At 49.1% G+C, this 57,671-nt stretch carries 46 protein-coding genes (1 of these 46 running past the window's edge); 30 read left to right on the top strand and 16 right to left on the bottom strand.

Translation table 11 applies throughout. From position 1 onward, the window contains the following. The 5 genes from Q0V82_RS06945 to Q0V82_RS06925 form a co-directional block, all read left to right on the top strand. Positions 1-221 carry the 3' end of an ABC transporter permease gene (locus Q0V82_RS06945; protein ID WP_297574029.1) on the top strand. 721 nt of this gene lie to the left of the window's left edge, so only the last 221 of its 942 coding nucleotides appear in the window; its start codon lies off the left edge, out of view; it ends in the stop codon at positions 219-221. Beyond that, positions 211-1,038: an ABC transporter permease gene (locus Q0V82_RS06940; RefSeq protein ID WP_297574027.1), complete on the top strand. Its 828-nt coding sequence runs from the start codon at positions 211-213 to the stop codon at positions 1,036-1,038. The genes Q0V82_RS06945 and Q0V82_RS06940 overlap by 11 nt, the downstream gene beginning before the upstream one ends. Before the next feature lie 41 nt (positions 1,039-1,079). Continuing rightward, entirely contained in the window at positions 1,080-2,504 is a 1,425-nt protein-coding gene (locus Q0V82_RS06935) for a gamma-aminobutyraldehyde dehydrogenase (RefSeq protein ID WP_297574024.1), read from the top strand. Positions 2,505-2,638: 134 nt separating this feature from the next. Further along, positions 2,639-3,925: a 4-aminobutyrate--2-oxoglutarate transaminase gene (gene gabT / locus Q0V82_RS06930; protein WP_297574021.1), complete on the top strand. Its 1,287-nt coding sequence runs from the start codon at positions 2,639-2,641 to the stop codon at positions 3,923-3,925. Continuing rightward, positions 3,912-5,366, top strand: a complete 1,455-nt coding sequence (locus tag Q0V82_RS06925; protein ID WP_297574019.1) for an NAD-dependent succinate-semialdehyde dehydrogenase — start codon at positions 3,912-3,914, stop codon at positions 5,364-5,366. The genes gabT and Q0V82_RS06925 overlap by 14 nt, the downstream gene beginning before the upstream one ends. Positions 5,367-5,440: 74 nt before the next feature. On the opposite strand, the gene Q0V82_RS06920 is transcribed toward Q0V82_RS06925, so the two are convergent. Further along, the gene (locus Q0V82_RS06920) at positions 5,441-5,839 is read right to left on the bottom strand and encodes a DUF779 domain-containing protein (RefSeq protein ID WP_297574016.1); all 399 of its coding nucleotides are present in this window, start codon (positions 5,837-5,839) and stop codon (positions 5,441-5,443) included. Positions 5,840-5,905: 66 nt separating this feature from the next. Beyond that, entirely contained in the window at positions 5,906-7,426 is a 1,521-nt protein-coding gene (adh, locus tag Q0V82_RS06915) for an aldehyde dehydrogenase (RefSeq protein WP_297574013.1), read from the bottom strand. Between the two features lie 388 nt (positions 7,427-7,814). On the opposite strand from adh, the gene Q0V82_RS06910 reads away from it, so the two are divergent. Further along, the gene (locus Q0V82_RS06910) at positions 7,815-9,587 is read left to right on the top strand and encodes a sigma-54-dependent Fis family transcriptional regulator (protein ID WP_297574010.1); all 1,773 of its coding nucleotides are present in this window, start codon (positions 7,815-7,817) and stop codon (positions 9,585-9,587) included. 195 nt (positions 9,588-9,782) lie between these two features. On the opposite strand, the gene hmpA is transcribed toward Q0V82_RS06910, so the two are convergent. Continuing rightward, positions 9,783-10,979, bottom strand: coding sequence for an NO-inducible flavohemoprotein (gene hmpA, locus Q0V82_RS06905; RefSeq protein WP_297574007.1), 1,197 nt, complete (start codon positions 10,977-10,979; stop codon positions 9,783-9,785). 125 nt (positions 10,980-11,104) lie between these two features. Beyond that, complete coding sequence (locus Q0V82_RS06900; RefSeq protein ID WP_297574004.1) at positions 11,105-12,154, bottom strand: diguanylate cyclase; 1,050 nt, start codon at positions 12,152-12,154, stop codon at positions 11,105-11,107. 389 nt (positions 12,155-12,543) lie between these two features. Here Q0V82_RS06900 and Q0V82_RS06895 point away from each other — a divergent pair, with 389 nt between their 5' ends. After that, complete coding sequence (locus Q0V82_RS06895; RefSeq protein WP_297574002.1) at positions 12,544-14,751, top strand: OsmC domain/YcaO domain-containing protein; 2,208 nt, start codon at positions 12,544-12,546, stop codon at positions 14,749-14,751. A 190-nt stretch (positions 14,752-14,941) separates the two neighbouring features. On the opposite strand, the gene ssb is transcribed toward Q0V82_RS06895, so the two are convergent. The 3 genes from ssb to Q0V82_RS06880 form a co-directional block, all read right to left on the bottom strand. Beyond that, positions 14,942-15,463: a single-stranded DNA-binding protein gene (ssb, locus tag Q0V82_RS06890; protein ID WP_297574000.1), complete on the bottom strand. Its 522-nt coding sequence runs from the start codon at positions 15,461-15,463 to the stop codon at positions 14,942-14,944. 58 nt (positions 15,464-15,521) lie between these two features. Beyond that, positions 15,522-16,916, bottom strand: a complete 1,395-nt coding sequence (locus Q0V82_RS06885; RefSeq protein WP_297573998.1) for an MFS transporter — start codon at positions 16,914-16,916, stop codon at positions 15,522-15,524. Positions 16,917-17,288: 372 nt separating this feature from the next. Continuing rightward, a complete protein-coding gene (locus tag Q0V82_RS06880) occupies positions 17,289-18,236 on the bottom strand; it encodes a phosphotransferase (RefSeq protein WP_297574076.1) in 948 nt (315 codons plus the stop codon). Between the two features lie 151 nt (positions 18,237-18,387). Here Q0V82_RS06880 and Q0V82_RS06875 point away from each other — a divergent pair, with 151 nt between their 5' ends. Then, positions 18,388-19,455, top strand: coding sequence for a GGDEF domain-containing protein (locus tag Q0V82_RS06875; protein WP_297573997.1), 1,068 nt, complete (start codon positions 18,388-18,390; stop codon positions 19,453-19,455). Positions 19,456-19,575: 120 nt separating this feature from the next. Further along, positions 19,576-22,431, top strand: coding sequence for an excinuclease ABC subunit UvrA (gene uvrA, locus Q0V82_RS06870; RefSeq protein WP_297573995.1), 2,856 nt, complete (start codon positions 19,576-19,578; stop codon positions 22,429-22,431). 66 nt (positions 22,432-22,497) lie between these two features. Here the strand turns inward: uvrA and Q0V82_RS06865 are convergent, their stop codons facing one another. From Q0V82_RS06865 to Q0V82_RS06855, 3 genes are all read right to left on the bottom strand, one after another. Continuing rightward, positions 22,498-24,471, bottom strand: coding sequence for a FimV family protein (locus Q0V82_RS06865; RefSeq protein ID WP_297573993.1), 1,974 nt, complete (start codon positions 24,469-24,471; stop codon positions 22,498-22,500). Positions 24,472-25,021: 550 nt separating this feature from the next. Continuing rightward, a complete protein-coding gene (locus Q0V82_RS06860) occupies positions 25,022-26,158 on the bottom strand; it encodes a PilT/PilU family type 4a pilus ATPase (RefSeq protein WP_297573992.1) in 1,137 nt (378 codons plus the stop codon). A gap of 12 nt (positions 26,159-26,170) precedes the next feature. Then, a complete protein-coding gene (locus Q0V82_RS06855; protein ID WP_226763274.1) occupies positions 26,171-27,214 on the bottom strand; it encodes a type IV pilus twitching motility protein PilT in 1,044 nt (347 codons plus the stop codon). A gap of 88 nt (positions 27,215-27,302) precedes the next feature. Here Q0V82_RS06855 and Q0V82_RS06850 point away from each other — a divergent pair, with 88 nt between their 5' ends. The 4 genes from Q0V82_RS06850 to Q0V82_RS06835 are packed head-to-tail and all read left to right on the top strand — an operon-like array spanning position 27,303 to position 29,768. Next, positions 27,303-27,998, top strand: coding sequence for a YggS family pyridoxal phosphate-dependent enzyme (locus tag Q0V82_RS06850; RefSeq protein ID WP_308445218.1), 696 nt, complete (start codon positions 27,303-27,305; stop codon positions 27,996-27,998). Positions 27,999-28,047: 49 nt separating this feature from the next. Next, positions 28,048-28,875: a pyrroline-5-carboxylate reductase gene (proC, locus tag Q0V82_RS06845; protein ID WP_297573989.1), complete on the top strand. Its 828-nt coding sequence runs from the start codon at positions 28,048-28,050 to the stop codon at positions 28,873-28,875. A gap of 12 nt (positions 28,876-28,887) precedes the next feature. Further along, the gene (locus Q0V82_RS06840; RefSeq protein WP_297573987.1) at positions 28,888-29,475 is read left to right on the top strand and encodes a YggT family protein; all 588 of its coding nucleotides are present in this window, start codon (positions 28,888-28,890) and stop codon (positions 29,473-29,475) included. Next, the gene (locus Q0V82_RS06835) at positions 29,475-29,768 is read left to right on the top strand and encodes a DUF167 family protein (RefSeq protein WP_226763270.1); all 294 of its coding nucleotides are present in this window, start codon (positions 29,475-29,477) and stop codon (positions 29,766-29,768) included. Before Q0V82_RS06840 ends, Q0V82_RS06835 begins: the two co-directional genes overlap by 1 nt. A 1-nt stretch (position 29,769) precedes the next feature. Here the strand turns inward: Q0V82_RS06835 and Q0V82_RS06830 are convergent, their stop codons facing one another. After that, complete coding sequence (locus tag Q0V82_RS06830; protein ID WP_297573983.1) at positions 29,770-30,183, bottom strand: FxsA family protein; 414 nt, start codon at positions 30,181-30,183, stop codon at positions 29,770-29,772. Here Q0V82_RS06830 and cutA point away from each other — a divergent pair. From cutA to Q0V82_RS06815, 3 genes are read left to right on the top strand one after another with little or no spacing between them, the layout of a single operon-like run. Continuing rightward, positions 30,182-30,517, top strand: coding sequence for a divalent-cation tolerance protein CutA (gene cutA / locus Q0V82_RS06825; protein WP_297573981.1), 336 nt, complete (start codon positions 30,182-30,184; stop codon positions 30,515-30,517). The two genes, Q0V82_RS06830 and cutA, sit on opposite strands and share 2 nt — an antisense overlap. Beyond that, entirely contained in the window at positions 30,518-32,068 is a 1,551-nt protein-coding gene (gene dsbD / locus Q0V82_RS06820) for a protein-disulfide reductase DsbD (RefSeq protein ID WP_297573979.1), read from the top strand. Beyond that, positions 32,065-32,532, top strand: a complete 468-nt coding sequence (locus Q0V82_RS06815; RefSeq protein WP_297573977.1) for a TlpA disulfide reductase family protein — start codon at positions 32,065-32,067, stop codon at positions 32,530-32,532. The genes dsbD and Q0V82_RS06815 overlap by 4 nt, the downstream gene beginning before the upstream one ends. Before the next feature lie 61 nt (positions 32,533-32,593). On the opposite strand, the gene Q0V82_RS06810 is transcribed toward Q0V82_RS06815, so the two are convergent. Continuing rightward, positions 32,594-32,899 (bottom strand): helix-turn-helix transcriptional regulator, encoded by a 306-nt coding sequence (locus Q0V82_RS06810; protein WP_226763265.1) that lies wholly within the window; start codon positions 32,897-32,899, stop codon positions 32,594-32,596. 192 nt (positions 32,900-33,091) lie between these two features. On the opposite strand from Q0V82_RS06810, the gene gpmI reads away from it, so the two are divergent. The 5 genes from gpmI to hemG all read left to right on the top strand — a co-directional run bounded on the left by gpmI (position 33,092) and on the right by hemG (position 41,493). Then, entirely contained in the window at positions 33,092-34,624 is a 1,533-nt protein-coding gene (gene gpmI, locus Q0V82_RS06805; protein WP_297573974.1) for a 2,3-bisphosphoglycerate-independent phosphoglycerate mutase, read from the top strand. A gap of 120 nt (positions 34,625-34,744) precedes the next feature. Continuing rightward, positions 34,745-36,112: a murein hydrolase activator EnvC gene (locus Q0V82_RS06800; protein ID WP_297573973.1), complete on the top strand. Its 1,368-nt coding sequence runs from the start codon at positions 34,745-34,747 to the stop codon at positions 36,110-36,112. Positions 36,113-36,162: 50 nt separating this feature from the next. Continuing rightward, positions 36,163-37,614, top strand: a complete 1,452-nt coding sequence (locus tag Q0V82_RS06795; RefSeq protein WP_297573971.1) for a S41 family peptidase — start codon at positions 36,163-36,165, stop codon at positions 37,612-37,614. 587 nt (positions 37,615-38,201) lie between these two features. Then, positions 38,202-40,859 carry a DUF2339 domain-containing protein gene (locus Q0V82_RS06790; protein ID WP_297573969.1) on the top strand — a complete coding sequence of 886 codons (2,658 nt, stop codon included), beginning with the start codon at positions 38,202-38,204 and terminating at the stop codon, positions 40,857-40,859. A gap of 97 nt (positions 40,860-40,956) precedes the next feature. After that, the gene (gene hemG / locus Q0V82_RS06785; RefSeq protein WP_297573967.1) at positions 40,957-41,493 is read left to right on the top strand and encodes a menaquinone-dependent protoporphyrinogen IX dehydrogenase; all 537 of its coding nucleotides are present in this window, start codon (positions 40,957-40,959) and stop codon (positions 41,491-41,493) included. Between the two features lie 20 nt (positions 41,494-41,513). Here hemG and Q0V82_RS06780 read toward each other — a convergent pair whose 3' ends face one another. After that, the gene (locus Q0V82_RS06780) at positions 41,514-42,257 is read right to left on the bottom strand and encodes an LOG family protein (RefSeq protein WP_297573965.1); all 744 of its coding nucleotides are present in this window, start codon (positions 42,255-42,257) and stop codon (positions 41,514-41,516) included. 334 nt (positions 42,258-42,591) lie between these two features. On the opposite strand from Q0V82_RS06780, the gene Q0V82_RS06775 reads away from it, so the two are divergent. The 3 genes from Q0V82_RS06775 (at position 42,592) to Q0V82_RS06765 (ending at position 46,134) form a co-directional block, all read left to right on the top strand. Continuing rightward, positions 42,592-43,539 (top strand): HDOD domain-containing protein, encoded by a 948-nt coding sequence (locus tag Q0V82_RS06775; RefSeq protein ID WP_297573963.1) that lies wholly within the window; start codon positions 42,592-42,594, stop codon positions 43,537-43,539. Continuing rightward, positions 43,526-45,601: a GGDEF domain-containing phosphodiesterase gene (locus Q0V82_RS06770; protein WP_297573961.1), complete on the top strand. Its 2,076-nt coding sequence runs from the start codon at positions 43,526-43,528 to the stop codon at positions 45,599-45,601. Before Q0V82_RS06775 ends, Q0V82_RS06770 begins: the two co-directional genes overlap by 14 nt. A 134-nt stretch (positions 45,602-45,735) precedes the next feature. Continuing rightward, on the top strand, positions 45,736-46,134 hold the full coding sequence (locus Q0V82_RS06765; RefSeq protein WP_297573959.1) for a YidB family protein: 399 nt from the start codon (positions 45,736-45,738) through the stop codon (positions 46,132-46,134). Between the two features lie 145 nt (positions 46,135-46,279). Here Q0V82_RS06765 and Q0V82_RS06760 read toward each other — a convergent pair whose 3' ends face one another. Both Q0V82_RS06760 and Q0V82_RS06755 read right to left on the bottom strand, forming a co-directional pair. Beyond that, positions 46,280-46,666: a GtrA family protein gene (locus Q0V82_RS06760; protein ID WP_297573957.1), complete on the bottom strand. Its 387-nt coding sequence runs from the start codon at positions 46,664-46,666 to the stop codon at positions 46,280-46,282. 126 nt (positions 46,667-46,792) lie between these two features. Continuing rightward, a complete protein-coding gene (locus tag Q0V82_RS06755; RefSeq protein WP_297573955.1) occupies positions 46,793-47,737 on the bottom strand; it encodes a glycosyltransferase family 2 protein in 945 nt (314 codons plus the stop codon). 470 nt (positions 47,738-48,207) lie between these two features. On the opposite strand from Q0V82_RS06755, the gene Q0V82_RS06750 reads away from it, so the two are divergent. The 5 genes from Q0V82_RS06750 to Q0V82_RS06730 all read left to right on the top strand — a co-directional run bounded on the left by Q0V82_RS06750 (position 48,208) and on the right by Q0V82_RS06730 (position 55,389). Next, positions 48,208-52,041 carry a phospholipid carrier-dependent glycosyltransferase gene (locus tag Q0V82_RS06750; protein ID WP_297573953.1) on the top strand — a complete coding sequence of 1,278 codons (3,834 nt, stop codon included), beginning with the start codon at positions 48,208-48,210 and terminating at the stop codon, positions 52,039-52,041. Between the two features lie 338 nt (positions 52,042-52,379). Then, positions 52,380-53,168: a DUF2971 domain-containing protein gene (locus Q0V82_RS06745; protein WP_297573950.1), complete on the top strand. Its 789-nt coding sequence runs from the start codon at positions 52,380-52,382 to the stop codon at positions 53,166-53,168. A 132-nt stretch (positions 53,169-53,300) separates the two neighbouring features. Then, complete coding sequence (locus Q0V82_RS06740) at positions 53,301-53,621, top strand: hypothetical protein (protein ID WP_297573949.1); 321 nt, start codon at positions 53,301-53,303, stop codon at positions 53,619-53,621. Positions 53,622-53,793: 172 nt separating this feature from the next. Next, on the top strand, positions 53,794-54,069 hold the full coding sequence (locus Q0V82_RS06735; protein ID WP_297573947.1) for a YkgJ family cysteine cluster protein: 276 nt from the start codon (positions 53,794-53,796) through the stop codon (positions 54,067-54,069). Positions 54,070-54,390: 321 nt separating this feature from the next. After that, positions 54,391-55,389, top strand: a complete 999-nt coding sequence (locus tag Q0V82_RS06730) for an acyltransferase (protein WP_297573945.1) — start codon at positions 54,391-54,393, stop codon at positions 55,387-55,389. Positions 55,390-55,732: 343 nt separating this feature from the next. Here Q0V82_RS06730 and Q0V82_RS06725 read toward each other — a convergent pair whose 3' ends face one another. Next, complete coding sequence (locus Q0V82_RS06725; RefSeq protein ID WP_297573942.1) at positions 55,733-56,668, bottom strand: LysR family transcriptional regulator; 936 nt, start codon at positions 56,666-56,668, stop codon at positions 55,733-55,735. Positions 56,669-56,809: 141 nt separating this feature from the next. Here Q0V82_RS06725 and Q0V82_RS06720 point away from each other — a divergent pair, with 141 nt between their 5' ends. Continuing rightward, positions 56,810-57,412, top strand: a complete 603-nt coding sequence (locus Q0V82_RS06720; RefSeq protein ID WP_297573939.1) for a short chain dehydrogenase — start codon at positions 56,810-56,812, stop codon at positions 57,410-57,412. The last annotated feature ends 259 nt before the right edge of the window (positions 57,413-57,671 follow it).

Below are 57,671 nucleotides of genomic sequence, written 5' to 3'. Positions count from 1 at the left end.
TTGTCGCCGGTTCGATTTTCACGTTTAGCCTCACGCTGGGCGATTACATCATTCCACAATTGATTGGCCCATCGGGTTTATACATCGGCACCATGGTGTATACGATGCAAGGCTCGATCGGCAATATCCCGCTCGCCGCCGCGTTTACCGTCGTTCCGGTGTTGATTATTGCCCTCTACCTCACCATCGCCCGCCGCTTAGGAGCTTTTGATGCGCTTTAATCCCACAGATGCCAATGCCCCTCGTGCGCCGTGGTGGTTAACGACACTGGCTATCGGCGGTATTTTCTTTTTGCATTTTCCGATCATCATGGTCGCACTGTATGCGTTTAATACCGAAGAATCGGCGTTTAGCTTTCCCTTGCAAGGATTTACTTTTCGCTGGTTTATTGCCGCTAGCGAGCGCAGCGATTTACTCGAGGCAGTTTGGCTATCCATAAAAATTGCACTCATCGCGACTGTATCGGCCTTAGTGCTAGGCACGATGGCGGCTGCAGCGCTATACCGCCGTAATTTCTTTGGCAAAGAAGCAATTACGCTGGTGCTGATTTTGCCGATTGCGCTGCCCGGCATTGTGACGGGGATTGCGCTGCTTTCGGCATTTCGTTTGGCCGATATCGAAACCGGCTTTTGGACTATCGCCATCGGCCACGCTACGTTTTGCGTAGTGGTGATTTACAACAATGTCGTCGCTCGCCTACGCCGTAGCGCGTATAGCTTAATCGAAGCGTCGATGGATTTAGGTGCCGATGGCTGGCAAACCTTTCGCTACGTCTTACTGCCACAACTCGCAACCTCCTTACTCGCAGGTGCAGTGCTGGCTTTTGCTTTGAGCTTTGACGAAATTATCGTCACCACCTTTACCGCAGGCCAACAACAAACCTTACCGATTTGGCTACTCAATCAGCTAGGCCGCCCGCGCGATGTGCCGGTGACCAATGTTGTGGCACTGGGCATTATGTTGCTCACCACCCTGCCGATTTTATTGGCTTGGCGATTAACCCAAGGCACTGAAGACACCGCCGGTGCCAGTAAATAATGCGACCAGCAACCACGACCCGCCCCACAGGAGATAGCGCGATGAATAAACAATTACTCATCAATGGACAGTTTCAGCTTGGCGAAGGTGCTGTTGAAGAGATTCTCAATCCCGCCACCGGCGAAGTCATCGAGCGCATTGCCGAGGCGTCTTTAGAGCAAATCCAAGCCGCCGTTTCGGCCGCCAATGCCGCCTTTCCCCATTGGGCGCTGATGGTGCCTAAAGATCGCAGCATGCTGTTACTGCGATTGGCCGATCGCATTGAGGCGACGGCCAGTGAATTTGCTCGCTTAGAGTCGCTCAACTGTGGCAAGCCCTATTTGGCGGCGCTCAATGATGAAATCCCGGCGGTCGCCGATGTGTTTCGCTTTTTTGCTGGTGCGATTCGCAATCAACACGGCGCATTAGCCGGCGAATATTTACCCGGATTTACCAGCATGATTCGGCGCGATCCCTTAGGTGTAGTCGCCAGTATCGCGCCGTGGAATTACCCACTGATGATGGCCGCGTGGAAAATCGCGCCAGCGATTGCCGCTGGCAATACGGTGGTGATCAAGCCATCAGAGCAAACCCCGCTGACCACGCTTAAATTGGCGACACTGATCGCGGAAATCTTGCCGCCTGGCGTAGTCAACGTGATTACTGGGCGCGGCGATAGTGTTGGCAGTCCACTGATTAACCACCCGGCAGTGCGCATGATTTCATTAACTGGCGACGTCTCAACCGGTGGGCGGTTTTTAGAAGCGGCCGCCAAAACGGTGAAGCGCACCCATCTGGAATTGGGCGGCAAAGCGCCAGTGATTGTTTTTGACGACGCTGATTTAGACGCCGTGGTCGCAGCGATTCGCAATTTTGGCTATTACAACGCCGGCCAAGACTGCACCGCAGCGTGCCGCATTTATGCCGGTGCCAAAATCTACGACAAACTCGTCGCCGAGCTCTCCAGCGCAGTCGCTAGCATCAAATATGGCGAGCAACATTTAGACGGCGTTGAAATGGGGCCGTTGATTTCTGAGCGACAACGCAGCCGCGTCGCGAGTTTTGTCGAACGCGCCGCGCAATTGCCGCATATTGAAGTCACCGCAGGCGGGCGAGCCGTTGAAGGGCGCGGTTTTTTTTACCAGCCGACCGTCATTGCTGGCGCTTTGCAAAACGATGAAATCGTTCGCCGCGAAGTCTTTGGCCCAGTGGTGTCGATCACCCGCTTTACCGAGCCAGAACAAGCGCTAGCATGGGCCAATGATTCCGATTATGGCTTGGCCAGCTCGGTCTGGACGCGCGATGTGAGCCATGCCATGCAATTTGCCGCCAAGCTGCAATACGGCTGCACTTGGGTCAATACGCACTTTATGTTGGTGAGTGAAATGCCGCACGGCGGCATGAAACGATCGGGCTATGGCAAAGACTTGTCGATGTATGCGCTGGAAGACTACAGCTGTGTGCGTCATGTGATGGTGAAGCTGTGAACCAAACGGCATGGCGGTGCGCGATATGAATCGTGCGCTCAGCATCAAAATACATCCATCAGGTATATCAATCTAAGTCTTATTTTATATAGCCAACAAAGCAATACCTATAGGTAAGAATCAAGGAGATCGCGATGAGTAACAACCAAACCCTGCGCCAACGCCAAGCTGCGGCCACACCGCGCGGCGTGGGCGTGATGGCGCCATTTTTTATTGAACGCGCACTCAATGCCGAGCTGTGGGATGTGGAAGGTCGCCGTTTTATTGATTTTGCCGGCGGTATTGCGGTGCTTAATACCGGACACTGCCACCCCACTGTCAGCGCCGCAGTGCAAAAGCAACTCGCCGCCTTTACCCATAGCTGTTATCAAGTTGTGCCGTATGAATCGTATATTGCTTTAGCGGAACGCATTAATGCTTTAACACCGGGGACGCATGCCAAAAAAACCGCTTTTTTTTCTAGCGGTGCCGAAGCCGTCGAAAACGCGATCAAAATCGCGCGTGCCGCCACCGGCCGCAGCGCGGTGATTGCTTTTACTGGCGGCTTTCACGGCCGAACGATGATGGGCATGGCGCTCACCGGTAAAGTGGCGCCGTATAAAGTCGGCTTTGGCCCCTTCCCCGGCGAGGTGTATCACGCGCCTTTTCCGCAAGATTTACACGGCGTGAGCACCGAGCAATCACTGCAAAGACTCAATGAGCTATTTAAAGCCGATGTCGATCCGCAGCGCGTGGCGGCGATTATTTTTGAACCGGTGCAAGGCGAAGGCGGCTTTTATATTGCGCCGCCAGAATGGCTACGCGCGCTGCGGCAATTGTGCGATCAACACGGTATTTTGCTGATTGCCGATGAAATCCAAACCGGCTTTGCTCGCACTGGGCAATGGTTTGCGATGCAGCACTACGATGTATTGCCCGATTTAATGACGCTGGCTAAATCATTAGCCGGCGGCTATCCATTATCCGCCGTGTGTGGCCGCGCCGAAATCATGGACGCACCGAATCCGGGCGGCCTGGGTGGCACGTATGCTGGCAACCCACTGGCCATTGCCGCCGCACACGCGGTCTTGGATGTGATCGACGCCGAGCAACTCAATCAACGCGCTAATCAACTCGGTGATCGACTCAAAGCGCGCTTGCAAACCATCGCCAGCGCCGTGCCGCAGATCGCCCAAATCCGTGGCTTGGGCGCGATGGTGGCCATTGAATTGATTGACCCCGCTACGGGTGAGCCCGACGTCGCCAAAACCAAGGCCATTCAAGCGCACGCCTTGGCTCAGGGTTTAATTCTGCTAAGCTGTGGTACTTACGCCAATGTAATCCGCTTTTTATTTCCACTGACCATCGAAGACACGGTCTTTGCTGAAGCGCTGGATATTTTAGAGGCGGCACTAAAGGGGAATACCGATGCTGCAACTTGATGATCCAACCCTACTGCGCGAACACGCACTGATCGACGGGCTTTGGCAATCGGCCGACGATGGCGCAACGCTAGCGGTGAATAATCCGGCGGATAATTCGCCAGTCGCCTTAGTGCCTTGCATGGGCGTTGCCGAGACGCAACGCGCCATTTTTGCTGCACAAGCGGCGCAAATCGAATGGCGCGCGCGGTCAGGCAAAGAGCGATCGATTATCTTGCGCCGCTGGTTTGATTTACTCATGCAGCATCAAACTGATCTCGCCAAAATCATGACCGCCGAGCAAGGCAAACCCTTGGCCGAAGCCAAAGGTGAAATCGCTTATGCCGCCAGCTTTATTGAATGGTTTGCCGAAGAAGCCAAACGGCTTGATGGTCATGTATTGCAGCATCCGCAAGCGGATAAACGCATTTTGGTCATCCGCCAAGCCATTGGTGTGACGGCAGCGATTACGCCGTGGAATTTCCCAGCGGCAATGATTGCGCGTAAAGCCGGGCCTGCGCTGGCTGCAGGCTGCAGCATGGTGGTTAAACCCGCCAGCCAAACGCCACTGACTGCTTTGGCCATGGCCGAGCTCTCATTACGCGCCGGCATTCCGGCCGGAGTTTTTAATGTCATCACCGGCAAGGCCAGCGAAATCGGTGGCGAGCTCACGCGTAATCCAATTGTGCGCAAACTCAGCTTCACTGGCAGTACCGCCGTTGGCAAAGCCTTAATGGCGCAATGCGCCGCTACCATTAAAAAAGTGTCTTTAGAGCTGGGCGGCAATGCGCCATTTATTGTGTTTGAAGATGCCGATCTGGATGCCGCCGTGGCTGGCGCTATGATTGCCAAATTTAGAAATGCCGGACAAACCTGCGTGTGCGCCAACCGGATTTTGGTGCATGACGCGGTGTATGACGAATTTAGCCATAAGCTGCGTATCGCGATGCAAGCCCTCAAAGTCGGCAATGGCATGGATTCAGAGGTGATACTTGGTCCTTTGATTGACGATAAAGCCATCGCCAAAGTCCAAGAGCACCTGAGCGATGCACTCGAGCATGGCGCAGAGCTTTTGCTCGGCGGCGGTCTGGATACTTTAGGTGGCCGTTTTTTCCAGCCTACTTTGCTCAGCCATGTCACCACCGCAATGAAAATCGCCCACGAGGAAACCTTTGGCCCAGTGGCGCCGCTATTTCGTTTTTACAACGAGCGCGAAGCGATTGATTTGGCCAATGACACCGAATTTGGCCTAGCGGCGTATTTTTATAGCCGCGATATCGGCCGAATTTTCCGCGTAGCCGAAGCGCTTGAGTCCGGCATGGTGGGCATCAATACCGGCCTAATCTCGAATGAAGTCGGCCCATTTGGCGGCATCAAGCAATCCGGTCTAGGCCGAGAAGGCTCGCGCTTTGGTCTCGATGATTATGTTGAATTAAAGTATCTGTGTATTGCGGGGCTGTAAATCGATCCAAACCGCTTAAATTGACCCAAAAAAAACCATCAGCGCAAGCAAGCCCTGATGGTTTTTTCTTTGAGTCAACCCGCAGCAAATGTCACTGGATGCGCGGCAAGCCATTGCCATTCCTCATCGGTAAACAATCGCGAGCGCGTTAAAAATCGGCGGCCGGTGCCACTTTCTAAAGAAAACATCCCACCCATCCCAGCCACCACATCGATGTTTAATTGCGTGTGTTGCCAGTATTCAAACTGTGAGGCACTCATATAAAACGGCGCACCGCCAATATCGCCCAGATATACATCGCCAGCGCCAACGTGAAACTCCGTGCGCGAGAAACACATCGGCGCGCTGCCATCACAGCAGCCACCCGATTGATGAAACAGCAAAGCACCATAGCGCAGTGCTAACGAATCAATTAACTGCAATGCGGCATCGGTAGCGATCACTCGCGGTACCACCAGATCTATATTCGTCATTGACATTCTCCTGGGCGATCCGCGATCCGCAAACAGCAAACAGCAAATCGCATCGCCCAGCGGATTTTAGAAAAAGCCCAGCGCTTGATTGGAATAGCTCACGAGTAAGTTTTTAGTTTGTTGATAATGATCGAGCATCATTTTGTGATTTTCTCGACCTATCCCCGATTGCTTATAACCACCAAAAGCCGCGTGCGCCGGATACGCGTGATAGCAATTGGTCCAAACTCGGCCCGCTTGAATCTCACGGCCAAAGCGATACGCCTGATTGATATCTCGGCTCCAAACACCAGCACCCAAACCGTATAAGGTGTCGTTGGCGATTTCTAGCGCTTCGGCTTCAGTTTTAAAGGTGGTGACCGAGACCACTGGGCCAAAAATTTCTTCTTGGAAAATGCGCATTTTGTTATGACCAACAAAAATCGTTGGTTGAATGTAAAACCCTTGGCCCAACTCGCCATCAAGCCGTGTAGCCTCACCGCCGGTTAAGCATTTGGCGCCTTCTTGTTTGCCTAAATCTAAATACGACAAGATTTTTTCAAACTGCTCTTGCGATGCTTGGGCGCCAATCATGGTATTGCCATCGAGTGGATGACCTTGGCGAATGGCTTTCACCCGCTGCACCGCTCGCTCCATAAATTGCTCGTAAATCGACTCTTGAATCAATGCGCGCGATGGACAGGTACACACCTCGCCTTGGTTGAGTGCAAACATTGCAAAGCCTTCGAGTGCTTTATCAAAATATGCGTCATCGGCTTGCATCACACTGGCAAAGAAAATATTTGGGCTTTTACCGCCTAATTCGAGCGTCGCCGGAATCAAGTTTTGACCGGCGTATTGCATAATCAAACGCCCGGTGGTGGTTTCTCCAGTAAAGGCAATTTTGGCAATGCGTTTGCTACTGGCTAGCGGTTTACCTGCCTCTAGACCGTAGCCATTGACGATATTGAGTACGCCCGGTGGTAATAAATCAGCAATCAACTCCGCCAACACCAAGATCGAAGCTGGCGTTTGCTCGGCAGGTTTTAACACCACACAATTGCCGGCAGCTAATGCGGGAGCGAGCTTCCAAGTGGCCATTAAAATCGGGAAATTCCACGGAATAATCTGCCCGACAACGCCCAGCGGCTCATGAAAATGATACGCCACCGTATCATGATCAATTTCTGAAATACCGCCTTCTTGCGCGCGAATGGCGCCAGCAAAATAACGAAAATGATCAATCGCCAGCGGGATATCGGCCGCGCGTGTTTCACGGATCGGTTTGCCATTGTCGATGGTTTCGGCAACGGCCAGCATTTCTAAATTGGCTTCCATCCGATCGGCAATTTGATTCAAAATCCGTGCGCGCTCCGCTGCGCTGGTGCGGCCCCATGCTCCTTTGGCGGCATGCGCTGCATCCAGCGCCAACTCCACATCGGCCGCTTTCGATCGCGCCACTTGGCAAAAAACTTGTCCGGTAATCGGCGTGATATTGTCAAAATATTCACCATCGAGCGGCGCTTGCCATGTGCCATTAATAAAATTGCCATACTGCTGACGATAGGGAAATGCAATATTCAAAAACTTCATTTCAGCATGGTTCATTTGCGTTCACTCCTTAGATTTAATCAAAAAATGACACTTCAACTTGGCGGCAACAATCATCGTCCTATTACTCAATCCACGCTGTAACACGCGTTTGACTTGGTTTTTTGGGGCGAACTCTGTTTGCTACTCAAGCTATTTGCAAAAGCCATGCCTAGTTTTAAAAACCAGATTAAGCCTTGATTTTATTAGATATATTTCAAACCCAGGATTGAACACAATAGCGTAAGTGTGTCAATTTTGAACACTGACACTGAACAGTTGAACACCGATGAACAACCGTTGGCATAGTGTGATTAAGGCTCAATTTGCCTTTTTACCGCACGCAGGCACACAATAAAAATCAGCCCTCGGCTGGCAAAACCAACTCACTGGATAAGGAGCGGTTGTGGATCAATTTCAATTGCAATCGACGCAATTATTGGCAGCGCATCAACGCTCAGCGCAATATGGTCTCGATGCCGTGCAGCAAGCTGACTATGTCATTTTATCGGCCAAGCAACTGCAAGCGCAGCAAGACGAGCAGCGCGGGTTTTATCTACAAGCGCTGCCAGTACTGAGCACGCTGTATCAACAAATCGCCAAAAGTCACAGCACGATTGTGCTCACTGACGCCAATGGGCTGGTGCTGCATGCCTTAGGTGACGATCAATTTTTAGCCAAAAACCACAAGGTTGCCCTCAAGCCCGGTGCCATCTGGAGCGAGCAATATCAGGGCACCAATGCCATTGGCACGGCTTTGGCCGAGCAACACGCCATCACCGTGCATGCCGAACAACATTTTTTACGCGCCAATCAAGGCCTCACTTGCGCCAGCGTACCGATTTTTAGCCCCGATTCCAGCCTGCTTGGCGTGATTGATGTAACGGGTGATTACCGTAGTTACCATGCGTCAACGCTGTCGTTAATCAAAATGTCGGCACAAGAATTAGAAAATAAAATCCTCGATCATGCCTTTCATGACGCCCTCTATATCAGCTTTCATAGTCGAGCTGAATTAATTGCAACTGCGATAGAAGGCATTTTGGTGTTTGATCTCGATGGGCAATGCTTAGCGGCCAATCAAAGCGCGCTGTTTCAGCTCGGTGCTGCGGCAGCAACGTCATTTGCTCACTGTTTTGATACGCGCCATCAATCGATCAACGACATCTTTAGCGCCTGCCGCTTTAGCCCAGCGCAGCTGACGCTGACTTTGCACAATGGCATGCGTATTGCGGCCATCGCCCGCTTTGCTAGCGCGCCGAAAACGCAGCAAAGCAAGCGGTTTTCGCATTTAAATTACCTCAATACCGGCGACGCCCAAGTGGCCCGCATTATTGAGCGCGTGAGTAAAGTATTAGGCCATGAAATTCCGATTTTAATTACCGGCGAAACCGGCAGCGGCAAAGAGCTTCTAGCGCAAGCGATTCATAAAGATTCGCCGCAAGCCAGCAAAAACTTTGTCGCAATCAATTGCGCGTCGATTCCAGAATCGCTGATTGAATCTGAATTATTTGGCTACGCAGAGGGCGCATTTACCGGAGCTAAACGCAGTGGCAACCATGGCAAAATCATTCAAGCGCAGGGTGGGACTTTATTTTTGGATGAAATTGGCGATATGCCCTTGGCTTTGCAGGCGCGCTTACTGCGGGTATTACAAGAAAGAGAAATCACGCCGCTGGGCAGCGATCGCTCAATTGCGATTGATATGGCGCTCATTTGTGCCACCCACCGTGATTTAGCCGCGCAAGTGGCGCAAGGCTGGTTTCGCGAAGACTTGTATTATCGAATTCAAGGGCTCACGGTGAAACTACCACCAGTGCGCGAACGCAGCGATTTAGCGGTTGTCATTGGCAAAATCTTGCATAATTTAGGCCAAAAACAATTGTCACCAGCGGCGCTGGCGCGGTGTTTGAACTACGATTGGCCGGGCAATTTTAGGCAGTTATATATGGTATTACGCACGGCTGCGGCCTTGGCGGGCGATGAAAAGCAACTGGATATTGCGCATTTTCCTGATGAGTTTATCGACGCAACGACCGTCAATCCTGAGCAAGCAAGCCATTTACACACGCTCTCAACACAAGCGATTCAAACTGCGCTCGCTGCGCATCACGGCAACATCTCTGCCACTGCGCGCGCTCTGGGTATTTCACGTAATACGGTTTACCGGAATAAATAATTGAAATTAATAACGACACGACTGATCCAGCCACCTCAGCATGGCATCACAGTCGTTTAGATTTTTTGCTGATTTTAAAGGGTATATTCATGTAGAACATACAAAATATAGCCCCCATTAATATACCCACAAAATCCGCAGCGCATAGCGCTTTACACCATACGCTGGGAAAATACGGTTTTAGCGCTGCGCCAATTAAACGCTCACGCCACCCGTGCCAAATGCTTCGGCATGAATTCGCTCACCACTCACGCCCAGTGCGTGTAATGATTTAATGTGTGCCTGCATAAACGCCAAAGGGCCACACAAATAATAATCCGCATCCGGCAAAATCACCCGATCAGCTAGCTTGGCCAAATCAATCGGGCCAAGGTGATGGCTGGCTGCGGGATCGGCTTGATCATAAAAAATCGTCGCGGCAAAATTGGGCTTGGCTGCAGTCAATTGCTGCACCTGCTGTTTAAAAGCATGCACCTCAGGATTGCGGCAAGCGTGAATTGAGCTCACTTGGCGCTCAGTGCCTGTGGCATGCAAATGCTGCAGCATCGCCATCATCGGGGTAATCCCAACGCCACCACTGATCAACACCACGGGACTACTGCGATCGGTATGCAAGACAAAATCGCCAGCCGGTGGTGCTACATCAATCACGTCGCCCACTTCAATCGTGCTATGCAATAGGTTTGAAACTTGGCCGATGATTTGCTGGTTTTGCTCACGCTTAACTGAAATTCGCAAATAATCTTGTCCCGGCGCATCTGACAAACTGTACTGCCGTGGCTGCATCAACTGCCATTCAGGCACAAACATCCGCACCGAAATATATTGCCCAGGCAGATAATCTGGCACCGCGCCGCCATCGGCCGGGCGTAAATAAAACGATGTAATTTCGCTGCTTTCGACTGCTTTTTTCGCCACCACAAAACCACGCCAGCCGGTCCAGCCGCCGCTTTTGAATGCGGCAGCAGCATACAATTGCGCTTCTTCGGCAATCAATACATCGGCCAGTTGGCCATAAGCTGCGGCCCAAGCAGCAATCAATTCATCCGTCGCGGCAGCACCCAGCACTTCTCGAATCGACGCCAATAAATGATGGCCGACAATCGGGTAATGCTCGGGGCGGATGCCCAAGCTGATGTGTTTATTGGCAATGCGCGTTAATACTGGCGCTAATACGCTGGGGTTATCAATGTGTTCTGCATACGCCGCAACCGCCATCGCCAGCGCTTGTTGCTGCGCACCAGACTGCTGATTGCCTTCGTTAAAAATCTGTTTGAGTTCTGGATTATGCTGAAACATTCGTGCATAAAAATGCGTGGTGAGCGCCACACCATGCTGTTTAAGAATCGGCGCAGTGGCGCGAACTAAGTCACGATCAGTCAAATTAAGCATGGTTATTCCTACATCAGTTCATAAAGATGTATTAATTATACATATTTATGGCTATAAGAAAAGACACGGCATTGCGGTATTTTGCCGCGACCATTCATCGCAATACTAATGTAAGGATTTATGCTTTAGGGATTCGCGACTGCTGGCGCGACTTCAACTCGTCCTCGCCCCTGCTTTTTGGCCCGCAATAAAGCGTCATCTGCCCGCTGAATCAAATCACAGGCACTGCATGGCGTCTCAGCCGGCATGGTGGCCACGCCAATACTCGCGGACATCGTAATGGTTTGCTGATTGATTAATAATGGTGTGTTTTGAATGGCCAGCAAAATCGCATTGGCTTTTTCAACCGCATGCGCATGTTGAATATCCGGCAACACAATAATAAATTCATCGCCGCCATAGCGACCTAAATGATCATAAGAGCGTAAACAAAACTTAATCATCCGCACAAATTCAATCAATAACTGATCGCCAACCGGATGACCATACTGATCATTGACTTGCTTAAAATAATCCACATCCACCATCATCAAAGCTAAAGGCATATGGCTACGCCCAGCGCGCGCCATTTCGCGCTTAAGTACATCCATAATGGCGCCGCGATGCCAAATATTGAGTAAAGGATCGAGCAAAGAAGCGCGCCTCACTTCGCACAATTCAGCAAACATCATTTGCTGCGATTCGCTTAATTCTCGGGTTAAAAATACCTGCTCTACCCAGCTACCCAAATCATGCAAACAATTGCGTTCTTCATCCGAAAGTACACGAGGCACGTGATCAATAATGCATAAAGTGCCAACATTATGCCCATCGGCATTTTTGAGTGGTCGACCGGCATAAAAAATAACGTAAGGCGCATCCAGCACCAGCGGATTATCGGCAAAACGAATATCTTGGCGCGCATCGGCAATCACAAATAAATCATCGCCCAGAATGGCATGGCCACAAAAAGAAATGTCCCGCCCAGTCTCTCTCACCGGTAAACCCATGCAGGATTTAAACCACTGCCGGTTTTCATCAATGAGCGACACCAAAACAATCGGCACATTAAACACCCGCTTGGTCATGCGAACGACGCGATCGAATACCTCTTCGTCGGGCGTAGACAGCAATAACATCTTACGCAATGAGGCCATTCTTTCGTCTTCATTGCTCGGGATGGGGGCCGGTAACATGCTTACTCCAAAACTAAATTAATTGATAAAGAATGATAACTCGGTCAACGCCTGCCCAAAAAAAAGACGCCAGTGAATTTTGCAATGCACAGCGCTAAATCAAAAAATACTGCATTGCTAAAATAAAGATCACACATTCAATCATAAATTATTACACAGAACGATACTATAGCTTACTTATAAACAAAACAAACACGACTAACGTTACGCCAAGCTCAGTGGCAAAAAAATAGAGCAATCTGCCATCATTGATCAACAGCAAAATGAACCGCAACGCACTTGAGATCAGTAGCCCGTTGGCGGTATTACTGCAAAGCGCAGGACTACAACGGCAAAAATCCGGATAATGCGCGCTAACTCAATATGCGCGCTATTTAAGGAATTCTGCCATGGAAATTAAGGTCAATTTTCTCGACAAGCTTCGTCTTGAAGCCAAGTTCGATGATTTCACGGTGGTGGCCGATCAGCCGATCCGCTACAAGGGCGACGGCTCGGCACCGGGGCCGTTCGACTATTTTTTGGCCTCATCGGCGTTGTGCGCGGCGTATTTTGTGAAGTTGTATTGCGATACGCGCGGTATTTCGACCGAGCATATTCGTCTATCGCAAAACAATATTGTTGATCCAGAAAACCGCTATCAGCAAATATTCAAAATTCAGGTGGAATTACCTAAAGAAATCTCAGACAAAGATCGACAAGGCATTTTGCGCTCGATTGAGCGCTGCACGGTCAAAAAAGTCGTGCAAGCGGGGCCTGAATTTATCATTGAAGAAGTCGATAATCTCGACGCCGATGCGCAAGCTTTGTTGACATTAAATCCCGATGCGGACGCCGCCACCTATATCGTTGGTAAAGATCTACCGCTCGAGCAAACCATCGCCAATATGTCTGGCCTATTGGCCAATTTGGGCATGAAGATTGAAATCGCTTCGTGGCGCAATATCATCCCCAATGTTTGGTCGCTACATATTCGCGACGCGCACTCACCAATGTGTTTTACCAATGGCAAAGGCGCAAGCAAAGAAAGCGCATTGGCATCGGCCTTGGGCGAATTTATCGAGCGACTCAACTGCAATTTTTTCTACGCGGGGCATTTCTTTGGCAATGACATCGCCAATGCGCAGTTTGTGCATCACCCGAGCGAGCGCTGGTTTCAGCCGGGGCCCAATAATGCGCTACCAACTGAAATCCTCGATGACTATTGCCTGCCAATTTTCAACCCCGATGACGAGCTACTCGGCTCGCATTTGATTGATACCAATTCGGGCAATGCGGCGCGCGGCATCTGCTGCTTACCGTTTGTGCGTCAGTCAGACGGCGAAACGGTGTATTTCCCGAGCAATTTGCTCGAAAACCTGTTTGTGAGTAACGGCATGAGCGCCGGCAATACCTTGGCCGAAGCCCAAGTGCAATGTCTATCAGAAATCTTTGAGCGCGCAGTGAAACGCGAAATTCTCGAGGGCGAAATCACGCTGCCGGATGTACCGCAAGCCGTGCTAGAGAAATACCCGAGCATTTTAGCGGGCATTCAAGGCTTAGAAGAGCAAGGCTTCCCGGTCATCGTAAAAGACGCATCGCTTGGCGGTGTATATCCGGTGATGTGCGTCACGCTAATGAACCCACGCACTGGCGGCGTATTTGCCTCATTCGGCGCGCACCCGAGCTTAGAAGTCGCCTTAGAGCGCAGCCTAACCGAGTTGCTGCAAGGCCGTAGTTTTGAAGGCATGAACGATCTACCCCGCCCAACCTTTGAAAGCCAAGCACTCACAGAACCCAATAACTTTGTTGAGCATTTTATTGATTCGAGCGGCATTGTGTCGTGGCGCTTTTTCAGTGCCAAAGCACAGTACGAATTTGTTGAGTGGGATTTCGCCAGCCAAGGCGACAACGCCAATGCCGACGAAGCGGCCACCCTGTTTGGCATTTTGGCCGACATGGGCAAAGAAGCCTATATGGCGGTGTACGATCAACTCGGTGCCATCGCCTGCCGCATTGTGGTACCTGGCTATTCGGAAATTTACCCGATCGACGACTTGGTCTGGGACAACACCAATAAAGCGCTATTGTTCCGCGAAGATATTTTGAACTTGCACCGCTTAAGCGATGTTCGTCTGGTGGCCCTGCTCGATCGTTTAGAAGACAACGAGCTGGGTGATTACTCCACCATCACCGACTTAATTGGCATTGCCTTTGATGAAAACACCGTTTGGGGTCAACTCACCGTACTCGAACTCAAACTATTGATTCATCTGGCCTTGCATCAATATCCTGAAGCGCATGAGCTAGTCGGTGCTTTCTTGCAATACAACGACAACACGCTTGATCGCGTATTGTTTTATCAAGCAATGAATGTGGTGCTTGAAGTTGAGATGGATGATGAAATGGAACTGGCCGACTATGAGGTTAACTTCCGCCGCATGTTTGGCAATGAGCGCATGGACGCGGTGATCGGCTCAATCAACGATACCATCCGCTTTTATGGCCTGACCCCAACCAGCATGCAACTAGAAGGACTTGATCGTCACCAGCGCATCATCGATAGCTACCAAAAACTGCATGCCGCACGCGCAACCGCAGCGGGGATGTCGAACAATTAAGCTTTAGGCATTGTTGATAGGTATATGGCTGTAAACTTTTATTTATAAATATTACAGCCATATACATACACAAACGCCGGATGGCTGGCGCAGAATTTTGCCGATACCTATCGATAGGCCATAAAAAAACCCTCAAAACAATTGAGGGTTTTTTTACAGCTAAATTAACGACTCGCTAAACCGACTCGGCTCAGAACGGGATATCGTCTTCAAAGTCGTCAAAATTACGCGCGGGTTTTGCCGCAGCTTGTGGTGGTGCTTGGCGTGGGGCTTGTTGTTGCTGTTGCTGTTGGGCTGGGGCGCTGTATTCTTGGTTGAAATCATCACCACCGCCTTGCTGGTTGTAGCCACCGCCAGCATTACCGCCGGTATCACCACGCCCGCCGAGCATTTTCATTTCATCAGCGATAATTTCAGTGGTGTAGCGATCAGCACCGGTTTGCTTATCTTGCCATTTGCGAGTTTGCAAACGACCTTCGATATACACGCTGCTGCCTTTTTTTAAGTATTGCCCAGCAATTTCAGCCAAGCGGCCATACATACTGATGTTGTGCCATTCGGTTTTTTCTTGTTTTTGGCCAGATTGCTTGTCTTTCCAGCTCTCAGTGGTGGCAATCGAAAAATTACATACTGCATTGCCATTAGGCATAAAGCGCGTTTCTGGGTCTTTACCCAAATTACCAATTAATAATACTTTATTTAATGAGGCCATTTATTTGCTCCAGTTTTTTAAATCAATTCAATGTTTACGGTGCCTAGCACCGCACAATTTATGTCGTAGCGATATTGGTTTCAGCAATGAGTCGATCCACTTCAGCTTCGTCATAGCCCGCTTGCATCACTTTGAGCAGGGCGACGCGCTCGTCGATCAAAACCACGGCTTCTTTTACACCGTCAATGGCGCCTAGTTTAGCAGACAGTCGCCCTACATCGCCTGACCATTGCTCACCAATGTGGAACATTTTGGTTTTGACCGGCAGCGGCGCTTGCATTCCCCAAGAGACTAAAAGCCAGATCGCCATCAGTAATGCACACAGCGCAAACACCGGCATTGGGCTTTGATATTCTTGGTATAAATACCCCGCTAAAGCCGATCCCATAAACATACTCGCCGCTTGGCAGGTATTGTAAACGCCCATCGCGGTGCCCTTGGCTGCGGTGGGGGCGATTTTAGAAATCAACGACGGTTGAGTGGCTTCTAAAATATTGAAGGCAATAAAATACACCCCCAACCACACCACAATCCACGTTAAGCTCGGCATCCATAAAGTCATGCCCAGCTGCGCGGCAAACATCAGCGCGATGGCAAATAAAAACACTTCTTTGAGGTGATTTTTTTTCTCACCATAAATAATCGCCGGCACCATCAACACAAAACCGACCAACACGACCGGCAAATACACCCACCAATGATGAGCCACGTCGATGCCACCAATTTGATTGAGCAACAAAGGCATCACGGTAAACATGGCCATTTGCGAAGCGTGCAGCGCAAAAACGCCGTAATTTAAGCGCAGTAACTGCGGGTCTTTTAACACTTGCGGCAAGCGGCTGGCGTTGGCTTCGGCATCGGAATGAAAACGCGATACGGCGGGATTAGGCACCACTTTCCACACGCCGATCAAAGCGGCAATCGTAAGACCTGCGGTGAGTAAAAAAATCCCCGGCAAACCGATCCATTCGGCGAGTTTGGGTGCGGCCACCAGAGAAATAGCAAAGGTTGACGCAATCGAAGCGCCAATCATCGCCATGGCTTTGGTGCGATGCTCTTCGCGGGTTAAGTCTGCCAATAGTGCGGTCACTGCCGCCGAAATCGCCCCTGCGCCCTGCACTGCACGCCCGACAATCAACCACGCAATATGATCGGCCATAGCACACATAATCGAGCCAATGGCAAACAGCGCCAAGCCGATATAAATGACTTTTTTTCGGCCAACGCGATCCGACCACATGCCAAATGGCAATTGCAGCAAGGCTTGCGTTAAGCCATAAGCGCCAAAGGCTAAGCCGACCATGGTGTGATTTTGACCGCCAGGCAAATGCCCAGCGTAAACCGCAAACACTGGCAAAATCAAAAACATGCCCAGCATGCGAAGCGCGTACAGCCCAGCGAGGCTGCTTGCGGCGCGTAATTCTAACGCCGACATAGTAGGAGAAGCAGACATCAGCAGCCACATCAACAAAAGGAGGATGGATTTTAACAGCTCAGCCTCAGGATGGCAGTGTTTGCTTTGCGATTGATTAAGAATACCTGCAGCACCCCCCAATCAACCCCAGCTACATTCGAAGGGTATATCGCTAAAGCGCATTCAACTCAAAGTCTACAGCTCAATACCTATGGGTTGATACCCTAAAGCCTGTTGACGTTTGGTTTGCCCGCCGCGTTTGCGCGGCTTTTGGCCTGAGGCAAGGCACAAAGCCGCGTGATCATTCTACGCTAGCGCTTTGTAACGCCGCATCCACCGCCAACGTTCAACGACACCACCGCGCTATCACCGCGCACATCGCAGCCAATCGCTATCACCAAGAATGGAAGCTTAAGTTGATACCGGATGCGCGGCGCTGGCGGCATCGGCCACGCTTTGAAAATCTGCATCCACTTGCGCCAATTGCGCGAATTTATTCGCGAACCACGCCGCATCGTACCAAGCCACATTCTGGCTATGCTTGACATCGTCCCACAAAGAAAAAAACCAACGCCGCGCCGCAAAGCCATCGGCCAATGGCTGCTGCTCGATATAGCTTTCCAATAAGCGCCAATCGGCAAATGCATCCGCCAAATGAAAAATATCCTGCTCACGATGGCGAAATGCCACATCACATGGATCAATGGCCGCAACCGGTAAGCCGCTCGCGTCATATAAAAAATTACACGCGTGGGGGTCATCGTGGCACAGTGACGATGGCCCCGTAATGGGCGCTAACATGCGTTCACGCTCCGCCCAAAGCTTGGCAAACGCGCTACGTAATTCAGCAGAAAACGGTGAGGTCGCGGTATTCAAACTAGCCAACAACGGCCGCGTCCACGATTCAAATGCGGGTAAAAACGCCGGTGTGAAATCACCATTGGCATGTTCAAAACCGCGCGCATCACTTACCGCATGCCACGCCAACATTTGCTCAACAATCCGCTGCGCCGTTTGTGCCGGATTAGGCAAAGGATTGGGTAATTCCCATGCAGGAACGCCCAATAAACGCGGCATCAGAAAGGTATCGAGCTTGCCATGTTCACCCAAAATTTCGCGATGCTCTAAAACCTCGGGCATTGGCAATACGCTATGCGCTCGTAAGCGATTCAAGGCGATGATTTCAGAGGCCAAGCGCCCAGCTTGCCGAGAAAATTTAACGACAAACTCACCCTGCTCGGCCCGCAGCAACACCACATGCCCATAAAAAGATGGTATTTCTTGCGTTATTTGCAGATTGGTTAAACCCGCTTGCGCCGCAAAGGCCAATGCCGGCGCTAGATAGTCCGAAGGATTCATCGCATTCACAGTATTTGCCTCGTTCTTGCATTTTAAGGATCTAGTAATTTTCAATTAATATTTGCTATTGCAAGCTCAGTTCGTGCCAACTATAAAGTACAAATCAATATTTTGAATTTTTAGCGACTTCGCGCGATCAGGAGTGTGGTTTATGCTACAAGCGCCAACCACGATGTTAAACGCTTTAGCAGCACTGACTAGCCTGCATGATCGCGACGCACTTTCATTAAGCTTGTGCATTACCTTGCAAGAAATTTTTGACTTCAAGCAGCTCGATCTCTATCACTACCGAGCGGCGCCGCTGCAAACCGACTGCGCATGGCAAATCAAACACACAATTCACCTGCAAGATGGTCAAATGTCGCAATCTTGGCATTGGCATGAGCATGAAATCCTTAGCAATCTGTCGCCCGAGCTTGATCCTCTGATTACCCAAGCACTCAGCTCAAGCGAAGCCAGCGTTTTATCGTCGGATGGCTACCGTGTGGTGCGTTGCCTATATTCGGCCAATCAACCGCAACTACTCATCGACTGCCGCAATACCAGCGCCTTAAGTGCTAAAGATTTACATGTGCTGCATGGCATGACGCGAATTTACGAAAATCACAGCACCCTGCTCGACTATGGCCAAACCGACTCCTTAACGGGCTTACTCAATCGCAAAACCTTAGAGCAACAATTTTTCAAAGTAATGGCGCATCAAAAAAATCTCAACAATCTTGAGCCCAGCAGCGTAGATATTGAATGTGAACGCCGCAGCCATCCTGATAACGAGGTTTATTTCCTCGCAGTGATGGATATTGATCATTTCAAACGCATCAACGATCAATTTGGGCATATTTATGGCGATGAAGTGTTACTTTTGATCGCCCAACTGATGAAGGCCAGCTTTCGCAGCGAAGATCATTTGTTTCGATTTGGCGGAGAAGAATTCGTCATCATGATCGGCCCACAATCAGAGGACAGCGCACTACAAGCCGTCGAACGGTTTCGCGAGCGGGTGGCGCAGTTTGATTTTCCACAGGTGGGTCAAGTCACCATCAGCATTGGCATTACTCAACTACTTGATTTTGAAATTTTAAGCACTGTACTTGGCCGCGCTGATGAAGCCTTATATCAAGCCAAAGACCAAGGGCGTAATCGCGTTGTGACTGCGGCAATCGATGCCATTAGCATCAAAGAACACAGCCCGAATAATGGCAGCATTGAATTATTCTAAGCGCCCTATTCGCCCGCTGGGCCAGCACTTTGGCTGCAAAGTGAACATTCGTACTCTTCACTACCCCGCGCTGCAGCAAAGCGCTACAATGCACGGTTACTTTTGCCGCCGGATAATGCCATGTACCGCTCTGCACTTGCCACTGACCAGCCAATGATCCGCATTCGCGGAGCCCGTACACATAACCTCAAAAACGTGAACTTAGACTTGCCGCGTGGCAAGCTGATTGTCATCACCGGCTTATCTGGTTCAGGTAAATCGTCCTTGGCTTTCGATACTTTGTATGCCGAAGGGCAACGCCGTTATGTTGAATCACTGTCGGCGTATGCTCGGCAGTTTTTGCAATTAATGGAAAAACCCGATGTCGATTTGATCGAAGGGCTCTCGCCAGCCATTTCGATTGAGCAAAAAGCCACCAGCCACAACCCGCGCTCAACCGTGGGCACGGTGACTGAAATTCACGATTATTTACGCCTGCTATTTGCCCGTGTTGGCACGCCGTTTTGCCCTGAACACAATCAGGCGCTGCAAAGCCAAACCGTCAGCCAAATGGTGGACCATGTGTTGGCGCTGCCCGAAGACAGTAAACTGATGATTTTAGCGCCAGTGATTATGGGCAAAAAAGGCGAAAACGCCGACTTGCTCGAAGAGCTGCGCGCCCAAGGTTTTGTTCGTGTTCGTATCGACGGCGAAGTGTTCGAGCTCGACGAAACACCGAAACTCGATAAAAACAAAAAACACACCATTGAAGTGGTCATCGATCGACTGAAAGTACATGCCGACATTCAGCAACGACTCGCCGAAAGCTTTGAAACCGCCTTGCGCCACGCCGAAGGCCGTGCCATTGCGGTTGAAATGGATACCGGCAAAGAGCATTGGTTTTCGGCCAAATTTGCTTGCCCAATTTGTAGCTACAGCTTGCCTGAGCTTGAGCCGCGCCTATTCTCGTTTAACAATCCAATGGGTGCGTGTCCTTCGTGCGACGGACTCGGTCACCGCACCTTTTTTGATCCCAAGCGCGTCGTGGCGCATCCCGATCTGAGTTTGGCCGCCGGTGCAGTCAAAGGCTGGGATAAACGCAATCAGTTTTACTTCCAAATGCTGATGAGCATTGCCGAACATTACGGCTTTGATATCAATACAGCGTGGAATGAATTGAGTAGCGAAGTACAAGACGCGATCTTACAAGGCTCGGGGCGCGATGAAATCGCGTTTATGTATACCAATGAACGCGGCAATAAATTCGAGCGCGCCCATGCTTTTGAAGGGATTATTCCGAATTTAGAGCGTCGCTACAAAGAAACCGATTCAATGGCGGTGCGTGAAGAGCTCGCCAAATATCAAAATAATCAGATTTGCCCAAGCTGCAATGGCGCGCGTTTACGCACCGAAGCACGCCACGTACAAGTAGGGGGTATTACGCTGCATGCCATTGGCAAAATGGCTTTGCGCGATACACTGCTGTTTTTTACCGGTTTACATTTAGAAGGCGCCAAAGCGCAGATTGCCGAAAAAATCGTTAAAGAAGTCAGCGAACGACTCGGCTTTTTGGTCAATGTGGGTCTCGATTACCTATGCCTTGAACGCAGCGCCGATACGCTGTCGGGCGGCGAAGCGCAACGCATTCGCTTGGCCAGCCAAATTGGTTCTGGCCTCACTGGCGTGATGTATGTGCTTGATGAACCGTCGATTGGTCTGCATCAGCGCGACAACGACCGTTTGATCGGCACTTTGATTCATCTGCGCGATTTGGACAATACGGTGATTGTCGTTGAGCACGATGAAGACGCGATGCGGGCTGCCGATTGGCTGATTGATATGGGCCCGGGCGCTGGCGTGCACGGTGGCGAAGTGATTGCATTTGGTAAACCCGAAGACGTGTTTAACAACCCCAATTCCGTCACCGGCCAATTTATGACCGGCAAACGCAAGATTGCGATGCCCGCCACCCGCCGTGTGCCAACAGAAGGTCGCTGGCTGCATATCAAAGGCGCGAGCGGGAATAACTTAAAAGACGTCGATCTGGATTTGCCGCTGGGCATGATGGTGTGCATTACCGGCGTTTCTGGCTCGGGTAAATCGACGCTAATCAACGACACTTTGTATGCCATTGCCGCCCGTGAACTCAATGGCGCGGGGATCGAATCCTCCCCTTACCACAGCGTGCATGGACTTGAGCATCTAGACAAAGTCATTAATGTCGATCAATCGCCGATTGGCCGCACGCCGCGCTCCAATCCAGCGACGTATACCGGGCTATTTACGCCGATTCGTGAGCTGTTTTCAGGCGTGCCGATGAGCCGTGAACGCGGTTATGGGCCGGGGCGCTTCTCGTTTAACGTCAAAGGCGGTCGCTGCGAAGCGTGCCAGGGCGATGGCGTGATCAAAGTCGAAATGCATTTCTTGCCCGATGTGTACGTTCCGTGTGATGTCTGCCATAGCAAACGCTATAACCGTGAAACACTGGAAGTACAGTACAAAGGCAAAAACATTACTGAAGTCTTAGAAATGACAGTCGAAAACGCGCTGGCCTTCTTTAGCGCCGTGCCCACCGTTGCCAGAAAGTTGCAAACCTTAATGGACGTTGGCTTGGGCTATATTCGCCTAGGTCAAAGTGCCACCACGCTCTCAGGCGGCGAAGCACAACGGGTGAAATTGGCGCTGGAGCTGTCTAAACGGGATACCGGTCGCACGCTGTATATCTTGGATGAACCGACCACGGGTTTGCATTTTCACGATATCGACCTACTGCTGACCGTGGTGCAGCGCTTGGCGGGTCACGGCAATTCAATTGTCGTCATTGAGCATAATCTGGACGTGATTAAAACTGCCGACTGGGTGATTGATTTGGGCCCCGAAGGCGGCGCTGGCGGCGGACAAATTATTGCCACTGGTACGCCCGAAGAAGTGGCCAAAAATCCACATAGCCATACGGGGTATTACCTTGCACGCTCTTTAAATAAAGCGCCTGAATAAAATACCCCCAATAAAAAAACCGCCAACATTACATTGGCGGTTTTTTATCGTCTTTTAATTTACTGATTAGGGTTGCCCATAGTGGCTGAGTAATTTATCGAGCCATTTTGACGCGCTTAAACGCTGCGGCATGCTGCCTTTGTACAGCAGCATTTCTAGTTGCTCAAAGGCTTCACGGCGTTGATTATCGGCAATCAAGACGGCAATGGCTTGCAGGGTGGCATCGTCAGAAACAAAATCTTTCGCTTCAAATTGGGCACTGCGCTGCGGCACGGCAGCGGATGCCGGCGCTGAAATCGTTTCAGCTTGCTCCACCTTGGCAGCAAACATACTGAGTGGATCATCATCTCGCGGATGCGCAGTGGATAACAGATCTAAATCAAAATGAAAGGCATCATTTTGCGCCGTGTTCAAGCCACTGCTAACCGGGCTAACCGGACTAACCGCTAAGGTGGGCGCTAAATTTGTCGTCTGAATTGGCGAATTCACTTCAGTGCTCTGCGGCAATAAATACGCTGCAGTGCGCGCATCAATCGATTGATACAAAGGATTATTGGCGTCAATTTGCAGCCCCAAGCTTTGCACCTGCTGCCACAATGAATCGCTGGCAAAATGCAATCGAAACGCCACGGCACGTTCTTGAAATGCCTCAAGCATGTTTTCTTGCGCAAAAATCTCTAATAGCTTCATCCACAAAGCCAATGAATGCGGGCGATCAAGCACTTCGGCACTGAGTAACTGAATCGCTTGTGCCGTCATGCCGTAGTCCAGCAATAACTGCGCTTCTTCTGCCACTGAAGCCGGTGAAACGACGTCCACGCCATGCCAATCGGTGTTGTCATACTCTGGCGCTGGCATCGGCGCGGGCGCGGCAAAGCCACTGGTTCGTGTTTGCGAATGCGGAAAATGACTCGGTGTTCTTTGCGCCAAGATCGTCGTTGGATTGCCATGCAAAGTGGCAATCCCCAGCGCCGAGTACGAACTATCGGCGGTAAGGCGCAATCGTTGCCGCCAAATCACCACCACCATTGCCAACACAACTAAGCCCAAAAACAACCACCATTGCCAAGAAAACGAAGCATCACCTTCCATTTTGGCCGCGCTTTTGGCGGGTGAATTGGTGATCTTAACCCGATTTAATTGTTGCTCTAATTGAACGATCTGATCTTTGAGTTGCAGCATTTGCGCCGCTTGTTCGTCCGATTCAAGCGACAATAAGCGCTCTCGCAAACGCAAAATATCGGCGGGCGACAAATTGTTTTTTGGTTTTAAATCCAGCGTCGGCGACGATAAGCGCAAACGAAATTCATCCGCGCTCGCCGTTGCCGTTGCCGTTGCAGGGGATTCAATCGCGTCGGCGGCGGTATTGGCGGGCGATAAGCTGAGCCTAGCCTCGGCTGGCAAAGTCTCAATTCGCGGTGTTGTCGGCGCTTTTGCTTTGGCCATCGGTGCCGGCAATTGCAAGCGCCATTGATTCCCCAACCGCACCGTCGAGCCTTGCGGCAAGTCGGGGTTCAAATCAAAAATACGCTCAACAAACTGAGCGCGCTGTTGCGCTTGATGCGGATAATAACGGCGCGCGATATTGGCGACGGTATCGCCCTCTTCAGTCAACCATACCGCGCCTAAACGCGGCAAAGTACGTGGTTTAATGGATGCTGCGATCGGCTGATGGCGTTTTTTAGTTGCCGCTTGGTATTCGTGTGGATCGAGAAGTACGCTGTAATCCCGCTGAAAAACCCGGTTTTCTTCACCCGGGCATTTCACTCTAACGGCTAAATTCAGCAGAGGTTCATGCCAGGCATCCAGGCCATAAATCAAAACGCGGCCGCCTGGGCCATCTGGCTGAAAAACCAATTTGGCACGGCGCAATACATTTTGCTCTTCGCCGCTATGCAAACCAACGAGCCGAAAACAAGAGCTACTGAGCGCTTCTTCCTCTGATGCCGCCACAGAGATACTGGCCGAAAATTTTTCACCCAATGCCGAATTCACCCGGATATCGCCCAACATCGCAGCATGCGCCCCACCTGCAAGCATACACATTGCACTTAGGGCAAAAATAAACGGAGTTAAACGCAGAAGGCGAGGCAATTTTCTTATCATTATTTTTTCATAGAAACATCTAATTACAAATCAATCAATACCGTCGCACGGCAAAAATAATAACACGATAACTCAAATAGTCATTCTAAAAAACCAAACGATCCATGCGAAATAAACCTGCCAAGTCTTGCGATATCGATCGTCTGCCTTGATCAATTGTAGAAAAAAAACAGCGAGCGATCAATCGTGCTCGATTGTTTATATCTTGGCGTATTTTAATAAAAATCAGCGCAATGTATTTGTTATTGCTCAGTTTAAATGCAAATCGTCAATATCCACAGCCTCAGGATGGCGGTATTAACTGCTGCGGCCCAATATAAAATCGAGCCGCAGCAGGACAAAAATAATGCCATTGGATTAAGTAATCACGAATAACGGATTGGCACTTGTAGGCGCTAGCTGTCCAGCGAATGCAATACTTCGCTGGCTGAGCAAATGCCACTCAGAATCAAGCGTGTTTCTCTTTACCACTTAACAATTGAATTTATAAGATATCAAGATGATCTAAACCAGACAAAACGTCACGATTTTTCGATTCTGCGCCATTTAATTTGATTTGCAAGCGTAAATCATTCACCGAATCGGCATTACGCAAGGCATCTTCATAGCTAATACGATTGGCTTCAAATAAATCAAATAGCGATTGGTCAAAAGTTTGCATGCCTAATTCACGCGATTTTTTCATAATTTCTTTAATCTCGTGAACTTCGCCTTTAAAGATTAACTCGGAAATCAATGGCGAATTGAGCATCACTTCAACGGCGGCAACGCGGCCTTTACCGGATAAATGTGGCACTAAGCGTTGCGACACAAAGGCTTTTAAATTGAGCGATAAATCCATTAATAACTGAGAGCGGCGCTCTTCAGGGAAAAAGTTAATAATCCGATCCAGTGCCTGATTGGCCGAGTTGGCATGCAAGGTTGCCATACAAAGATGGCCGGTTTCGGCAAAAGCAATCGCGTAATCCATGGTTTCACGATCGCGCACTTCGCCAATCAAAATCACATCCGGCGCTTGGCGCAAGGTGTTTTTCAGCGCTGCCATCCAAGAATCAGTATCTACCCCCACTTCTCGCTGGGTAATAATTGAATTTTTATGCTCATGCACGTATTCAATCGGGTCTTCAATGGTAATGATATGGTCATAGGCGTTTTCATTGCGATGGCCAATCATGGCCGCCAACGACGTTGATTTACCTGAGCCGGTCCCGCCAACAAAAATTACTAAACCGCGCTTGGTCATCGCAATATCCCGCAATACTGGCGGCAGGTTTAATTCTTCTAATTTTGGAATTTCTGAATTAATCGTTCGCAGCACCATGCCAACACGGCCTTGCTGCATAAATGCATTCACCCGAAAACGCCCCATTGAGCCAGGGCTAATCGCGAAATTACATTCTTTATTGGCTTCAAAGTCTTCGGCTTGACGATCATTCATAATCGCCCGCGCTAATTCTTTGGTGTGTTGTGCAGTGAGTTGCTGATTTGAAACAGGGGTCACTCGACCATCGATTTTCATTGCCGGCGGAAAATCAACGGTAATAAATAAATCCGAAGCATTTTTACTGCGCATATGCCGCAATAAATCATGCATAAACTTGGCTGCTTGTTCTTTTTCCATAATCGACTGAAATTAACCCTTAAAATTATCTGGAATCGCCGCTTTACCACGCGCATCGATAATTGACACGACATTACGTTGCACTAAATTTTGCAGACATTGATCCAAGGTTTGCATGCCATATTGGGAGCCGGTTTGAATCGATGAATACATTTGCGCAATTTTATTTTCGCGGATTAAATTTCGAATCGCCGGAATCCCGATCATGATCTCATGCGCGGCAACGCGCCCTTGCCCATCTTTGGTTTTTAGCAAGGTTTGCGAAATCACAGCACGCAATGATTCAGACAGCATCGAGCGCACCATTTCTTTTTCTGCCGCAGGGAAAACGTCAACAATCCGGTCGATGGTTTTTGCGGCCGACGTGGTATGCAAGGTGCCAAACACCAAATGCCCGGTTTCTGCGGCGGTGAGTGCCAAACGAATGGTTTCCAAATCGCGCATCTCACCGACCAAAATCACATCCGGATCTTCCCGTAAGGCGCTGCGTAATGCATTCGAAAACGACATCGTATGTGGGCCAACTTCTCGCTGATTGATAAGGCATTTTTTGGATTGATGCACAAATTCAATCGGGTCTTCCACCGTCAAAATATGGCCGTATTCATTGTCGTTAATGAAGTTCACCATGGCCGCGAGTGTGGTTGATTTACCTGAACCGGTTGGCCCAGTAACGAGCACCAAACCACGTGGGTTTTGTGCGATGTCCTGAAAGACTTTGGGGCAGCCCAGTTCTTCTAATGACAGCACCTTAGAGGGAATCGTCCGAAATACCGCACCAGCGCCGCGATTTTGCACAAAGGCATTCACCCGAAAACGCGCTAAATTGGGAATTTCAAAGGAAAAATCGCATTCGAGGGTGTCTTCGTAAATTTTTCGCTGGCCATCATTCATAATGTCGTACACCATATCGTGGACGTCTTTATGCTCCATTGCCGGTAAGTTAATGCGCCGAACATCGCCATGAACCCGAATCATCGGTGGCAAACCAGCGGAAAGGTGTAAATCGGAGGCTTTATTCTTTACCGAAAAGGCTAAGAGTTCTGAGATTTCCATTTATAATTCTTCCTCTTATCCATCAAATTGGCCCAACAAAAGCCCATCATTAAGCATGGGCTTGGGCTTTTGAGTTAATTTTCCCATTATGGCAACGATTTTTACTGCATTGCAAGGCGTACAGGCGAGGATTGACACTGCGTGCACAGCTGTAGGGCGAAACCCCGCAGCGGTGAAGCTGTTAGCGGTGAGTAAAACCTTTCCTGCTGCCGATATTCAAGCTCTCTATCAATTCGGTCAACGCGCATTCGGTGAAAACTATGCGCAAGAACTCGCCAATAAATGCCAAATACTGGCGGAATATAACGACATTGAATGGCATTTTATTGGTCCTTTACAGAGCAATAAAACCCGTTTAGTCGCTGAAAACGCCGCGTGGGTGCATACGATAGAACGATTAAAAATTGCCGAACGTTTGTCAGCTCAACGACCGACTCATTTGCCACCTATCAATATTTGTCTGCAAGTGAACGTTTCGGGCGAAACAACAAAATCAGGCGTCGCGCCAGAGCAAGTCTTGGCTTTGGCTGAGCAAGTGGCCAAATTACCGCAACTTTGCTTACGTGGCTTGATGTGCATCCCTGAATCAAGCCATGATTCAACCCTACTGGCACAGCAATTTTTAGTTTTAGTGCAATTAAAAGCGCAACTCCAAGCACGCGGATACGCCTTAGACACCCTATCAATGGGGATGTCGAACGATTTAGAGTCAGCCATTGCCGCTGGCTCAACTTTAGTGCGTATTGGTAGCGCCATTTTTGGCCAGCGACATTATTCATCATGAACGCCGTACGATGCTCAGGCACACGGTTTGATCAGGACAGCAAATAACCATGAAAATTACTTATATTGGCGGTGGCAATATGGCCAGCGCGATGATTGGCGGCATGTTGTCACAAGGCTTTAAAGGGCAAGACATCCACGTGGTTGAGCCCGATGCCAATAAACGCGCTGAACTTGCACAGCAATATGGCATTAGTTGCAGCGCCCCCGAAGAAGCGTTGCCTGCCAGCCAAGCGATTATTTTCGCCATTAAACCGCAACAATTTCGCACCGTTGCCCAAAGCATCCTGCCGCAATTGAATCATGCTTTGGTGATCTCAATCGCTGCTGGCATTCGCGCAGCCACCATCAGCCAATGGCTGGGTGGCTATCAACGCATCGTTCGCGTGATGCCCAATACACCGGCTTTAGTTCAAGCGGGGATTTCTGGGGTGTATGCGACAGAACACGTAACCGACACCGACAAAGCCTTAACTACGCGTATTTTAGCGTCCATTGGTGAGCAAGTTTGGGTTAACGATGAATCGCAAATGGATGGGATTACCGCGATTTCAGGCAGTGGCCCGGCGTATGTGTTTTATTTGATGGAAGCCTTGCAAGCGGCGGCTTTGGCACAAGGCTTTGATGCCGACATCGCCAATAAACTGGCCTACCAAACTTTTGCTGGTGCGGTCAAACTGGCGCTGGCTAGCCCAGATGACGCAGGAACTTTACAAGTCAAAGTGACTTCTAAAGGGGGAACGACAGAGCGAGCGATTCAAACCTTGCAATCGCACAATGTACGCGCAACATTGATTGCCGCCGCCGCTGCTGCGGCTGCGCGCTCAGTCGAGCTAGGTGATGAGCTCGGCCGAAATCCAGAACAATCAGAACCATAAATAGGAGGCTTTATGCTCACCAGCGTACTCGATTTTTTAATCCGCAATGTACTCGACTTCTTCATTTTATTGCTTTTGGTTCGATTTTATTTACAAGCGGCTCAAGTTTCATTTCGTAATCCAATCGGCCAATTTGCGCTGGCGCTCACCAATTGGATCGTATTGCCAATTCGCCGCTTTATTCCACCATTTAAAGGCTATGACAGCACCAGCCTAGGTTTTGCTTGGCTATTTGCGCTCGCCATGCATGCCTCACTCTTGGCAATTAGCCCTTGGCCGTTTAACTTTATGTCAGGCAATTCAATTTTGGCTTTGACGCTGATTGCGACACTTGAGCTGTTCAAAATGTCGCTCTATCTATTGTTTGCCGCCGTCATTGGCCAAGCCTTAATGAGCTGGCTATCGCCTTACAATCCATTTATGGCGATTTTAACCGGATTGACTGCGCCGTTTTTACGGCCGATTCAGAAAGTAATTCATCCGATTGGTGGGATTGATATCACACCATTTATTCTTATCTTATTCATTCAGCTCCTACTCAATGTGTTTGTCGCACAAATGGAGCCGATGATTCTTCAACAAGTCGTGGTAACTGCATAATGGCGCACAATCGCTGGTTCACTCAAAACGGAACAACCCTCATTTTACGTTTGCACGTACAAGCCAGTGGCAAAAAAACCGAATGTCTTGGCTATTATGGGGATGCCTTAAAAATCAGGGTGGCAACGCCCCCTGTGAGCCACAAAATGAATGTGTGTTTGGTCACTTGGCTGGCCGATCAATTTGGCGTTCGCCCACAGCAAGTGGGGCTCAGTAGTGGTGAAAACACACAAAATAAAGTTTTCACCATCACAGGAAGCAAGGTATCGCCCGAGAAGCTAAACCCAGCTTAACTTAGCGATCAATACGTGGCGTGGTATCGACAGGATCAACTCGGCGATACTCCGCCTCAATGATGCCATCGTCTGGCCTAGGCTGGCCGATGGTGGATTTGTTTTTCCATGGCAAAAGCAAAACCAAAGCGATTACATCGCTGATTAAACCCGGAATCAGCAACAGCACCGCAGCAATAAAATAGCGCGCAATGCCTAATAAACTATTGATGCCAACTTGGCCAGTGCGAACATCGTGCATCAGCTTTAAACCCATCGCCAAGCGATGATGACGTAGCATCAAAATACCCAAGCAAAACGATGCGATAACCCAAATCAGCGTCCAAAAAGTGCCGATGGTATCGGCAAGCCAAATCAAAGACATGACTTCAAGAAAAGGATAAGCCAATAGGCATCCGAACAAAAGGTAAGGCATGACAACTCCAACTGAAATTTTAATCGTGTGGTGCAACTGCCCCGATCTTGCCACTGCCAAGCAATTGGCATCGGGTTTGGTTAAAGAAAAACTAGCCGCTTGTGTGAATGTTTTACCTGCTGTGGAATCTATTTACCATTGGGAGAATAGGTTAGAAAATGCCACAGAAGTTCCGCTGATGATCAAAACCACTCGCGCCAACTATTGCCAACTTGAAAACTGGTTACAAACTCATCACCCTTATACAATCGCTGAAATTATCGCCATTCCCGTTACGGCAGGCTTACCTGCTTATCTCGATTGGGTTCGTACCGCTACTGCTGAGAGCAACTAAATGCATCGATTTTTAAGCTTCATTTTTTTAATCTTTATTTCTTTTAGCTTGCAAGCTCAAACCGAGCTATTACCTCCGGATCAAGCATTTATTCCCAAATTGCTTCAGCTCGATCCGCAAACTTTAGCCGCCGATTTTACCGTGGCACCACAATATTATTTGTATCGTGATCGAATCAGTTTTGCCGCGAACGGTCACGAGATCGAAACGGTATTTCCCAAAGGCGAGATGAAAGACGATCCCAGCTTTGGTCGAGTCGAAGTCTATAAACACGATACCCGCATTGTGCTGAAATTCAAACAAGCCGTCGACGCGACGCTGCCGATTACCTTCAAATATCAAGGTTGTGCCGATGCGGGAATTTGCTACCCGCCACAAACCCAAATTTTACAAGCTGGGAAAAATACCCAAAATAAAGCCGTGAGTGATTTATTTGGCAGCAATAGTAATAATCCCCCATCGCAAGATGAACCCGATTATTTTGCTGGCAGTTTTCTTGGCACGCTGGGCGTGTTTTTTTTGGCCGGCATTGGCCTAGCACTCACCGCCTGCATGTATCCACTTATTCCAATCGTGTCTGGGATTGTCATTGGCCATAACGCCAAACAAATTAAGCCACAACGCTGGCAAGCTTTTGCCCTTACTTTTATGTATGTACAAGGCATGGCACTGGCGTATACCGCGATTGGCATTGCGGCGGCGGCAACCGGTACTTTATTAGTGGTGTTCTTGCAGCAACCGATTGTGATTGCGGCATTTGCCTTATTTTTTGTCATGATGGCGCTGGCTATGCTCGGCGTTTTTCATCTGCAACTCCCACAAGGCCCGCACAATTTTATCAATAACCTTGCCAATCGCTTACCGGGTGGCCGCTGGCTATCGGTGTTTGTGATGGGGCTATTGTCTGCGTTATTGGTAGGTCCTTGCATTGCGCCACCACTGGCGGCAGCGCTAGCTTATCTAGGTACAACCAGTGATTTACTCCTCGGTGGCGCGGCACTGTATGTGATGGCGCTCGGACTCGGCGTGCCTTTACTGCTCATCGGAGCATTTGGTTCGACCATCTTGCCGCGACTTTCTGGCCGCATCATGCGCGGCATTAAAATCGCTTTTGGGATTGCGCTGCTGGGCATGGCGCTGTGGGTATCACGCCCATTGTGGGAAGTGTATCTGCGCCCAGCGGCACACCAGCTTAACTTGACTACTGTGGCTTCATCGAGCCAGCTCGATCAAGCACTACTGGCGGCACGTGGCAAACCGGTCATGGTCGATTTTTATGCCGATTGGTGTGTGAGCTGTATTGAATTTGAACGCGAAACATTAAGCGATAACACCGTACAGGCCAAACTAGAAAAAATCGTATTGATTCGGGTCGATGTCACCCAAAACAGTCGTGACGATGCCGCCCTTTTGGCTCGTTTTGGTTTATACGGGCCGCCCGCGTTGATTTTTTATTCATCAACTGGGCAAGAATTAAAACCGCGCGTTATTGGCTTTCAAAATCCTCGCGACTTTTTGCAAACGCTGACCAAGATTGAGGCCCAGCAATGAAAAAATGGTTTCTAGCGCTGTTTTTATTGCACAGCAGCTGCTTTGCTGCCAGCGAACTAGCTAGCAGCAAATTGCCTGATTTGGCTGGCAAGCCGCAAGCGCTGTCGCAATGGCGAGGCAAACCGCTGGTGATTAATTATTGGGCAACATGGTGTGGTCCATGTCGCCAAGAAATGCCTGAGCTGATCGAGTTACAAGCCAAATACGCTGGGAAAGTACAGTTTATTGGGATTGCGATTGATGATGCCGCCGCAGTCAGCGCCTTTATCAAGCCGCTGAAAGTAAATTATCCGATGTTAATCGGCGGCAACACGGCAATGGAAATGATGCGGGCACAGGGCAATCTGCATGGCGGACTGCCCTTTACGGTGATTTTCGATGCGAAGGGACAAAAAATCGCCGTCGAGTTAGGTCGAGTCAAGAAAGATCGGCTTGATCGCGCTTTAAAATTATTAAGCCAATAAACGCCAACACCTAAGGTATATTAATCCAGCCAATATTAAATAAAGGCCAGAGTCATATACCTTAAAAACCGCAAAATACGTCGCGCATCATTGCCACCACATCCAGTGTGCGCTGGTCACCAACGCGGTAATACACTCGATTGGCGTCTTTGCGCGTTCGCAACACGCCTTTTTCGCGCATCAAGGCTAAATGCTGAGAAATATTCGATTGCGTGGTGCCTACACGCTCAACGATATCTTGCACGCTGACTTCCTGATCGGCCAATACGCATAAAATTTTCAAGCGCAACGGGTGCGACATTGCCTTCATCGCTCGTGAAGCTTGGTCAATATGCTCATCGCCCATTAATGCAATAGAATCCATCATGTCTCTTATCTTTTTTATTAAATCTAACTGTATGTTTTCTGCTTTCCATCAGCAAAAAGACCAAACGCACACGGCATGATACCTGCTTAGGTTAGAATACTACCTACTATTGAATTTGATTCCAACCGCACTTACTTATTAATTGCGCGCCAAGCAATTCCATTCTTCTATTTAAACCTCAAGGATCGAGATATGACGCAAAAAATCACGCCTGTATTACTACTTATTTTAGATGGCTTTGGTTACCGTACCGGCGGCAATGACAATGCGATTTTACACGCGCGTAAACCGCATTTCGATCGTTTGTTTAGCCAATACCCATTTACCACCATTAACGCCTCAGAACAATTTGTAGGTTTACCTGCGGGGCAGTTTGGTAATTCAGAAGTCGGCCATTTAAATATCGGCGCTGGCCGTATCGTACAGCAAGACATTAGCCGCATCGACTGCGATGTGGCCGAAAACACACTGAAAGATAATCCGGTATTCAAAGCCGCGATGGACTTAGCCAAAAACAATCACAAAGCGCTACACATCATGGGCCTGATGTCCGATGGTGGCGTGCATTGCCATGAAGCACACGTCTTTGCCTTGATCAAAGCCGCGCATGAATACGGCGTACAAGATATTCGCGTTCACGCCTTCTTAGATGGCCGTGATACCCCACCACGTAGCGCCGAACGTTATATCGACCGCCTACAAGCCATTTGTGATACCAATGGTGCCAAAATCGCTGGCATCGTCGGCCGTTACTGGGCGATGGATCGCGACAATCGCTGGGAACGTGTTGAACCAGCGTACAAACTGATTGTAGATGGCGTAGGCCTTTACAGCGCACCAACGGCCATCGAAGGCTTAAGAGAAGCTTATTTGCGCGATGAAAACGATGAATTCGTTTCTGCTACCGTGGTTGGCGAACCAAGCCAAATGGCCGATGGCGATGCCGTGATCTTTATGAATTTCCGCGCTGATCGTGCGCGTCAATTAACCACCGCCCTCACCGCCAAAGACTTCCAAGGTTTTGAACACCCACAACGTCAACCGCAGTTTGGCTATTTCTGCACCGCCACCGATTACGGTTCGGCTTACGATTTACCTGTGGCGTATACCAAACCCAAAGTACAAAACGGCTTTGGCCAATATATTGCCAGTCTAGGCCTTAAGCAATTGCGCATTGCCGAAACCGAAAAATACCCGCATGTAACTTACTTCCTCTCTGGTGGTGAAGAAAGTGAATACGCCGGTGAAGATCGTATTTTGGTGCCATCGCCTAAAGTGGCCACTTACGACTTAAAACCAGAAATGTCGGCGCATGAAGTGACCGACAAATTGATTGGCGCAATCAACAGCCAACAATATGCCGCCATTATCTGCAATTATGCCAATGGCGACATGGTGGGTCATAGTGGTATTTTTGATGCCGCAGTCAAGGCCGTTGAAACTCTCGATCATTGCGTTGGCCAAGTTGTAGATGCCATGCTCGCCGCTGGCGGTGAAGTCATTATCACGGCCGATCATGGCAATTGTGAAATGATGTACGACCGCGATTCAAATCAACCGCATACCCAACACACTACCGATGTGGTGCCATTTTGCTATATCGGCCGTAAAGCGCGCTTAAGTGCCGGTGGTGCGTTAAAAGATATCGCACCTTCGCTATTGGCCATGATGGGTGTATCACAACCAAGCGAAATGACCGGTCAATCTTTGATCAGTTTTTTGTAAAAAGTAGCAAAAGCGGCGTAATTCAGCCTGAATCACGCCGCAATTTCAGCTAAAGGTTTAGTCGTTGCAATGAATCGAGTACAGTAGCGGTTCTGATCATTCTTTACTCGAGTCGATGTTGTGTTGCGACGACTATTCTTTATCCTAACGACCAGCATGGTCGGCCTTGCTGTCGCTGCGCCCAAAGCGCCCAGTACCAGCAATACCCAAGAACAACAAGCCGAGCTGCAAGAACTGCGCGGCCAAATCAAATCACTGCAAAAAGACCTTTCGGCCAACGAATCCAACCGCAATGAAGCCGCCGACGCGCTTAAAAATGCGGAAAGCGCCATCTCCGAAGCCAATCGCGTCGTCAGCGAATTAGATAATCAGCGCCAATTGACCGCCGATGAGCTAAGCAAACTCAATTTAGATATTAGCAATACCCGCAATCACATTCGCGAGAGCCAAAAACGCCTAGGTGATTTACTCAGTAGCCGCTATAAAACCGGCAATGTGGACGCCTGGCGCTTGCTGCTCAACCAAAAAGACCCCAGCCAAGCCACGCGAGACTTAAGCTACTACCGCTATATTGCCAAATCACAACAAGAGCTCGCCAAACAGCTCGAAGTTCAACTGAGTGAACTCAATCTACTGGCCAATGAAATTCAAGAAAAAAACCAAGCCTTGCAAGAAATCGCCAGTGACAAACAACGCCAGCGCCAAGCCTTAGTCTCACAGCAACAAGAGAAAAAACAGCTATACAGCCAGCTCTCACAGACCATCAGCAGCCAACGCAATCAAATTCAAAAATTAGCCGCCGATGAAAAACGCATCACTCAATTGATTGAACGCTTAAACGCCATTATCAAACAACAAGAAATCGCCAGAGCCAAAGCCGCAGCCAAACAGGCCGCCGCGCGCCGATCGGCACAAATCGCGGCAAAAAAAGCCGCAGAAAAAGCCAAGGCTGAGCGCGCAGCACAGCAAGCCAAATTAGCGCAAGCGGCCAAAGCCGCCGGCAAACCGGCACCAACACCACCACCCGAGCCTAAGGCCGCGCCTGAAACCGATAACGAAGTTAATAATACCGTACCAGACGCTAGCCAAGCGGGCCTTGCATTTGCGACACTCAAAGGCAAGATGCGTTTACCGGCCAAAGGCGAAATCATTGGTCGATTTGGCGCGCAACGCGGTGAGGGTGGCAGCTGGAAAGGTTTATTTATCCGCACCAGTACCGGTGAATCGGTGCATGCCGTCGCCACAGGACGCATTGTTTTTGCCGATTGGTTACGTGGTTTTGGTAATTTAATGATCATTGATCATGGTGGCGGATATATGAGCCTCTACGGTGCTAATGAAAGTTTGCTGAAACGTGTTGGCGATTCGGTGAAAGCTGGAGACCTCATTGCCAACGCAGGCAATAGCGGCGGAATGGCAGATTCCGGCGTATACTTTGAAATACGCCAGAACAGCCGCCCGCTTGACCCTGCGGCTTGGGTTAAATAATTATTTAGAGGCCTTAATGAGCCTTAACGATTCAAAACAGGAATAATCGGATGTCGCACAAGCCTTACAGTCGCTGGAAAAAAGTCAGCCTTCTCGCTGCAGGCGCTGGCCTCGGCGTAGCTCTTAGCCTTTCATTTAATGCATCGGCAGATAAAGATTCCGTAAGCAACCCATTGCCGATTGATGAGCTTCGTGCCTTCTCAACCGTTTTTGGCGTTATTAAGCAAAGTTATGTTGAGCCAGTTGAAGATAAAAAGCTCATTAATGAAGCCATTAAAGGCATGGTTGCCGGGCTAGACCCGCATTCAAGCTATCTGGATGAAGCCGCTTTTAAAGAGCTAAAAGTCAACACCCAAGGCGAATTTGGCGGTTTAGGCATTGAAGTCAATATGGAAGACGGCTTGGTGCGCGTGGTTTCGCCAATCGAAGACACTCCGGCCTACCGTGCAGGCGTAAAACCGGGCGACTTTATCGCCAAAATTGGTGACACCCAAGTGCAAGGTTTAACCCTTAACGAAGCCGTCGCCAAAATGCGCGGTAAAGTCGGCGAACCGGTCACCCTCACCTTGCTCCGAAAAGGCGAAAGCAAACCCATCGTCGTGACGCTAAAACGCGCGATTATTAAAGTGCAATCGGTTAAATACAAGCTGGCAGAACCTGGGTATGGCTATATCCGCGTAACGCAATTCCAAGAACATACCAGCGAAAATCTCGGCCAAGCCATTGAAGCGCTGTACAAAGAAAACAAAGCACCACTCAAAGGTATTGTGTTGGATTTACGCAATGATCCAGGTGGCTTGCTCGATGGCGCAGTCGGCGTTTCAGCCGCGTTTTTACCAAAAGATGCCTTGGTCGTTTACACCGAAGGCCGTGTTGCCGACTCCAAAATTCGCCTAAGCGCCAATCCGCAATTTTATCAGCGCGATAGCAAAAAAGACTTTTTCAAAGATCTACCTGCTGACGTAAAAAATGTACCGCTGGTGGTGCTGGTCAATGGTGGCTCAGCCTCGGCCTCAGAGATTGTTGCCGGTGCCTTGCAAGACCATAAACGCGCTTTAGTGGTTGGCACGCAAACGTTTGGTAAAGGCTCAGTACAAACAATTCTGCCGATTGATGCCAAGAGTGCGCTCAAGCTCACTACTGCACGGTATTTCACGCCAAACGGCAGATCAATTCAGGCCAAGGGCATTACCCCTGATATTATCGTTGAAGACGCAACACTCAACGGTAAAGAAGACTTTGGTTTACGCTTGCGTGAGTCTGATTTAGGCAAACATTTAGACAATCCAAGTGATAAAGACGCCGGCAAAACTGAAGCTACGCCAGCGGTCGTTAAAACCGAAATCAAAAAGCCAGCCAAACTCAATGCCAGCGGTATTGATCCAGATGAGAACCCACGCGAATTGGTCTCTAAATCGGACTTCCAATTGCAGCAGGCGCTCAATGTGCTCAAAGTACAGCAATTAATGCTCAATAAAGATAAACCCAGCGTGAAAAAATAATTCGCGCCTAGCAAAAAGCCACTCAATTGAGTGGCTTTTTTTTCGTCAAGATTGTCAATACACACAAGAAACTAGCATTCAGATGAAGTAATGCCCCGTTGTTCAGTACGGGGCATTGGGGCCTTACTCTCGTATAAGTCAACGTGTTCAAAGCGTTAACTTAAAGTCATCATACCCAGCAAAAATCATTGCTTCTCTGCATTTTTGCCATAATTAGAGTGTACTAATATACAGAATAAACGCATATAAAAGCGCGTACAGTATTTATTTTTGCGAAAAACAGGAACGCTGAATGTAAAAATGCCCCGCTGTTCAGTACGGGGCATTCAGTGGTTATCACTTGTGGTAGCGTGTTCAAGGCGCATTCCATGTCTAGATATTACGCCACCCAAAAACAAAATACGTTGTATTTTTACCACCAAAATAAAAAGTTCTTTACTTTGTTAAAATGGATCTTTTATTCATATGGCGCTATATGAGACTCGCTGACTCTTGAAAGCAAAACGATACCTTACTCTACGCCCCACACGACTTCATTGCCAAAGGTTTTTATGCTGCGGTTTTTTCTTTTTGTAATCGGTTTCATTTTGAGCTGGCAATTCTTTGAATGGCCTTTAGCGCTGATCCTCGCGGCCATCGCTTATGCGATTGGCTATGTCATCGAGCGCCCCAATGCAGCAATCCCTAATTGGCAGCAACAATTACAACAACTACAAGATCGCATACAAAAACTCGAATTCGAAGTGCAACAATTGCGGGCTCAGACTGAGCAAACCACGGTCGCCGAGATCACTGCAATCCCAACACCAACACCAACACCAACACCAACACCAACACCAACACCAACACCACCTCCGGCCAAAACGATCGCAACGGTCTCTGGCGACAATACCCGCGAGAGCACTCAATCGATGGCCCTACCCGGCTTGTTCTCCAAAATAACGTTACAACTGCAAGCCTGGCTTTTCGGTGGCAATACCGTCGTTCGGCTGGGGATTGTCATCTTATTTTTTGGCGTTGGTTTTTTACTCAAATACGCCAGCGATAATCATTTACTGCCCATCGAATATCGGCTGTGTGGCTTGGTGCTCGGCGCTAGCGCACTTTTGGGTATTGGCTGGCATTTACGCCTCAAAAATACGGCTTACGCCTTAATATTACAAGGCGGCGCGATTGGCATTCTGTATATGACGACGTTTGCCGCACTCAAGCTGTATCAACTCTTGCCCGAGTTACTCACCCTTACCTTACTGGTGATTATCGGCATAATTTCGGCCTACTTAGCACTCAAACAAAATGCGCGCTCATTGGCAGTAATGGGCATTTGTGGTGGATTTTTAGCGCCGATTTTGGTTGCTAATGGCAGCGGCAATCATGTCATGCTGTTTAGTTATTATGCGATTTTAAACGCTAGTATTTTGGCGCTGGCATGGTTTAAGGCTTGGCGCTCGTTAAACTTATTGGGATTTTTCTTTACCTTTGCCATTGCCACACTCTGGGGAACGCTGTCTTATCGTAGTGAGTTTCTGAACAGCACCGAGCCGTTTCTCATCTTATTTTTCTTATTTTATATTGCGATCACCTTGTTATATTGTTGGCACCAACCCAGCGAAAACAAATCCGCAACCGATGCCACCTTGTTGTTTGGCACCCCCATCGTCAGCTTTGCATTGCAAGGCTGTTTGATGCAAAACACGCCCTATGGTTTGGCCTATTCTGCGCTAGCGCTGGCGCTATTTTATTGGGGTCTGGCTTATGTTTTACGCCGCCAACCTCCGTTCAAACTGATTCGCGAAGCGTTTATTGCCCTTGGGCTTATTTTTGCCAGTTTGGCTGTGCCGCTGACTTTTGACGGCCAAATCAGCACCGCAATTTGGGCCATCGAAGGCGCTGGTGTGGCTTGGATTAGCCTCAAGCAGCAACGCCTGCTGCCGCTGATTTTTGGTCTATCACTGCAGATTTTGGCGAGCATTGGCTTTTTAATTGATGGACATTATTTTGGCGCAACGCCCATCTTGAATGCCGGATTTATCGGCGGCAATATCATTGCCATCAGCTGCTTATTCAGTGCCTGGTGCTTACAACGCAGCGCCCATACACCATGGCCACAGGCGCAAAACAAATTACGCATAGTCGGCTGGCTGTTTGTCTTTGGCGGTTGGCTGTGGTGGCTTGGCACCAATCTGTCAGAAATTGAACGCTTTGTTAGCTGGCAGCAACAAAATCAAGTGATGCTGCTGTTTGCGCTAATGACCAGTCTGATTTTTAACTGGATTTATTGGCGCGGCTATTGGCACACCGCACGCTGGCCAGCTCAAGTCTTACCGATTGGGCTAGTCCTGATCGCCTTAGATCAAACGGACTATTTTTTAAGTCATCTGGTTTGGCTTGGCGCGGTGCTGGTCAATTATTGGCTGCTGTATCGCTACGATAAAGATCGCTCAATGCCACGCTTTACCGCCAGCCTGCACTTAATCAGCCTCTGGCTTATCGTGGGTATACTTTCACACGACTTTAATTTATTAGTCTACAACTATATACCCAATGGAGCATGGTCTATTTCTGCTTGGGCCTTGGCCGCTTCTCTCGCCCTGCTGCTACTGATTAAATTAGCTAAACGCTGGCCGATCCAGTCGTTTAAATCGATTTATTGGCTGATTGGCGCGCTGCCCATCACTGGGTTTTTATGGCTATGGGGCTTTGATAGCGCACTGGCCAGTGGCGATACCCAAACCGGCTTTTATCTACCGCTACTCAATCCGATCGATTTAATGCAGTGCGTGGTATTGGCCAGTTTGGCTTTATGGCTACAGCAGTTAAAAGCCACTTGGCCTGATTATCCATGGCCAAATCGCGCCATCTTCGCAGCAGTAGGAATATCTATTTTTGTCTGGCTGAACGCAGTTTTATTAAGAACACTGCATCACAGCCAACACATTGCGTATCAATTTGATGTGCTGATGGATTCAATGCAAGTACAAATGAGCTTAACCATTTTCTGGACAGTGCTCGCCTTGGCCTTGATGCTAGTGGCAACGCGGCAATTAAAACGTGATGTATGGCTAGTGGGCGCCAGCCTATTAGCGGTCGTTGTCTTGAAGCTATTTGTTTTTGACCTGTCGCAAATCAGCGGCGTTGAACGCATTATTGCTTTTATCGCAGTCGGGATCTTGCTGCTGTTTATGGGTTATTTTTCACCGCTACCACCGCGACTAGAGCGCACTGGGGCGAAAAAAACGCCCTAAATTGACCGATCAACGCCGATCAAAATGAGACGACGCCAACGAGCCGAACTGATACCGCTCAATATCGGGCGTCGCCTTGTCACTTATACTGCTGCGAATGAAACCAATTTTAATTCTTTATGCCAGCCGCGATGGACAAGCCAAACTCATTGCGCAAACGCTGCAGCAGCATTTAGCGCAACACGCCGTGCATAGCGAACTCGCCGACTTAACATCACCGCCCAATATGAGCCAAAACTGGCCAGCGATGATCGTCGTCGCCTCAGTTCGCTATGGTCGGCATCATGCCGAAGTACAACATTTTTTTGAGCACCACACACTGCTTGCGCCATTGGCGATTATGTCGGTCAGCTTAAATGCCCGCAAAGGCGATGGCACACCGAATGGCTATTTAAAAAAACTGTTAGCGCAGCACCACCTGCAGCCGTTTACCGCAATGTCGGTCGCTGGACGTTTGGATTACCCGCGTTATGGCTGGCTAGATCGGCAGATGATGCGCCTCATCATGAAAATGACTGGCGGCCCGAGCGATGGGAAATGCTGCGTTGAATACACCAATTGGCAGCACGTTGCCGACTTTGCCGACACCGTGCGTCGTTATGTCCAACAAGAAGCGGCAAGCGCCAAACCGTAGTCGCGGTTTAGCGCGCCACATTAACGCGGTGGCGAAGTTCGAATTTGCTTGAGTTCGCCATCGACTTTTTGCCAACGCGCATGATGCTCACGAATTAACTGCACGGCGTCTTCGATCGAATCAACCACAATCGGAATTTGCATATCCACGGCGCTAGCCAAACCGGCGTTATTGTCGACCATATGCCGCTGCGCCCAATCCACCAGCTCATGCCACATTTCGCCGACTAAAATAATCGGGGTATCGTAGAGTTTACGCACCTGAATCAACTGCCAAACCATCGACAATTCAAGCAACGTGCCAATGCCACCGGGCGTCACAATAAACGCATTCGAGCGCATAATAAAATGATGTAAGCGCGAAAAAAACGTTTTATGTTCAAAAACACGCCCCACAAAATCATTCACATTCTGCTCAAAATCCAAATCAATCCGAATCCCCACCGACGCCTCAGGCTTATTGGGCGCGCCTTGACTCGCGCCTTCATTGGCCGCCTGCATTAAGCCTGGGCCACCGCCGGTTACAATATGGCAACCCATGGCAGCCAGTTGCGAAGCCAACTGCTTCACCGCTTCATACGCTGGCGTATTGTCTTCAATGCGGGCCGAACCAAAAATCGTCACATGATAATCTGGCGTATGCGCGGGCCGCAGGCGCGATAAATCATCCACCGCATCCCAAAGTTTTAAAACTGCTGAACCCACAATATCCAGCGCCTCTTCATCGTCAATCGTGCCGATGGGTTTGTTATATTCATTAATCATGATGAGTCACTTCAGTTATGCGCCATCAGGCTGCAGACGCTTTATCTTAGTTTGAAAGTCGCTCACTGCAGGCGCTAAAACCACACCGCCTGCAATCCCTTGCTCACACCTGTACAAGGTCATTAGAAATACGACATCTGCACACGCTTATACCAATACGCCGGCCGCAAGAACAAATCCATAACCATGATTCAAATGGCTTGCCGTCGAATAAGCTCATAGAATCTACCACTCGATGTCAATAAAAACAAAAGCAAAATTCAAAAAAGTAAATCTTGCCGTAAGTACATCCAAGTCCTAGCCTTAAAAAAACACCTTCTTGAGAACGCAGTCGATGATTTTTTTTGAGTTAGTTTGGGATACACAGCAAAACTGGACTGGACTCTTTGCCCATCAAGCACAACACGCTGCCGATGCGCTCAGCGAGGCCTGTCATACCTACGAATTACACGGCTTGCCGTGCATGCTACTCGATGAAACCGCCGCACCTCAGCCATCCCCATTGATCGCATTAATCCGTGATGAACACGGCATTGCACTGCCACAAGGCGGGCATCTGTATTTTAATGTGCAACATACCGCGGACTTAAATCAACTCAACGCCAATGATGCCGTTTGCGGGCCTTGGTTTACCGAAGCATCCAGTCATCGCAGCACCAGCAATCCAAGCCGGCCCGTGCTACTTGAAGTGCTGAGCTTGATTGTCAGCGACGCTGAAATCGCCCAACTTGAAACCGCATTGGCAAAGGCCCCACAACTGATGCTGAACTTGCTGCGCCTCGTCAACTCAGTGGGTATGGGCAGCGCAACGCCCGCGCGCAGCATCCGCCAGGCCATTACCCTGCTGGGGCGTCGCCAGTTACAACGTTGGTTACAACTACTGATCTATGCCGAACAATATGGCGACAGCGGCAAACCGGCCTTACTGATTGCCGCAGCGCTGCGTGGCAAACGTATGGCGCAATGGGCCGAGCACGGCTGGCTTGGCAATACACCCGCCGACGAAGCTTTTTTATGCGGCATGCTGTCGCTGCTGGATCGGTTGTTTGGTGAGCCTTTACAGCAATTACTCGCGCCACTGCCACTGGATGAAAATTTACGCGCAGCACTGATCGATGGCGATGGTGTTTTAGGTGCAGCCTTGGCGCAACTTGGCGCACTCGAAGCCGGCGATGCGCAGCACGCCCTGCTTAGCCCCTTACTCGCCAAGCAGCAAGCGTGGGTCAATAGCGAAATTCAAGCCATTGCTTGGGTACATCGCTTAGTCCGTGAGTCGCTGTAAGGTGTCCACGCTCAATGAACTGGGCCCCAGCAGCTTGATTGTTAATGATCTGGCTGCCTCCTTAATTACTCTGGATTTACAAGGCTATATTACCGGCTGGAATAAAGGCGCTGAACAGCTATTTGGCTATACCGCCGACGATGTGCTGGGCCGGCATATTTTAATGCTGTATGCCGATGAAAGCGGCGATGACAGTGAACTAATTGATGCGGTGATGGTGAGTGGCCACGCGCAAATGGAAGTTTTACGCCGCAAAAAAAATGGCGCGGTATTCTGGGCCAATATTCACCTAACACTGATTCGCAATGACGAGCAAAAACCAATCCGCATGATTGGTTATCTCACCGATATCACCGAACAATTGGCAGTTGAAGAAAAAAATAAGCTGTATAGCCACATACTCGAGCAAGCGCCTGATGCGATTGTGATTACCAATTTACGCTTTAGCTGTGTGGGTTGTAATGCGGCGTATCACCACATTACCGACAGAAAATTAGAGCAAACGCTAGGGCAACTTCCCAGCTTTATATTGGCGCAGCAAAGAGAATCGACGATTTTGCAGCAAATGTACGATTTACTTGAGCGTATAGGTCATTGGGAAGGTGAACTTTGGGATGAGCGCGCCTCAGGCGAGCGCTATCCGATTCATTTGGCCATCAGCGGCGTTAAAAACAAACGCGGCGATCTGACGCATTATTTTGCGATTTTTTCCGACCTAACTGAAAAAAAGCACGCCGAAGCCCAATTGCATCGCCTCGCGTATTTTGATCCACTCACCAACCTACCCAATCGCACCATGCTGTTTACTTTGCTTGAGCAAGCGCTCAGCGAAGCGCGCCGCAATCACCACCATGGCGCTTTATTGTGCTTTAACATTGCCCGCTTTAAAGCACTCAACGACTCTTTTGGCCACACTGCGGCCGACCAAGTCTTAATCGAAGTTGGCCAAAGAATACGCGCTAGCTTACGCGATGAAGATGTGGTCTCGCGCTTTGCTGCCGATGAGTTTTATGTTGGTTTATTTGATATTCGCCACCGTGATGATGCGGCGATGGTGGCGCACAGGATTTTGCTTAAAATTAGCCAGCCTTTTATCCTCTCTGACGAAGAAATCTTGCTCAAGGCGTATATCGGCATCAGTATTTATCCGGACGATGGTCGCGACGCCGAAAAACTCATCAATCAAGCCGCCGTGGCCCTGCATCGCGGCAAGCAAGCGCAGCAAGATTTATTATTTTATTCGCCCGAAATGAATCAACGCTCGATGGCGCGTTTAAAACTCTCTAACGAATTGCATCACGCCTTAAATCGCAATGAATTAAAACTATTTTACCAAGCGCAATACGACACACAAAACACCCGCATTGTGGGCGCTGAAGCGTTAATTCGCTGGCAACACCCGATTCGGGGTTTTATCTCGCCCGCTGAATTTATTCCTTTTGCCGAAGAAACCGGACTCATTGTACCGATTGGCGAATGGGTGTTATCCGAAGCCATTAGGCAATTAGCGCAATGGGACAAAGCGGGGATCGAGCTTCATCGTTTATCCATCAATTTATCAGCGCAACAATTTAAAGCCAATTTAACCGAGACCTTACTGAGCAAGCTAAAACAACACCAAATTCAAGCCCAACGTATTGAGCTAGAACTCACTGAATCCATGCTGATGAAAAACGACGAAGCGACACTCAGTCTCTTGCTGAATCTAAAAGCCGCCGGGTTTTCTTTGGCGCTTGACGACTTTGGCACGGGCTATTCCAATTTATCGTATTTACAGCGATTTACCCTCGACTACCTTAAAATCGACCAAAGCTTTATTCGTGGTTTGCCGGATAATCCTGGCAGCGCGGGGATTGTGAACGCCATTTGCGGCATTGCCAGCAGTTTGAATTTACGCCTGATTGCCGAAGGCGTAGAAACTGCCGATCAATTAAGCTTTTTACAAAAAACAGCCTGCGATCAAATTCAAGGTTATCTATTAAGCCGCCCGATTCCCGCCGATGAATTTGCCGTTTTATTTAAACGTAATTTAGCGCAATATCAGCCCAATCAAACACAATAAACGCCCCACGATTGGCCCGCTCCAACATTGCGAATCAAAAATTTAACTTGTTTTTATCGATCCGCTCTATAAGAATAAGTCGCCAGCAAGAGCATGCGCTGCGCACTTCACCTTCACTGTCATAGGAAAATATCATGGGTTTACTCGATTCTTTAGCTGGCCAATTTCTCGGCGGCAGCAATAGCGAAGGTGCAATGGGCATGCTCAGCACCTTACTTGAACAACAAGGCGGCGTTGCTGGTGTGGTGGAAAAATTTCAAAATGGCGGTTTAGGTGAAATCGCTCAATCATGGGTGGCCAGCGGGCAAAACCTGCCGATCTCCAGCGAACAAATTGAAGCCGTGCTCGGCAATGAAACCGTCGCGGGCATCGCCAGCAAACTGGGCATTGATCCAGCCACTGCCGCAGGACAAATCTCGAGTCTCTTGCCGCAATTAATTGATAGCTTAACGCCAAACGGCCAAATCGAAGCCGGCAGCCCCGATGTGATGGGTGCGGCAATGAATTTAATCAAAGGTAAATTATTTGGTTAATTGCAGCTGATGTTCAGATTGGGTGTTGATGCTGTGCCGCAAGCACTTAAAAAACGCTCAACACGCAATCTGGACAACGCCAAAAATAAGTGGGTATATAACGCTAAGCCATAGCCTACAACATCAGCCACTCAATACCCATAACTTACTTCTGCCGAAACGCCCACCAATGGCTACCGCTAAAATTCCATAGCAAACCAATCGCCGTGGCCAATAATTGCGCCGGCCAATAACCCCAAAGCCAATGCCCAACCAAGATCGCCATCAAGCCCGTATTGATACACCAGCCGATGCCAGTAATGGTATAAAACTTACTGATGGCTTCTCGATGCCGCTGACCGTGCTGCTTAAAGGTTAAAAAGTAATTTAATAAATAATTCGCCACCGAGCCCAGCGCGTAGCCAATACCCGATGCCACCGCCGCTTTGAGCGCCAATAGCTCAACGCCCAGCCACAGCACCAAATATTGAATCGCCGTACCGCAAACACCCACAGCGGCAAAGATGAAGAATTTTTTTACCGTGCTGTGCATCGATTAGCCCAATCCGTGTTGGTGCAACAATTTATGGCAAAGCATCAAAGCCGTAGACCGTACATCGAGTACGAGCAGGCGAGACAAGGCGGCCAGCAAACTTTTGCCTCAGCACTGACTTCAACATTATTCTTTCGGAGGAAAACCAATCCGATCTTGCACCACGTATAAAGGACGGCGTTTTATTTCGTTATAAATCCGCCCGATATACTCCCCCAAAATCCCAATACACAGCAATTGCACCCCGCCGATAAACAGAATCGCCACCATAATCTCAGCCCAACCGGCCACCCAATCGGTGGTGGTTAAACGCACGATCAAGGTATTGATAATCCCGATCAAGGCCAAAAATGACGAGACTAAACCAATCGTGATTGAAAGCTGCAAAGGTTTGGTCGAAAAAGACAAAATGCCATCGGTAGCAAAACGCACCATTTTGCGCAGTGGATATTTACTCTCGCCAGCAAAGCGCTCGGCGCGGCGATAAGGCAAGGCGACCTGCTTAAACCCCACCCAACTCACCATGCCGCGCACAAAGCGATCGCGCTCGGGCATGGCTTTGAGCACCTCGACCACCTGCCGGTCCATTAAACGAAAATCGCCGGTATCCAGCGGAATCGGCACGTCGGAGAGTTGATTGAGCACCCGATAAAATGCTCTGGCAGTAATCAGCTTAAACGCCGATTCACCGGGGCGATCAACCCGCGTGCCATACACCACATGATAGCCATTACGCCATAAGGCGATCATTTCAGTAATGACTTCGGGTGGATCTTGTAAGTCGGCGTCGATTAACACCACCGCATCACCGCTAGCGGCATCAATACCCGCAGTAACCGCAGTTTGATGGCCAAAATTACGCGCAAAACCAATGATGCGCATTTCTGGGTTTTCGGCTTGTGCGGCGAGCAGTAAAGCGCGAGTCCGGTCTTTACTGCCGTCATCGACAAAAATAAACTCGCAATCCATATCGACAACCATGGCGCGAAACTCGGCCAAATGCCGCAGCGTTTCGGCAATGACTTCTTCTTCGTTGTAACACGGAATAACCACAGATAAACGTTGTTGCATGTCCCCTCCTGCGCTCGGATGGCGCTCAGCATAGCGCTCTTTTAACGTGTGATTTGCCAACCGCGCCAGCGCGGCAAAAAACCAAACGTCAACAGACGCTAAGGCTATTTTTAATTTTTATATTGTCAGACCAACGATTCACGACCTTACAGCATCACTGATGCCTTGGAAAGCCCAGTTCGCCTCAAGCTGAGCTGTGGTTTTGTTTTCAGCGAGTCAGCCACTCAGAGTGATGCAATTACACGACAAAGCCAAGCCAGCAAACGCTTTAGCGTTCACTCATATAGCGCCGTCGATATTGCACTGCAGTATCGCAGCCAAACCATAGCTGGCTTCATTTTGTAAGAAAAGCACTGTTTCTCAGCCATGATGACCAGTGACCAGTGCCAAACGATTCTGAATGCCGCGCTAGGCGTAAGGATTCAGAGCCGCTATAGTGCTCACTTTGCTTGAAACTGAGTCAGCCTGACATGCCTCGATCTGCTGCACCTATGCTCGCCCGCCAATGGGCGATGATTATCCTGCTGGGATTATTACTCCCAATCCTCAGCAGCCTTGCGCATGCCGAAACTGCGGCCAATTTATTGCACAATGCCGACGCCGAAACGACGAGCCCATCGGGTAACGCTGCTGGCTGGACTTTTGATCATTGGACGCAAGGCGAGCCCGCCAGTCAGGCTAGTCGCGATACCACGGTCAGCCATAGCGGCAGCGCAGCGCTCAAAATCAGCCTACCGCAAGGCGATGATGGCAAGCTCATCCAAGCCGTGCCGGTTGAACCCAATACCTGGTATCGGCTATCGGGCTGGGTGAAAACCGCCGGCATTCCCAATGCAGTCAAAACCGGCGCTAACCTCAGCGTCATTGATGCAATGGAGTTTGTTGGCGATATCAAAGGCGATCAAGACTGGCAACAGATCGTCGCTTGGGGCAAAACCGGCCCCGAGCAAAAAGAAATCAAAGTCGCTGCTCGGCTGGGGTTTTACGGCAGTTTAGCCACCGGCACCGCCTGGTTTGACGATCTGAGTCTAAGCCAAAGCGAGCCGCCAGCGGGCGCAAAAATCATCAGCTTTACGCCACCACCGCCAGCACCAGCGGTCTCATCTAGCCCCTCTGCGGCATGGATCAATAGCGTGGTCATTGGTGCAAGCTTGGCCTTTTTACTCTTAGCATGGCTCGCCATCCAAAACCGCAGTGCACTCAATCATCGCTTTGCTGCCTTGGCCAATGGCACTCTATCTTGGCAGCAAACTGCGCCCGCACTGGCTTTAATCGCCCTGGTGATTTTGGCTAAAGCGTGGGGCGCGGGGTCATACCTTGGCTACACCCAAGACGTTGGCACATTTAGCGCATGGGCGCTCGATATGTATAGCCGAGGCTTTGCTGGCTTTTATCAACCGGGTTATTTTGCCGATTATCCACCCGGCTATATCACGGTGCTGTGGCTGGTTGGCGCGATCTCCAACACCTTTGGCATTCATTACGGCACGCCGGGATTTTTGGTATTACTCAAAATGCCGGCCATGCTGGCCGATATTGCTGGGGTGGTGTTTTTACTCTACGTGGCGCGCGAACAACATCGCGCATGGGCGCTGATCGCGGCGCTGTTATGGTTACTCAATCCTTTGGCTATCGTCACATCCGCATTTTGGGGACAGGTCGATAGTATTTTTACGCTGATTTTAGCCGCGTCATTTTTAATGCTCGAGCGTCGCCGCATCGTATTGGCGGCCAGTTTATACGCCGTTGCCGTGCTGTTTAAGCCGCAAGCTTTATTGGTCGGGCCGATTGCCTTAATCGCGCTATTGTCGCTACGTGATCGGACTTTACAGCTCAAAGCACTCGCAGCCGCAGTCGGTACTTTTGTTTTGCTGTCACTGCCGTTTACCATTTCACGCGAACCCTTGTGGATTTTCAGTCTCTATGGCGGCACGCTGGCCAGCTACAACTACCTCACGCTGAATGCGTTTAATCTTTACGCGCTGCTGGGACAAAATTGGCTGCCCAATGAAACGCTATTGCTTGGTTTGCAAGTGAGCACTTGGGCTTGGTTGCTGACATTAAGCGCCTTGGCTGCCGTCTGTTGGGGCGTGATCGCCAGCCCACAACGCGGCCCAGCCACTGGCCGATTCTTGTATGGCGCTTTTGCCATTTTTGTACTGTTTTTTGTGCTGGGCCCCAAAATGCACGAGCGCTATTTATTCCCAGCGGCCTTTATGGGTTTAACGGCATTTTTGGTCATTGGTGATAAACGCGTATTGTGGTTGGCCATCACAGCCAGCTTAAGTACCTTTGCCAATACGCTGATCACGCTCGATATGATGACGCGGCTACAAAGCTCGCAAGTTCCCAATAGCAACGGCTTTATGCTGCTCTGCAGCTTGGTGAATGTGATTTTACTGATCCAAACCTTGCGCATTGGCTACGATATTTTTTGGCGTGGCCAAATCAAAACTTATACCGATCAAACTGAATCACTCGATACCGCCGATCAAGCACTACCGCAGTCGCCTCGCGCTGATCTAGCCGAGCAACTACCGCTAGCGCCAGTAAGTCGTTCCGCGTGGTTGGCCTTGGCGGGGATTTGCCTGCTGTACAGCATTGCCGCCTTTACCTATCTGGGCAACTTTGCTTCGCCACAAAGATTCTGGCAGCCCCATATTGGCACAGAATCGGCAGTATATGACTTGGGCCAAATCAAATCGGTAGCTAGCGTGCAATACCACCATGGTTTAGGCACAGGTGAATATGCGCTCGCTTGGTCAAGTGATGGGCAAAACTGGGTGAGCAGCGCCGGGATTATTGTTGATAATCGCTTCGCCGAGTTTCGCTGGCGCACTGTGTCCGCCAATCTGGCGGCGCGCTATTTAAAAGTCAATCTCAGCACCGGCGCCTTGCAAATGAACGAGCTGGCGCTGCGCGACCATCAAGGGCAATTATTGGCGCTACAGCAAATTAGCGGTCCAAGCCAAGCCAATGCCTTGATTGACGAACCAGACAAAACCGTTACGCGATCGACTGCGCTCAATGGCATGTATTTTGACGAGGTGTATCACGCGCACAGTGCGTGGGAAATCCTGCAAGGCATTGACGCCACCGAAAACACCCACCCACCTTTGGGCAAAATCATCATCGCCATCGGCGTGGCCATTTTTGGCATGAATCCTTTTGGCTTTCGCTTTATGGGCGTGACCTTTGGGATTTTGATGCTGCCGGTGTTTTTTGGCCTATCGCGGCGGCTATTACGCTCCGAGCCATTTGCACTGTTGGCCACCGCGCTGCTGGCCGTCGATTTTATGCATTTCACGCAAACGCGCATTGCCACCATTGACACCTATGGCGTGTTTTTCATCCTCGCCAGCGCCTACTGGATGCTGCGCTTTATGCAAAGCGAGCCCGCCAAAAACCACTGGCAAACCGACATCAAGTCGCTATTACTCTGCGGCACGATGTTTGGCCTAGGCGCTGCCAGCAAATGGATTGTGCTGTATCACGGCGTTGGCCTCGCGGCACTTTATACTTGGCATCTGTGGCGACAAGCCCAAGTCGCGCGCCAGTTGCCGCCAGCACTACCTGATCAGCGCGGCTACGCACAATGGCTGATCCAAACGCTACTGGTTTCGGTGCTGGGCTTTATTGTGATTCCGCTACTGATTTATACCGCTGCGTATATTCCGCTGATGCAAGCCAGCGGCCAAGGCATTGGCGGCATGCTCGCCAACCAAAGCAGCATGTTGCAATACCATAGCCAGCTAAAAGCCACCCACCCCTTTAGCTCGTTCTGGTATGAATGGCCAACGATGGCTAAACCAATGTGGTATTACGGCGGCAGCGAATGGACAGGCCCAGCCAAAGTCTCCACCATTATTGCTTTTGGCAACCCAATCACTTGGTATTTGGGCACCTTGGCGTTTTTAGTGCTGCTCGGCTGGCGTCTGCTACTCAGCAATGCCAAAACTAGCGCGGCACTCTGGACGCTCAGCGCACAGCAAAAAATGGCGATGGGCTTTATTCTAATTGCCGGTTTGGCGCAGTTTTTACCTTGGGCGGTGATCCCGCGCAAATTGGTGTTTATCTATCACTTTTTTGCCTCAGTACCGTTCATTATTCTGGCTCTGGTGTGGTTGCTGCAAACCGTACAGCTCAACAACGCCAACCGCACTTGGGCCAAATATCTGCCGTGGAGTGTCTTTGGCGTCGCCCTGATCCTGTTTATCGCCTACTTCCCCGCCATCAGCGGCCTACCCGTCCCCCGAGGCTGGCTCGAATTCATCAGCCACGGACCGATTGCTTTGTATTTTTAAACGTTCAAGCAATAAAAAACGACCTTCGGGTCGTTTTTTATTGGAGGGCTAAAACGACGAAGCGCCCACCAGCGCACGCTTCCTCAATTTATCTACCCAAATTCATCGTGCATAGCCACCTCGCTGACCAATTTCGCCACCATTAAATAAAGGTTAATGCTCTGCTTAATTGACAAGGTTAAACTGAGCGACATGTCGCTATCGGCCACCATCAATCACTCAGACCTGAGTGCTCGTATAAATCACAAAGGGTTAAAATAAACAGTACGCAGTTCAGTATTAAAAAATTAATTTACTCACGCTTGTTGATCTAGCTTCAATTTAAGATGGATATGGCCATGACGCAAATAGAATCACGATTTTTATATAAATATCGAGGAGTAGATGAGAATACTCAAGAAGGAAAAAATTCTCAGCTTTATTATTTAAAAAAACAGATCGAGGATGACCTGATTTATTTCCCTACACCAGCAGAATTCAACGACCCGTTTGATTGTGCTCCGGTGATAAGTATGCACTCACCGTCACTTTCCTATGAACAATTTGAAAAAATATTAATTGAGCATTCAAAAAATAACAATATAGACATTACTGAAATACAGCTAAAAGAACGTATAAAAGAGCTGTACGGGAAGCCTGTACTACCTATTGAATTACTTAATACTCCATTAAATTTCCGTAAAACAACTCATATGTATTGCATAAGCGCAACCTGCAAAAGTATCCTGATGTGGTCGCACTATGCCAGCCATCATCAGGGCGTTTGTTTGGAATATGAACGTAATGGTTTTCTTGCTGAGGCTTTACCTGTCAAATACAAAGCTAGTCGCCCGACTCAATTTTTGTTTGATACTAGCCCACTTATTGATCAAGTAAAAAAATCGCTACTCATTAAGCACGAGGATTGGGAATATGAAAAAGAATGGAGAGTTATTGAAAACAACTCCACTAAAACGGAATATCTAATAGACGCTAAATCATTAAAAAGAATCATTCTCGGAGCAAATATTAAAGACACCATTAAAGAAGAAATAATAAATTCTGCAAATAAACGAAAATATCCTCCAGCCATAGTACAAGCTAGACTCTGCGAAAAAACATATTCAATGGTAATCCCCGACGAATAATCGCTTTAATTTTCTGTGGTGGCGTATGCGTCACTCGCATTATCGATGAACCAGTATCTGCACTGAGTCGGGTGCAGTAGCTCAAGTCAGCTAGCAGCCATAAACGGTTGAAAAATTAAACTTGGAATTCCGATGGATATTAGTTCGCCTGCAGAATTGCCCTTCACTAGAGAGTCTGTTTTAAAAATGCTTTGGTGGGGTGAAAACCCAGCACGTTCGCCATTTTCACATAAACAAATAACCGAGTGGTGTGATAGATTTTGGTGTCAATATATTGATATTGATGCCACCGAGGAGATTGAAAAATTACTCCCCATTCTTGCTGACATAGATACCCAATGGGATTTATTTCTTGTAAATACCTACCCTATAGAGCAGTTGAAAAGATTAGACATGGATTTAATTTCAATGCCAGTAGAGTGGTTCACTGATTGGACAAAGCAAATTAACTAAACTTGTCTGCATTGGGTCGGGCGCTGCCTCTCAATCGACTGGATCAGGCGTGAGCGTGGCTGGTGGCTCCGTGAAGAGCGGATGGGTAAATTAATCTGCATCCGCACCACCAGCAAAACCATGGTAAGTAATAATCCTTGCCCAATCACGGCAAATACGATGAAATCGCGCCATGACTTTTCAATGCCGCCCCCTGTGTGCCGCCTGCTGCACCGCCCCTTCTATCTCTAGCCCGATTCCCGGCATGCCCAATGGCAAGCCCGCCGGAGTGCCGTGCATTCAACTCGACCCACAACTCGGCTGCAAAATCTTTGGCCAGCCAGAGCGCCCAGCCGTCTGCGCTGGGCTGCAACCGTCAGCAGAAATGTGCGGCGAGAACGCCCCACAGGCGATGTTTTATTTAACGCAGCTTGAAATCGCCACCGCACCGCAAAGCCAGCCGCGCTAATGACGCATCAAAATAATGGCTGAGCTCCGATACAGCACAGCGAAATCAATGGCATCGCCGCGTACCCCTGCAGTATTTGATGCGGGCGATTACGCGGCGCTAATCGTACCAACAGCACTGGCTCAGAAAACCTTTGTGGATAAGCCAATTCTTACTGGGTCTACTAAAAACTAGCCATCATCAGGTTTATTGCAGCGAAAAGCGACATGAGCGCAATGAAATTTCGAAGCCGAGTCGGCATTTTTTAAGTCAGCTTGAAAGTCATCAACAATGGGTATCAATTTTGAAAATAGAGGTGTGAGAACACCCTTGGAGTGATTTATGGTTTGGCTGGACAATTCACGAATAATCGCAATTTTTGCAGTAGTACTTTTACACATTTCAGCGCGCGTCGTGATTCAAAGTGATATTGGCACCACCCATTGGTGGATTGGCAATATTTATGATTCGCTCGTTAGATGGTGCGTTCCAGTATTTGTCATGATTAGCGGTGCATTATTACTTGACCCAAGCAAAAAAGAAGACTTAAAAACTTTTTACTTAAAAAGATTGTCACGGATATTAATACCACTTATTTTTTGGTCGGCTTTTTTCTTGCTTTTTGCCAACTGGCAAAACATTATCCAAGGTGAGCCCCTGCCAATCTTAGAATGGGCACAGATCATTTTATCTGGCCGTCCGTATTATCATATGTGGTTTCTGTATATGATCATCGTTCTTTATTTGTTCACGCCATTTTTCAGAAAAATAGTTGCAAATTCATACAAAAATGAAATTTCAGTCCTTGTTTTATTAACATTAACCCTGTCCGCATTAAACAGCTTTTTATTGCCAGAATCTAATATTTTTATTAACTGGTTCCTATCTTACATACCCTACTTCTTTCTTGGTTATTTGATCAAGGAAGACCAGAGTGACTATCCAAGTCCTATTGTATGGGGTGTATTTCTTGCATCGGTTATTTTGACTGCGGCAGGATGCTATGTTGTGGCAATAAAAGAAGGTTTAGAGGCTGGGCTATATTTTTATCATTATTTAAGTGCTACCGTAATTCCTATGTCAATCAGTGCTTTTTATCTACTTAAGAAATTGACCAAGCCAATTGGCAGTATGGTACTTACAAAAAAAATAGCCGCATTAACGCTAGGTGTTTATCTAATACATCCAATATTAATTAATATAATTAATGCTGCTGGTTACGGCCCGCTCAATTTTCATCCTTTAGTCTCAATTCCCGTTATCACTTTTGTTGTTTTTATTTTGTCTTTAATTGCTGCTTGGCTAATTAATACTGTGCCTTACCTAAAGCGAATAATTTAATGAAGCGGTGCACAGCAAAATCGAAGGCATAGCCGCGTACCCCAGCATAATTTCATGCGCACGATTACGCTGCGCTCATCGCAGCTGCATAGGGGAAAAAATCTTTGGCCAAACAGAGCGCCCAACCCTTATCGCTGCTGCAACCCTCATCAGAAATGTGCGGCGAGAACAGGCGATGTTTTTATTTAACGCAGCTTAAAATCGCCACCACGCCGCAAAATCTGATGCGCTGATGACGCATCGCAATCGTGGCTAGATTGGCAAAAAATAGTGGATTTCGGCATGTGTCGTTTATTGCATCAACCATCGTCGATGCAAGACCAAAGCTCAAATTCATTGGTGTTTATTCCCACATTTTTACCTGCTCAGGCTCTGCAAACCACCGCAGCAGAAAATCAACTAATGCTCTCACCTTGGCTGGCTGAGGCAATCTTTGTGGGTAAATCATATAAATAGCCTGACCTTGCAGCTGATATTCAGGCAACACCCGTTGCAACCGATGATTTTCCACATCCGCAGCTGCCAAATAACTAGGTAAACGGGCTACGCCTGCCCCCTGCAATGCAAAATTACGCAGCAAGCCATAGTCGTTTGCCTGATATGGAGCGCTGACCTCTGCCAAATAGAATTCACCAGCGCGGCTCAGCGCCCAGCGCTGCGGCTGCGAAAAATGCGTATTGATAATGCATGGCACCCCAGTCAACTGCTCAGGATGCGTCAACGCTGGGTATTGGGCCAAAAACTCAGGGGTCGCCACCAGCCAGTCATAGACCAAAGCCAGAGGCCGACTCACTAGGCGTTCTGGTGGCGCCAAATTAGCGCGGATTGCCAAATCAAAACCATCTGCTTCCAAATCACGCGGGGTGGTCGACAAATCAAGCTCAACGGTGACATGGGGATATTGTTCCCGAAAATCCATCAATGCTTTAGCCATAAAAACGCCACCAAAACTCGTTGGCACCGTCAAGCGCAAATGCCCAGCCACGGTTTGACCTTGTTCGTGCAAGGCTTGGCTTGCCGCCTGCATTCGCAATTGCCAATCTTGGCAATGCGCCAGATACACCTTGCCCGCTTCAGTGAGATTGAGTCGCCGCGTCGTGCGATAGAGTAATTGTGTTCCTAGCGCGCGTTCAAGCTGCTGTACCTGTTTACTTAGCAAGGCCTTGGAAACACCAAGTGCGTTAGCGGCGGCGGTAAAGCTACCGTGCGTCATTACAGCAGCAAATGCCATCGCCCATGGCCAAAGCTGCTGTTCATCGATGCGATTTATTGTCGCCATAAAGTTAACAATGAATCAATAAAAGCCCAGTTTATCGCAAATGCGGTGCCAGATATGATGAATTCATTAACAACCATTCAAACAAGCTCGATAAATAGGCAACGCTGCTAAAACGAACTTGATGACCATTCATGGAGAAAAATGATGAAAGTTTTATTAATCGGCGCACATGGCACGATCGGACAGGCCATCCTAAGTGAGCTTTCACCCCGTCACGACATCATCACTGCGGGTCGCAATAGTGGTGAAGTTCGTGTCGATTTGAAAGACTTTGCCTCGGTGCAGGCCATGTATGCTCAAGTGGGCGCCGTTGATGCCGTCATTGCAGCGGCAGGCAATCTGCACTTTGGCGCTCTAGCCGATATGACACCAGAGCTAATGGGAATCGGCATTGCCGATAAACTAATGGGGCAAGTGAATTTGGTATTAGCAGGTCAGCATGTATTGAATGACGGTGGCAGCTTTACCTTAACCAGCGGCGTACTGTCACATGACCCAATTGTTTACGGCAGCAGCGGCAGTATGATTAATGCGGGTATCGATGGTTTTGTCATCGGCGCAGCGATTGAGCTGGCGCGTGGCCTACGTATTAATGCGATTAGTCCAACAGTGCTAACTGAATCGCTGTCCGGATATGGCCCTTATTTCCGAGGTTTTGCTTCAGTCGACGCGGCTAAAGTCGCGCTTGCATTCAGTAAAAGCGTCGAAGGAAAACAAACTGGGCAAATCTACCACGTTCAATAAACTGATTCCCCAAGCCACTCGCCTCGATGTGATTCAATGAGCCGGCTTTAAGGGCAAAAAAAACACCCCAAAAATATGGACGGGTGTCCAACTTTTGGGGTGCGCTTCACCTTCGGCCTTTTTTTACTCTGTATAAATCCATAAATGAGACTTCATCCCAAGCAAACCAGTGCTGTAGCTGCGATAACGCCTAACGAAAGGCATCGCCGCGTACCCCTGCAGCATTTCATGCTTACGATAACGCGGCGCCCATCGCACC

The sequence above is a fragment of the uncultured Deefgea sp. genome, from assembly GCF_947072475.1.
Taxonomy (GTDB): Bacteria; Pseudomonadota; Gammaproteobacteria; order Burkholderiales; family Chitinibacteraceae; genus Deefgea.
The sequence above is the reverse complement of the archived record's forward strand: the minus strand, read 5'-3'. Positions and strand labels throughout refer to the sequence as shown.

Bases quoted from the DNA above. Each gene is read 5' to 3' on its own strand.
- Q0V82_RS06940 (WP_297574027.1), top strand. From the start codon at position 211: ATGCGCTTTAATCCCACAGATGCCAATGCCCCTCGTGCGCCGTGGTGG.
- Q0V82_RS06935 (WP_297574024.1), top strand. From the start codon at position 1,080: ATGAATAAACAATTACTCATCAATGGACAGTTTCAGCTTGGCGAAGGT.
- gabT (WP_297574021.1), top strand. From the start codon at position 2,639: ATGAGTAACAACCAAACCCTGCGCCAACGCCAAGCTGCGGCCACACCG.
- Q0V82_RS06925 (WP_297574019.1), top strand. From the start codon at position 3,912: ATGCTGCAACTTGATGATCCAACCCTACTGCGCGAACACGCACTGATC.
- Q0V82_RS06920 (WP_297574016.1), bottom strand. From the start codon at position 5,839: ATGACGAATATAGATCTGGTGGTACCGCGAGTGATCGCTACCGATGCC.
- adh (WP_297574013.1), bottom strand. From the start codon at position 7,426: ATGAACCATGCTGAAATGAAGTTTTTGAATATTGCATTTCCCTATCGT.
- hmpA (WP_297574007.1), bottom strand. From the start codon at position 10,979: ATGCTTAATTTGACTGATCGTGACTTAGTTCGCGCCACTGCGCCGATT.
- Q0V82_RS06900 (WP_297574004.1), bottom strand. From the start codon at position 12,154: ATGTTACCGGCCCCCATCCCGAGCAATGAAGACGAAAGAATGGCCTCA.
- Q0V82_RS06895 (WP_297574002.1), top strand. From the start codon at position 12,544: ATGGAAATTAAGGTCAATTTTCTCGACAAGCTTCGTCTTGAAGCCAAG.
- ssb (WP_297574000.1), bottom strand. From the start codon at position 15,463: ATGGCCTCATTAAATAAAGTATTATTAATTGGTAATTTGGGTAAAGAC.
- Q0V82_RS06885 (WP_297573998.1), bottom strand. From the start codon at position 16,916: ATGTCTGCTTCTCCTACTATGTCGGCGTTAGAATTACGCGCCGCAAGC.
- Q0V82_RS06880 (WP_297574076.1), bottom strand. From the start codon at position 18,236: ATGAATCCTTCGGACTATCTAGCGCCGGCATTGGCCTTTGCGGCGCAA.
- Q0V82_RS06875 (WP_297573997.1), top strand. From the start codon at position 18,388: ATGCTACAAGCGCCAACCACGATGTTAAACGCTTTAGCAGCACTGACT.
- uvrA (WP_297573995.1), top strand. From the start codon at position 19,576: ATGTACCGCTCTGCACTTGCCACTGACCAGCCAATGATCCGCATTCGC.
- Q0V82_RS06865 (WP_297573993.1), bottom strand. From the start codon at position 24,471: ATGCTTGCAGGTGGGGCGCATGCTGCGATGTTGGGCGATATCCGGGTG.
- Q0V82_RS06860 (WP_297573992.1), bottom strand. From the start codon at position 26,158: ATGGAAAAAGAACAAGCAGCCAAGTTTATGCATGATTTATTGCGGCAT.
- Q0V82_RS06855 (WP_226763274.1), bottom strand. From the start codon at position 27,214: ATGGAAATCTCAGAACTCTTAGCCTTTTCGGTAAAGAATAAAGCCTCC.
- Q0V82_RS06850 (WP_308445218.1), top strand. From the start codon at position 27,303: ATGGCAACGATTTTTACTGCATTGCAAGGCGTACAGGCGAGGATTGAC.
- proC (WP_297573989.1), top strand. From the start codon at position 28,048: ATGAAAATTACTTATATTGGCGGTGGCAATATGGCCAGCGCGATGATT.
- Q0V82_RS06840 (WP_297573987.1), top strand. From the start codon at position 28,888: ATGCTCACCAGCGTACTCGATTTTTTAATCCGCAATGTACTCGACTTC.
- Q0V82_RS06835 (WP_226763270.1), top strand. From the start codon at position 29,475: ATGGCGCACAATCGCTGGTTCACTCAAAACGGAACAACCCTCATTTTA.
- cutA (WP_297573981.1), top strand. From the start codon at position 30,182: ATGACAACTCCAACTGAAATTTTAATCGTGTGGTGCAACTGCCCCGAT.
- Q0V82_RS06830 (WP_297573983.1), bottom strand. From the start codon at position 30,183: ATGCCTTACCTTTTGTTCGGATGCCTATTGGCTTATCCTTTTCTTGAA.
- dsbD (WP_297573979.1), top strand. From the start codon at position 30,518: ATGCATCGATTTTTAAGCTTCATTTTTTTAATCTTTATTTCTTTTAGC.
- Q0V82_RS06815 (WP_297573977.1), top strand. From the start codon at position 32,065: ATGAAAAAATGGTTTCTAGCGCTGTTTTTATTGCACAGCAGCTGCTTT.
- Q0V82_RS06810 (WP_226763265.1), bottom strand. From the start codon at position 32,899: ATGATGGATTCTATTGCATTAATGGGCGATGAGCATATTGACCAAGCT.
- gpmI (WP_297573974.1), top strand. From the start codon at position 33,092: ATGACGCAAAAAATCACGCCTGTATTACTACTTATTTTAGATGGCTTT.
- Q0V82_RS06795 (WP_297573971.1), top strand. From the start codon at position 36,163: ATGTCGCACAAGCCTTACAGTCGCTGGAAAAAAGTCAGCCTTCTCGCT.
- hemG (WP_297573967.1), top strand. From the start codon at position 40,957: ATGAAACCAATTTTAATTCTTTATGCCAGCCGCGATGGACAAGCCAAA.
- Q0V82_RS06780 (WP_297573965.1), bottom strand. From the start codon at position 42,257: ATGATTAATGAATATAACAAACCCATCGGCACGATTGACGATGAAGAG.
- Q0V82_RS06775 (WP_297573963.1), top strand. From the start codon at position 42,592: ATGATTTTTTTTGAGTTAGTTTGGGATACACAGCAAAACTGGACTGGA.
- Q0V82_RS06765 (WP_297573959.1), top strand. From the start codon at position 45,736: ATGGGTTTACTCGATTCTTTAGCTGGCCAATTTCTCGGCGGCAGCAAT.
- Q0V82_RS06760 (WP_297573957.1), bottom strand. From the start codon at position 46,666: ATGCACAGCACGGTAAAAAAATTCTTCATCTTTGCCGCTGTGGGTGTT.
- Q0V82_RS06755 (WP_297573955.1), bottom strand. From the start codon at position 47,737: ATGCAACAACGTTTATCTGTGGTTATTCCGTGTTACAACGAAGAAGAA.
- Q0V82_RS06750 (WP_297573953.1), top strand. From the start codon at position 48,208: ATGCCTCGATCTGCTGCACCTATGCTCGCCCGCCAATGGGCGATGATT.
- Q0V82_RS06745 (WP_297573950.1), top strand. From the start codon at position 52,380: ATGACGCAAATAGAATCACGATTTTTATATAAATATCGAGGAGTAGAT.
- Q0V82_RS06740 (WP_297573949.1), top strand. From the start codon at position 53,301: ATGGATATTAGTTCGCCTGCAGAATTGCCCTTCACTAGAGAGTCTGTT.
- Q0V82_RS06735 (WP_297573947.1), top strand. From the start codon at position 53,794: ATGACTTTTCAATGCCGCCCCCTGTGTGCCGCCTGCTGCACCGCCCCT.
- Q0V82_RS06730 (WP_297573945.1), top strand. From the start codon at position 54,391: ATGGTTTGGCTGGACAATTCACGAATAATCGCAATTTTTGCAGTAGTA.
- Q0V82_RS06725 (WP_297573942.1), bottom strand. From the start codon at position 56,668: ATGGCGACAATAAATCGCATCGATGAACAGCAGCTTTGGCCATGGGCG.
- Q0V82_RS06720 (WP_297573939.1), top strand. From the start codon at position 56,810: ATGATGAAAGTTTTATTAATCGGCGCACATGGCACGATCGGACAGGCC.